52 protein-coding genes are annotated in these 53,792 nt (G+C 27.0%); 33 read left to right on the top strand and 19 right to left on the bottom strand.

Translation table 11 applies throughout. The annotated features are described in order from the left end of the window. The 3 genes from ABJG40_RS02580 to smpB all read right to left on the bottom strand — a co-directional run. Positions 1-575: Maf-like protein (locus ABJG40_RS02580; protein ID WP_348023022.1), on the bottom strand; the 575-nt coding region annotated here is incomplete at its 3' end. Beyond that, positions 576-1,454, bottom strand: a complete 879-nt coding sequence (locus ABJG40_RS02575) for a geranylgeranylglycerol-phosphate geranylgeranyltransferase (RefSeq protein WP_348023021.1) — start codon at positions 1,452-1,454, stop codon at positions 576-578. Between the two features lie 38 nt (positions 1,455-1,492). Further along, entirely contained in the window at positions 1,493-1,960 is a 468-nt protein-coding gene (smpB, locus tag ABJG40_RS02570; protein ID WP_348023020.1) for an SsrA-binding protein SmpB, read from the bottom strand. Between the two features lie 101 nt (positions 1,961-2,061). Between smpB and ABJG40_RS02565 the strand changes: the two genes are divergently transcribed. Continuing rightward, entirely contained in the window at positions 2,062-2,787 is a 726-nt protein-coding gene (locus ABJG40_RS02565; protein WP_348023019.1) for a DUF6503 family protein, read from the top strand. Between the two features lie 16 nt (positions 2,788-2,803). On the opposite strand, the gene ABJG40_RS02560 is transcribed toward ABJG40_RS02565, so the two are convergent. The 6 genes from ABJG40_RS02560 to clpB form a co-directional block, all read right to left on the bottom strand. Continuing rightward, positions 2,804-3,847 carry a hypothetical protein gene (locus tag ABJG40_RS02560; RefSeq protein WP_348023018.1) on the bottom strand — a complete coding sequence of 348 codons (1,044 nt, stop codon included), beginning with the start codon at positions 3,845-3,847 and terminating at the stop codon, positions 2,804-2,806. A gap of 7 nt (positions 3,848-3,854) precedes the next feature. Beyond that, positions 3,855-6,005, bottom strand: coding sequence for a VIT domain-containing protein (locus ABJG40_RS02555; protein ID WP_348023017.1), 2,151 nt, complete (start codon positions 6,003-6,005; stop codon positions 3,855-3,857). A gap of 256 nt (positions 6,006-6,261) precedes the next feature. Continuing rightward, positions 6,262-6,759, bottom strand: a complete 498-nt coding sequence (locus ABJG40_RS02550; protein ID WP_348023016.1) for a phosphoglycerate mutase family protein — start codon at positions 6,757-6,759, stop codon at positions 6,262-6,264. Between the two features lie 78 nt (positions 6,760-6,837). Next, a complete protein-coding gene (locus ABJG40_RS02545; RefSeq protein ID WP_348023015.1) occupies positions 6,838-7,287 on the bottom strand; it encodes a hypothetical protein in 450 nt (149 codons plus the stop codon). Between the two features lie 79 nt (positions 7,288-7,366). Next, complete coding sequence (locus ABJG40_RS02540) at positions 7,367-7,795, bottom strand: Hsp20/alpha crystallin family protein (RefSeq protein ID WP_348023014.1); 429 nt, start codon at positions 7,793-7,795, stop codon at positions 7,367-7,369. 134 nt (positions 7,796-7,929) lie between these two features. Next, entirely contained in the window at positions 7,930-10,539 is a 2,610-nt protein-coding gene (clpB, locus tag ABJG40_RS02535; protein ID WP_348023013.1) for an ATP-dependent chaperone ClpB, read from the bottom strand. 161 nt (positions 10,540-10,700) lie between these two features. On the opposite strand from clpB, the gene ytxJ reads away from it, so the two are divergent. Then, positions 10,701-11,102 (top strand): bacillithiol system redox-active protein YtxJ, encoded by a 402-nt coding sequence (ytxJ, locus tag ABJG40_RS02530; RefSeq protein WP_348023012.1) that lies wholly within the window; start codon positions 10,701-10,703, stop codon positions 11,100-11,102. Positions 11,103-11,162: 60 nt separating this feature from the next. After that, complete coding sequence (locus tag ABJG40_RS02525) at positions 11,163-12,713, top strand: DEAD/DEAH box helicase family protein (RefSeq protein WP_348023011.1); 1,551 nt, start codon at positions 11,163-11,165, stop codon at positions 12,711-12,713. Positions 12,714-12,780: 67 nt separating this feature from the next. Here the strand turns inward: ABJG40_RS02525 and ABJG40_RS02520 are convergent, their stop codons facing one another. Both ABJG40_RS02520 and ABJG40_RS02515 read right to left on the bottom strand, forming a co-directional pair. Beyond that, positions 12,781-13,437 carry an HAD family phosphatase gene (locus ABJG40_RS02520; protein ID WP_348023010.1) on the bottom strand — a complete coding sequence of 219 codons (657 nt, stop codon included), beginning with the start codon at positions 13,435-13,437 and terminating at the stop codon, positions 12,781-12,783. A gap of 2 nt (positions 13,438-13,439) precedes the next feature. Then, a complete protein-coding gene (locus ABJG40_RS02515) occupies positions 13,440-13,856 on the bottom strand; it encodes a DCC1-like thiol-disulfide oxidoreductase family protein (protein ID WP_348023009.1) in 417 nt (138 codons plus the stop codon). A 179-nt stretch (positions 13,857-14,035) separates the two neighbouring features. Between ABJG40_RS02515 and ABJG40_RS02510 the strand changes: the two genes are divergently transcribed. The 23 genes from ABJG40_RS02510 to ABJG40_RS02400 all read left to right on the top strand — a co-directional run bounded on the left by ABJG40_RS02510 (position 14,036) and on the right by ABJG40_RS02400 (position 36,367). Continuing rightward, complete coding sequence (locus tag ABJG40_RS02510; protein ID WP_348023008.1) at positions 14,036-14,728, top strand: ABC transporter ATP-binding protein; 693 nt, start codon at positions 14,036-14,038, stop codon at positions 14,726-14,728. A gap of 2 nt (positions 14,729-14,730) precedes the next feature. Continuing rightward, positions 14,731-15,963, top strand: a complete 1,233-nt coding sequence (locus ABJG40_RS02505; RefSeq protein ID WP_348023007.1) for an ABC transporter permease — start codon at positions 14,731-14,733, stop codon at positions 15,961-15,963. Between the two features lie 2 nt (positions 15,964-15,965). Beyond that, complete coding sequence (locus ABJG40_RS02500; protein ID WP_348023006.1) at positions 15,966-17,210, top strand: ABC transporter permease; 1,245 nt, start codon at positions 15,966-15,968, stop codon at positions 17,208-17,210. Positions 17,211-17,225: 15 nt separating this feature from the next. After that, the gene (locus ABJG40_RS02495) at positions 17,226-18,338 is read left to right on the top strand and encodes an efflux RND transporter periplasmic adaptor subunit (RefSeq protein ID WP_348023005.1); all 1,113 of its coding nucleotides are present in this window, start codon (positions 17,226-17,228) and stop codon (positions 18,336-18,338) included. Positions 18,339-18,475: 137 nt separating this feature from the next. Further along, entirely contained in the window at positions 18,476-19,948 is a 1,473-nt protein-coding gene (gene mqo / locus ABJG40_RS02490) for a malate dehydrogenase (quinone) (RefSeq protein WP_348023004.1), read from the top strand. A gap of 53 nt (positions 19,949-20,001) precedes the next feature. Then, positions 20,002-21,381, top strand: coding sequence for a hypothetical protein (locus ABJG40_RS02485; protein WP_348023003.1), 1,380 nt, complete (start codon positions 20,002-20,004; stop codon positions 21,379-21,381). A gap of 80 nt (positions 21,382-21,461) precedes the next feature. Continuing rightward, entirely contained in the window at positions 21,462-22,022 is a 561-nt protein-coding gene (locus ABJG40_RS02480) for a sigma-70 family RNA polymerase sigma factor (protein ID WP_348023002.1), read from the top strand. Continuing rightward, a complete protein-coding gene (locus ABJG40_RS02475) occupies positions 22,009-22,815 on the top strand; it encodes a hypothetical protein (RefSeq protein ID WP_348023001.1) in 807 nt (268 codons plus the stop codon). The genes ABJG40_RS02480 and ABJG40_RS02475 overlap by 14 nt, the downstream gene beginning before the upstream one ends. Before the next feature lie 42 nt (positions 22,816-22,857). Beyond that, a complete protein-coding gene (locus tag ABJG40_RS02470; protein ID WP_348023000.1) occupies positions 22,858-23,967 on the top strand; it encodes a hypothetical protein in 1,110 nt (369 codons plus the stop codon). A 208-nt stretch (positions 23,968-24,175) separates the two neighbouring features. Next, positions 24,176-25,276 (top strand): alanine dehydrogenase, encoded by a 1,101-nt coding sequence (gene ald, locus ABJG40_RS02465; protein WP_348022999.1) that lies wholly within the window; start codon positions 24,176-24,178, stop codon positions 25,274-25,276. A 207-nt stretch (positions 25,277-25,483) separates the two neighbouring features. Then, the gene (rpsF, locus tag ABJG40_RS02460; RefSeq protein ID WP_036820272.1) at positions 25,484-25,825 is read left to right on the top strand and encodes a 30S ribosomal protein S6; all 342 of its coding nucleotides are present in this window, start codon (positions 25,484-25,486) and stop codon (positions 25,823-25,825) included. Positions 25,826-25,828: 3 nt separating this feature from the next. Next, on the top strand, positions 25,829-26,125 hold the full coding sequence (gene rpsR / locus ABJG40_RS02455) for a 30S ribosomal protein S18 (protein ID WP_091893627.1): 297 nt from the start codon (positions 25,829-25,831) through the stop codon (positions 26,123-26,125). 15 nt (positions 26,126-26,140) lie between these two features. Continuing rightward, positions 26,141-26,587 (top strand): 50S ribosomal protein L9, encoded by a 447-nt coding sequence (gene rplI, locus ABJG40_RS02450; protein WP_348022998.1) that lies wholly within the window; start codon positions 26,141-26,143, stop codon positions 26,585-26,587. A 77-nt stretch (positions 26,588-26,664) separates the two neighbouring features. Further along, positions 26,665-27,132 (top strand): DUF6495 family protein, encoded by a 468-nt coding sequence (locus tag ABJG40_RS02445; RefSeq protein WP_348022997.1) that lies wholly within the window; start codon positions 26,665-26,667, stop codon positions 27,130-27,132. Between the two features lie 142 nt (positions 27,133-27,274). Continuing rightward, a complete protein-coding gene (locus ABJG40_RS02440) occupies positions 27,275-27,688 on the top strand; it encodes a response regulator (RefSeq protein ID WP_348022996.1) in 414 nt (137 codons plus the stop codon). After that, positions 27,689-28,228, top strand: a complete 540-nt coding sequence (locus tag ABJG40_RS02435) for a heme NO-binding domain-containing protein (RefSeq protein WP_348022995.1) — start codon at positions 27,689-27,691, stop codon at positions 28,226-28,228. Next, positions 28,228-30,195, top strand: a complete 1,968-nt coding sequence (locus tag ABJG40_RS02430) for a PAS domain S-box protein (RefSeq protein WP_348022994.1) — start codon at positions 28,228-28,230, stop codon at positions 30,193-30,195. The genes ABJG40_RS02435 and ABJG40_RS02430 overlap by 1 nt, the downstream gene beginning before the upstream one ends. Positions 30,196-30,199: 4 nt before the next feature. Then, positions 30,200-31,345 carry an FIST N-terminal domain-containing protein gene (locus ABJG40_RS02425; RefSeq protein ID WP_348022993.1) on the top strand — a complete coding sequence of 382 codons (1,146 nt, stop codon included), beginning with the start codon at positions 30,200-30,202 and terminating at the stop codon, positions 31,343-31,345. Then, positions 31,345-32,388, top strand: coding sequence for an ATP-binding protein (locus ABJG40_RS02420; RefSeq protein WP_348022992.1), 1,044 nt, complete (start codon positions 31,345-31,347; stop codon positions 32,386-32,388). Before ABJG40_RS02425 ends, ABJG40_RS02420 begins: the two co-directional genes overlap by 1 nt. Position 32,389: 1 nt before the next feature. Then, complete coding sequence (locus tag ABJG40_RS02415) at positions 32,390-32,707, top strand: Hpt domain-containing protein (RefSeq protein WP_348022991.1); 318 nt, start codon at positions 32,390-32,392, stop codon at positions 32,705-32,707. Positions 32,708-32,715: 8 nt separating this feature from the next. Then, positions 32,716-33,426, top strand: coding sequence for a LytTR family DNA-binding domain-containing protein (locus ABJG40_RS02410; RefSeq protein WP_348022990.1), 711 nt, complete (start codon positions 32,716-32,718; stop codon positions 33,424-33,426). A 112-nt stretch (positions 33,427-33,538) separates the two neighbouring features. Further along, positions 33,539-35,254, top strand: coding sequence for a DUF4114 domain-containing protein (locus tag ABJG40_RS02405; RefSeq protein ID WP_348022989.1), 1,716 nt, complete (start codon positions 33,539-33,541; stop codon positions 35,252-35,254). A gap of 66 nt (positions 35,255-35,320) precedes the next feature. Then, on the top strand, positions 35,321-36,367 hold the full coding sequence (locus tag ABJG40_RS02400) for a T9SS type A sorting domain-containing protein (protein WP_348022988.1): 1,047 nt from the start codon (positions 35,321-35,323) through the stop codon (positions 36,365-36,367). Between the two features lie 46 nt (positions 36,368-36,413). Here ABJG40_RS02400 and ABJG40_RS02395 read toward each other — a convergent pair whose 3' ends face one another. After that, on the bottom strand, positions 36,414-38,489 hold the full coding sequence (locus ABJG40_RS02395) for a tetratricopeptide repeat protein (protein WP_348022987.1): 2,076 nt from the start codon (positions 38,487-38,489) through the stop codon (positions 36,414-36,416). A gap of 196 nt (positions 38,490-38,685) precedes the next feature. Between ABJG40_RS02395 and ABJG40_RS02390 the strand changes: the two genes are divergently transcribed. The 3 genes from ABJG40_RS02390 (at position 38,686) to ABJG40_RS02380 (ending at position 41,537) form a co-directional block, all read left to right on the top strand. Further along, entirely contained in the window at positions 38,686-38,958 is a 273-nt protein-coding gene (locus tag ABJG40_RS02390) for an STAS domain-containing protein (protein ID WP_348022986.1), read from the top strand. Between the two features lie 18 nt (positions 38,959-38,976). Beyond that, entirely contained in the window at positions 38,977-40,245 is a 1,269-nt protein-coding gene (locus tag ABJG40_RS02385; protein WP_348022985.1) for an oligosaccharide flippase family protein, read from the top strand. Positions 40,246-40,355: 110 nt separating this feature from the next. Next, positions 40,356-41,537: a glycosyltransferase gene (locus ABJG40_RS02380; protein WP_348022984.1), complete on the top strand. Its 1,182-nt coding sequence runs from the start codon at positions 40,356-40,358 to the stop codon at positions 41,535-41,537. On the opposite strand, the gene ABJG40_RS02375 is transcribed toward ABJG40_RS02380, so the two are convergent. From ABJG40_RS02375 to ABJG40_RS02365, 3 genes are read right to left on the bottom strand one after another with little or no spacing between them, the layout of a single operon-like run. After that, positions 41,538-43,055 (bottom strand): cellulase family glycosylhydrolase, encoded by a 1,518-nt coding sequence (locus ABJG40_RS02375; RefSeq protein WP_348022983.1) that lies wholly within the window; start codon positions 43,053-43,055, stop codon positions 41,538-41,540. Then, on the bottom strand, positions 43,049-44,263 hold the full coding sequence (locus ABJG40_RS02370) for a hypothetical protein (protein WP_348022982.1): 1,215 nt from the start codon (positions 44,261-44,263) through the stop codon (positions 43,049-43,051). The genes ABJG40_RS02375 and ABJG40_RS02370 overlap by 7 nt, the downstream gene beginning before the upstream one ends. Continuing rightward, positions 44,263-47,352, bottom strand: coding sequence for a hypothetical protein (locus tag ABJG40_RS02365; protein WP_348022981.1), 3,090 nt, complete (start codon positions 47,350-47,352; stop codon positions 44,263-44,265). Before ABJG40_RS02365 ends, ABJG40_RS02370 begins: the two co-directional genes overlap by 1 nt. A 176-nt stretch (positions 47,353-47,528) precedes the next feature. On the opposite strand from ABJG40_RS02365, the gene ABJG40_RS02360 reads away from it, so the two are divergent. The 3 genes from ABJG40_RS02360 (at position 47,529) to manA (ending at position 50,389) form a co-directional block, all read left to right on the top strand. Then, a complete protein-coding gene (locus ABJG40_RS02360) occupies positions 47,529-48,671 on the top strand; it encodes a response regulator (protein WP_348022980.1) in 1,143 nt (380 codons plus the stop codon). A gap of 81 nt (positions 48,672-48,752) precedes the next feature. Beyond that, positions 48,753-49,163 carry a hypothetical protein gene (locus tag ABJG40_RS02355; RefSeq protein ID WP_348022979.1) on the top strand — a complete coding sequence of 137 codons (411 nt, stop codon included), beginning with the start codon at positions 48,753-48,755 and terminating at the stop codon, positions 49,161-49,163. Positions 49,164-49,168: 5 nt separating this feature from the next. Then, entirely contained in the window at positions 49,169-50,389 is a 1,221-nt protein-coding gene (gene manA / locus ABJG40_RS02350; RefSeq protein ID WP_348022978.1) for a mannose-6-phosphate isomerase, class I, read from the top strand. Here manA and ABJG40_RS02345 read toward each other — a convergent pair whose 3' ends face one another. Then, a complete protein-coding gene (locus ABJG40_RS02345; protein WP_348022977.1) occupies positions 50,390-51,070 on the bottom strand; it encodes an NAD-dependent deacylase in 681 nt (226 codons plus the stop codon). It abuts the gene before it with no gap. Between the two features lie 39 nt (positions 51,071-51,109). Here ABJG40_RS02345 and ABJG40_RS02340 point away from each other — a divergent pair, with 39 nt between their 5' ends. Beyond that, complete coding sequence (locus tag ABJG40_RS02340) at positions 51,110-51,784, top strand: RNA methyltransferase (protein ID WP_348022976.1); 675 nt, start codon at positions 51,110-51,112, stop codon at positions 51,782-51,784. Between the two features lie 77 nt (positions 51,785-51,861). Here the strand turns inward: ABJG40_RS02340 and ABJG40_RS02335 are convergent, their stop codons facing one another. The 3 genes from ABJG40_RS02335 to tsaE all read right to left on the bottom strand — a co-directional run. Further along, positions 51,862-52,230 (bottom strand): DUF4258 domain-containing protein, encoded by a 369-nt coding sequence (locus ABJG40_RS02335; protein WP_348022975.1) that lies wholly within the window; start codon positions 52,228-52,230, stop codon positions 51,862-51,864. 48 nt (positions 52,231-52,278) lie between these two features. Then, complete coding sequence (locus tag ABJG40_RS02330) at positions 52,279-53,475, bottom strand: alanine dehydrogenase (protein WP_348022974.1); 1,197 nt, start codon at positions 53,473-53,475, stop codon at positions 52,279-52,281. A 7-nt stretch (positions 53,476-53,482) separates the two neighbouring features. Next, the coding region (gene tsaE / locus ABJG40_RS02325) for a tRNA (adenosine(37)-N6)-threonylcarbamoyltransferase complex ATPase subunit type 1 TsaE (protein WP_348022973.1) at positions 53,483-53,792 on the bottom strand (310 nt) is incomplete at its 5' end.

Genomic DNA, 53,792 nt, shown 5'->3' with positions numbered 1-53,792 from the left:
AATTTCATTAATTCTTTATAAAGTAAGTTTACGGGTAAACCAACTACATTATAATAACTTCCTTCTAAATTGTCTATAGCTATAAAACCAATCCATTCTTGAATTCCATAAGCACCAGCTTTGTCAAAAGGTTTGTAATTTTTAATGTAATAATCGATTTCTTCATCAGATAATTCTTTAAAAGAAACTGTGGTTACATCATTTATAATTTTTTGATTTTTTTTACTTTTTATACTTATAGATGTAATTACTTCGTGTTTTTTACCAGATAAAGCTCTTAACATTTTAAAAGCATCTTCAGCGTCTTTTGGTTTTCCTAATGCTTTATTATCTAACCAAACTATAGTATCTGATGTTATTAATAAATCATTAGTAGATAAATTAGTAAATGGTTGAGATTTTAAATCTGCTAAGAAATCTGTAATTTCAATTCCTTTTAATTCAGATGGATAAATTTCCTCAACTTCTTTTAATTGAATTGAAAAATCGATATCTAAATCTTTAAAAAATTGTTGTCTCCTAGGAGAACCAGAAGCTAAAATTACATTGTAGTTTTTTAATTTTTCTCTTAACATTTATATAAATTTAAATAATAGCATTGATAAAATACCAAAAAACATAATAACTTTCATTTGATTACTTAATTTAGAAAAATCTTTTTTTGAGGCTGCAATCCATAATTTATACATAAAATAGAGCAGTGGTAGTAGTAAAAAAACCATTCCATATGCTAAGAACAAATACTCATTTCTAACTAATTGTAAAACTATAAAAAGAAATAGTAGTAAAATGGAAGTAAAGAAAAAAGCGACTTTAGAAGCTCTTTTTCTTCCAATAGCAATAGGTAATGTTTTTGCTTTTATTTTTAAATCGCCATTAATGTCTTCTATGTCTTTTATGATTTCTCTAATAAGAGTAGTTAAAAACGCGAACAAAAAATATCCTAACACAGACCAAAAAGGAAAAAGTAATTTAAATACGTTTGTAATGTTATCTTTTGAGGTTTTAAAACCTTTATAAAGTTCAAAAGAAAACACTAAAAATATAGTTAATCCAACAAAACATGAAACTAAAATATTCCCTATTAAAATTTTATTTTTTAAAGTTTTTGAATAAATAAATAATCCAATAACAGTAATAATAAAAATAACACTTAAATAAGTTTGCGATTTATAAATAGATAAAGCAACTCCTAAAATCAATCCCAAAAGAGTTAATATAATGTAACTTAACCAAGCATTTTTTCTAGAAATAGAAACATTAACAAAAACTTTATCAGGTTTATTAATTTTATCTGTTTCTATATCGAAAATATCATTAATTATATAGCCACCTGCAGTTATTAAAAGAACACTTAAGATTAAGGTAAGGAACTCTAAATGAGATAGGTATATATTTGTCGTAAAAGAATTAATCAATGCATATTTCGTTAAAATCATCGTCAATAAAACCATCAGTAGGTTTTTGTAACGAATCAGTTTTAAAAAAGCCATTATGCGTTAAAACTCTTTTTAATTCTTGCTAAATCTCGCTTGTTGTCTCTATCTTTTAGAGTTTCGCGTTTATCATGAGTTTGTTTACCTTTAGCTAAAGCAATTTCTAACTTGGCTAAACCTCTATCATTTAAAAACAAACGTAAAGGAACAATAGTGTTTCCTTTTGCTTCAACATCTCTTTTTAAGCTTCTTAATTCTCGTTTATTTAATAACAGTCTTCGTTCACTTTTTGGTTTGTGATTAAAATGATGACCAAACATATATTCTTGAATGTACATATTTACAATAAACAATTCTCCACGTTCATTAAACTCACAAAAACTTTCTGTAATTCTTGCTTGACTTAAACGTATAGATTTTATTTCTGTTCCTGTTAATTGAATTCCTGCTACAAATTTATCTAGAATTTCAAATTCGAAACGAGCTTTTTTATTTTGTATGTTTATCTTTTTCTGTACAGCCATTGACTGATGTATATTTAAAAATTTTAACAAAGATACATTTTTACTTTGGTCAAAGAAATGTAATTTTGAAATCTATTAACAATCAAATGAAATCGATTTAAATGAGAAGCTTATTACTAATATTTCTTGTATTTTTATTATCATGTAAAAATTCTGAACCTAAGTTAACAGCACAACAGATTATTGATAAAAGCCTTTTGTATTCTGGGGCAGACAAAGTTGTTAATTCTGAAATTTCTTTTAAATTTAGAGATAAAACCTATTTTGCTTACAGAAATAATGGTGACTACAAATTAATTCGTGAATTTGATTCTATTATAGATGGTTTAACAAATGAAGGGTTTGAGCGTTACATTAATCTAAAAAAGAAAGAATTATCTAAGAAAGAGATTACTAGTTTCTCTAACTCAGTAAATTCTGTTCATTATTTTTCTGTATTACCATTTGGTTTAAACGACAAAGCTGTTTATAAAAAGTTATTAGAATCATCTACCATTAAAGGAAAAGAGTATTATAAAGTAGAAATTACATTTTCTGAAGATGGAGGAGGAGAAGATTTTGAAGATGTGTTTATTTATTGGATTGGAAAAGAAGATTTTTTAATTGATTATTTAGCTTATTCTTATCATACAAATGGAGGTGGAATTCGTTTTAGAGAGTTAAAAGAACAATGTGTTAAAAACGGAATTCGTTTTGTAGATTACCATAATTATAAACCATTAAATAATGAAATTTCTCTAATAAATATAGACAAAGCTTTCGAAAATAATGAGCTTAAAAAAGTATCTGAAATTGTTTTAAAAGATATTGAAGTTACTGTTTTATAGAAATGCTATTTAAAAATTAAATTTTACTATATAAACTAGTATTATTTATTTTTGTTGTAACATATTTAACTATTTTGGTTTTTATTGTAATTGGTTTTAAAACACAAATTACAGTTGTTTTGCCAAGTATTATAAGTTTGTTATTTTTTACTTTATAATTCCATCTGTATTTTTCTATTGGAATGTTTAGTTTTAGTAACTCTTTGCTAATCTGTTCTCTTTCAGTAATCCAATCCATAATTTCATCAGCACTATTAAATGTTGGTGTTTTTTCTGATGAATTGTTGAAATAAAATTCCCATTTTACAGGAATATTAAATTGATAACTGTAAGGTTCTCCAACATAATTTTCATGCTTATTTTGTAAGCTTTTTAACCAATTGATTTGTTTTTCTTTGGGATATCTTTTTGCAATTTCTTTGGATAAATCTATTTTTCCAGGTGATTTTGAAGTCGGGTAAAAGACATAAAAAGGTTTTGCTAAATAATGATTGTTATTTATTTTGTCAAAAACATTAAAATAAGGAGACGCAATTATATTAGGTGTTTCATGATTAGAAAAAGCAGTTTTTAAAACTTGTAACAACTTTTTGTTTTCGCCCAAGCCACAAGAATGAAAAATAATATTTGTGTTTTGCATTCCTCTTTTCTGTAGTTTTGGTAAATTCTTGTTTTTTAAAACTTCATGCAAGGTTTCGGTGGTAATTCTTTCGCCATTTTCAATTGCTTTTAAACTAATTCCTCGCCAAGGATTACTATGACTTACAATATGTATTTCAGAAAAAAAAGTTTCTTTTTCATTCTTATTTAACCAATTTATAATGGTTTCTAAAGAATAGGTATCTTCAATTATCCTGTATTTCTTTTGCTTAAAATAAGATCTTGCATTGTTGTAATATTGATTGTCATCTTTGTCAAAACCAGCAATAAAAACAACCGAATTATTGATTTTTTTTACATCATCTTTAGTTTCTAAAGTAGCTTTGTTGTTGCTGATTAATAAATTAGAAGTAGTGAAAAGTAAGCTGATATAAACGATTGTTTTTAATACTAGTTGCATTTTTTATTTATTTAGACAATGTTATTATTGTTGTTTGGTTTACTTGTAAATTTGTTGGTAATTGATTAAAAGTATTTTTTAAATCACTTATTTTTTTCCATAAACCATTTTCTTTTTTTTCTATTTTTACAATTTTACCATTTGTATTTATGTATAATTTTATGTTTTTATACTTGTTTAAATACATATTAATTATTGCCGAATAATTTCCTTTTAACCACATTTTTATTGCTCTTTTTTGATTGTTATTAATATTGTTTGAAATTGCTATTTGAAACGATTTTTTAATTTTTGATGTTCCTTTAATTTCTGCTGCAGCTCCAACAGAAGTATTACTAACGTATTTAGGCATTGTTAAAGGTTGTTTTATGTTTTTTAATTTGCCCTTTTTGTTTACAATTTCATTATCAACAGCAACAAAAGAGGTGAATTCTGTTGCTAAATTGTAGGTTAAACCAAGTTTGATAACTTCTTGTTTTACATCATCATTAAAATTCTTTTTGTAATCGATCAATCGTTCAATTTTTTTACGAGCCCATAAGTATTTTAAAGCTTTATTGTCTTTGCTTAATTTTCCGTTTTGTACTTGCAATGTTTGTGTATTTCTTTCATCACCTTGCCAACCAGAAATACTAATGGTTCCGTTTGCTTTTCCTTTGTATTTACCATAAATTAAAAGAGGTCTATTTGCAAAAACGTCTGGTATTGTTTTAGGCTCAACATCATAAATATCAAAACCATTTGTAGTTAGTTTTATTTGCGTTAAAAGCGGGTGAGCTATCATGTTTTTAAAATCTTTAGCCACTTTTAAAGCATCTGTTTTGTTAGTTGCAATAAAAGAACTGCTGTTACTTACTTTGCTAATTCCTTCTATCAAATATCTGTTTACGCTAGTACCAATTCCAAAAGAAAATACGTTTGCTTTGTCTAGATTATTTTCAATTAATTCAAAAGTTTCTTTTTCTACATTAATATATCCATCAGTAATTAACACCATTGTTCTGGCAGAATTTTTATCTTTTCTGGGTAGTTTATAAGCCGTTTCTAATGCATTTATTAATTGAGTTCCACCGCCGTAATTAGGTGTGCTTACACTTAGGTAATTAATGGCTTCTTTTATGTTTGTATTTGTTGCATTAACCGATTTTTCTTTAAAAATAGCGCTTGTAGATGCAAATAATTGTACATTAAAAGTGTCCGTTTCTTTTAAATCGCTCAATAAATTTCGCATTAATTCTTTAGAAACTTCTAATGGATAACCATTCATAGAACCAGAAACATCTACAATAAATAAATATTCTCTTGGCGGAATTTTATCAGAAATAATTGCTTTAGGAGGTGTAACCATTAAAGTGAAAAAGTTTTCATCTTTTCCTTCGTACAATAATAATCCAGATTGAATTTTATCGCCTCTTAAAGAGTAGTTTAAAATAAAATCTCTATTTGCAGAATTGTTATCTAAAACCGTAATTTCTGCAGAAGTAAGATCGGGATAATTAACAGTTATGTTGTGAGATTTAGAAGAAATATTCTTAATCATAACACCTGTGTTTATACAAACATCAATGCTGTTTTTAAAAGTATTGTCTACACCATTTTTGGTATATGGAACATTAAAAGTATCTTCTTCAGAATTTTTTTCTCCTGTAAATCTTGGACCAACAACACCAGGAAGTATAAATTGATATTCGCCTGAATTATTGGTTACCATTTCGGTATAAGAAAGTGCTACAATTATTTCTTCATTCGGTAGAATATTACCTACTTTCATTTTAAAAACATTGGGTCTTTCTTGGTCTAATTTAGCAGCTCTTTTTCCTTCTTTAATTGCTTTATTGTAGATTTTAGTTGCTTTTTTCTTTTCAAAAATAAGCGCTTTTATAGTTCTGTTTCCAATGGTTATATTTAGATCGTGTACAGCTGCTTTTGTACTCATTGGAAAAATATAACTAGCCTCAATAGCTGTTTTTCCTAGGTTTTTATACGTTTGTATAATCTCTATGTTTGCAATTGCACCAGATATTTGTACGCTTGTTTGTGTTGCTTTTAACGGAATGTTCGCGTTTTTAGTAATCGTTTCTAAATACGGACTTTTACTTTGTTGTGCATTTAAGATTGCAGAAAAAACAATAGTGAATAAAGTAAATAATAGTTTCATTTTTTTTGATGTTTTAAGTTGATTAATACATCAAAAATAGAAGGTAAGTTTGGCTAAATATTAGGCCAAATAGAATTCGTAATTATAGAATTAGAATTCGTCGTAAAAATTTAAAAAGGATTTTTTTTAGAAGCTATTCCCGCTTTTCGCACTCGCTTTTTTTATTCAGAAAAAAGAATAAAAAAGAGCTCAAACAAATGCTGCAATCGGGGCTAAGTCTATTTGCTGGTTTCATTTATTACTTAGAAAGTTGTTTTTATTCTACTTTCTTTACAGTACTTGTCTTTGTGTCTTTAGAAATGGTAACAATATATAAGCTTGCATTGTCATTATCATCAATATCTTCGTACTTCTTTTCTCCTAAAATTTTATTTACAAATGCTGGTGTTGTATTGCTATGACCAACAATTAAAACAGTTTTCCCTATAGTTTCTGATTGAAAAATGGAGTCATACATATTTTTTGGATCATATTTTAAAATTTCTAATTTTTTACTTTCAGCGGTTGGTTTTGCTGTTTGTTGAGTTCTATTATAATTAGTAGAATAAATAGCATCTAATTCGATTTTTTTAAAATAGTTTGCCCATTTTTTTGCGCGATCTACACCTTTTTCATTTAAATTAGGATTTTTATTTGTTGTATCTGTTCTGTCTTTTTCTGCATGACGAATTAAATAATACGTTGTAGTTTCATTAGAAGTACAAGAACTTAATAAACTAAAAACGAAAACAAAAAGGAGAATATATTTTTTCATAAAAAATCAATTTAAATAACGAATATATATATAAATTAAAAAGCGATGTAAATTACATCGCTTTAAAGATTAAAATTATTACAAACTTTTACGATTTTTATAAAAATTATTTTTCATAGAATCCATTTGTTGTAATAGTTTATCAATTCTTTTTTGATGAGATTTATAATTGTTTTTAAAAAAATCATCGGTATAAAAATTTGGTTTATTAAATGGTGAACCATTAAAAAAATTATTTGTAAAAAGAGAATCGAATGGTTTAAATTGCCTATTTAAGTTTAAATTAAATTTGTTAAATATCTCTCTTTCTAATATTGTATCTCCTGTAATATTAGAATAAAAATAAGAATAGCTAGAATCTAAACGTTTTAAGTTTCCGTATTTATCGTATTCTTTATTTACTTGAATTTTAGTTTTTGGTTTTATTGTATCTAATTGTTGTTGAGTATTATTTTTTACTTTAGAGTTTTGACTTTGACAATTAAAAAAAGACAAAGCCATTAAGATATAAATTACTAACTTTTTCATCATCAAATATTTTAATAATTAAAATAAACAATAGGCTGCTATTTATAAAGTATACAGCCTATTGCAACTAATTAATCCCTTACATTACCTCAATTAGTTTTACAGGTTTTGGTTTTGCTTCTTCTAATTTAGGAATCGTAATTTTTAATTCGCCATTTTTGTAAGTAGCATTTATTTTATCTATATCTACAATACCTTTTGGCAAAGTAAAACTTCTTTTAAAAGACAGATAACTGTACTCTTTTTTTGTGTACTTTTCATCAGTATTTTCGTTATTAATTGTTTTTTCTGATGAAATAGTTAAAATTTCGTTGTCTAAGTCAATTTTAAAATCTTCTTTTTTCATTCCAGGAACTGCAACATCAACTAAAAATTCGTTTTTATTTTCTTTAATGTTTACAGCTGGTAATGTTGTATTTGTATCAGAAAAATTAGAAGTAGACCAATCTCTAATAAAGTCAGTAAATACATTTGGTAAAACCGGAAAATCTGTGTTTTTAATTAACATAATCTTACATTTTAATAGTTAAACAATAATTTTATTTATTTGATATAAAGCAAAAAAAATACCAATTAAAAAAAAATGACATTTTTTCTTTTGAATATGAAAAAATGTCATTTAATTGTTGTTTAGTTATTTAACTAAGAGTTTGCGACCAAATCAGACTGATTTCTAAAAACCAATTGATCATCAAAAGCATCTAAAAGAATAATGCTATCTGTGGTAATTTTACCAGATAAAATTTCTTTAGAAAGCTGATTTAATACTTCTTTCTGAATGACTCTTTTTACAGGTCTTGCTCCAAATTCTGGTTGATAACCTTTTTGGGCTAAATATTTAATAGCTTCGTCAGTAGCATCTAAAGTAATTTCTTGTTTGCCAATCATTTTCTTTAAATGTTCTATTTGTAATTTTACAATTTCAAAAATATTAGATTTGTTTAAAGGTGTAAACATAATTACATCATCAATTCTATTTAAAAATTCTGGTCTTACAGATTGTTTTAATAAACCTAAAACCTCAATTTTTGCCAATTCAGTTACCGCATCTAAATCTGCTTTTGGATCGCTAAATTTTTCTTGAATAATATGGCTTCCCATATTTGAGGTCATAATAATAATGGTGTTTTTAAAATCTGCCACACGCCCTTTATTATCTGTTAATCTACCTTCATCTAAAACTTGTAAAAGAATATTAAAAGTATCTGGATGTGCTTTTTCTATTTCATCTAAAAGTACCACAGAATAAGGTCTTCTTCTTACAGCTTCTGTTAATTGGCCACCTTCATCATAACCAACATATCCTGGAGGCGCACCAACCAATCTACTTACAGCATGTTTTTCTTGATATTCACTCATATCAATTCTAGTCATTGCATTTTCATCATCAAATAGATATTCAGCTAATGCTTTAGCTAATTCAGTTTTACCAACACCTGTAGTTCCTAAAAATAAAAAGGAACCAATAGGTTTGTTTGGGTTTTGTAAACCAGCTCTAGAACGTCTTACGGCATCAGAAACAGCAATAATTGCTTCTTCTTGTCCAACAACTCTTTTGTGAATCTGATCTTCTAATTTTAATAGTTTTTCACGTTCAGATTGAATCATTTTTGTAACCGGAACTCCTGTCCATTTTGCAACAACTTCTGCAATATCATCATAAACAACTTCTTCTTTTATTAAAGAATTTTCAGATTGATTTTCTTGTAAAGTTTTTTGCAAAACTTCTAAATCTTCTTGTGCTTTTTTAATTTTTCCATATCTAATTTCTGCCACTAAACCATAATTACCTTCTCTTTCAGCTTTTTCTGCTTCAATTTTAAAATTTTCTATGTCTAATTTTGTATTCTGAATATTATCTACAACTTCTTTTTCAGATTTCCATTTTGCATTAATCTCGTTTCTTTCTTCTTTTAAATTTGCTAAATCAGAACGTAAAGCTTTTAATTTCACTTCATCTTTTTCACGTTTAATTGCTTCAATCTCAATTTCTAACTGCATTACTTTTCTATCTAAAGCATCTAACTCTTCTGGTTTAGAGTTTATTTCCATACGTAATTTAGCCATAGCTTCATCCATTAAATCAATAGCTTTATCTGGTAAAAAACGATTGGTTATATAGCGTTGAGATAATTCTACAGCACCAATAATTGCTTCGTCTTTAATACGAACTTTATGGTGGGTTTCGTACTTTTCTTTAATTCCTCTTAATATAGAAATGGCACTTTCTGTGTCTGGTTCATCAACAATAACTTTTTGAAAACGTCTTTCTAAAGCTTTGTCTTTTTCAAAGTATTTCTGATACTCATCCAACGTAGTTGCACCAATTGCACGTAATTCTCCACGAGCTAATGCTGGTTTTAAAATATTTGCAGCATCCATAGCCCCTTGTCCACCTCCAGCACCAACAAGAGTGTGAATTTCATCAATAAAAAGTACAATATCTCCTTCAGAAGTTGTTACTTCTTTAATAACAGCTTTTAAGCGCTCTTCAAATTCTCCTTTATATTTTGCACCTGCAATTAATGCGCCCATATCTAAAGAGAAAATTAATTTGTCTTTTAGATTTTCTGGTACATCTCCATCTATAATTCTATGTGCTAAACCTTCAACAATAGCTGTTTTACCAGTACCTGGTTCACCAACTAAAATTGGATTATTCTTTGTTCTTCTTGATAAAATTTGAAGCAATCTTCTAATTTCTTCATCTCTACCAATTACAGGATCTAATTTTCCATCTTCTGCTAATTTATTTAAATTGTTAGCATATTTATTTAATGAATTATAAGTTTCTTCTGCACTTTGTGAGGTTACTCTTTCTCCTTTTCTAAGTTCTTCAATTGCAGCTTTTAAGTGTTTTTCTGTTACACCCTGGTCTTTTAAAACTTGTGCAATATTACTTTTAGATTTAAAAATTGCTAAAATTAAGTGTTCTATAGAAATATAATCATCTTTCATTTTTTTAGCAATAACAGCTGCTTCTGTTAAAGTTTTACTTGCTTCTCTAGAAAGCATTAATTCTACACCAGAAACCTTAGGCAAACTTTCTAATTGTTTGTCTAAAACTTGTTCAACAATATTTAAATTGATGTTCAATTTTTTCAAAAGAAATGGCAACACATTTTCATCAACTTGTGTTAAAGCTTTAAAAATATGTTCATTTTCAATTTGATTATGACCAAAACCTTGCGCAATCTGTTGCGCCATTTGTATGGTCTCTTGCGATTTTGTTGTGTAATTATTAAAATTCATTTTTCTATTTTTTTGTTTTTTTATAATTTAAAGCAATTATAATACCATCTATATTTTCTGTAAACAACAAGTCAAATTGTCTCTAAAAACCTTGATTTTACTGACTTTATGACTGATTAAAGTTTCTTATATTTGTATTTATATAACTTAAAAAAGTTAACATGGGTATATTTAATAGTATTTTTGGAGGTAAAGTAAACAAAGAGTCAAAACAAGAAAAAATGTCATTCGTAAACTGGATTCCACTGACTTCTTTAGGGCAGTTAGAAGAAATTAAAGAAATTTCTAAAACTGAATCAGTTTTTATATTTAAACATTCTACACGTTGTGGAATTAGTAGTATGGTTATTAAACACTTTGAAGCGTTGTTTACAGAAGAACATAAAAACCTAAAAGTGTATTATTTAGATTTATTAAATTACAGATCTATTTCAGAAGAAGTAGGGTATACGTTTCAAGTAATGCATCAATCTCCACAATTATTAATAGTAAAAAATGGTGTTTCTATACATAATGCTTCTCATTATGATATTACATTAACAGATTTATCAAGATTTATGTAGTTTAAACTTGCATTACACCTATTTTAAGTCTTATTTTTGTATCTCAAAATTTTTAATCGTTTGGCAGATACAAATACTACAGTAACAACTACTACAAAGGAATTATACGGATATCAAAAAGATGCACTTCAAGAAATTTTTAGAAGATTTGAAGATGCTCCAAAAGATTATCATTTATTATATCAATTACCTACTGGTGGTGGAAAAACAGTTATTTTTTCAGAAATTGTAAGACGTTATTTAGAAACTTTTAAAAAGAAAGTTTTAGTACTTACACATAGAATTGAGCTGAGTAAGCAAACATCAAAAATGCTAAATGAGTTTGGTGTAACTAATAAGATTATTAATTCTACCGCAAAATTAGATGATCAAGATGACTTTAGTTGTTTTGTTGCCATGGTAGAAACCTTAAAAAACAGGTTAAATGATGATAAGCTAGATATTTCTGATATTGGTTTAGTCATTGTAGATGAGGCGCATTATAATTCTTTTACAAAAATATTTAAATTTTTCGATCAATCTTTTATATTGGGTGTTACTGCAACTCCATTAAGTTCTAATATAAAATTACCAATGTATGAGAATTATCAAGAATTGTTTGTAGGTGAAACTATACAACATTTAATTGATAATGAATATTTAGCAACTGCAAATTTGTATTCTTATAATGTTGGTTTAACTTCTTTAGAAGTAGGAGCAAATGGAGATTATACAGTAAAATCTTCAGAAGATTTATATACGAATTCAGACATGCTATCTAAGTTAGTTTCTGCTTATGAAGAAACTGCAAAAGGAAAAAAGACTTTAATTTTTAATAATGGTATTAATACTTCTATACAAGTATTTCATGCCTTTAAAAAAGCAGGTTTTCCTATAGCTCATTTAGACAATACAAATACAAAAGCAGAACGTGAGTTAATTTTAAAATGGTTTCATAAAACTCCTGGTGCAATTATTACTTCTGTAAGTATTTTAACAACAGGTTTTGATGAACCTACAATTGAAGCTATTATTTTAAATAGAGCAACAAAATCATTAACATTATATTACCAAATGATTGGTCGTGGTTCTAGGGTTTTAAATAATAAAAAATCTTTTGATGTAATTGATTTAGGAAATAATTTTCATAGGTTTGGACCTTGGGGAGCAGATCTAGACTGGCAAAAAATGTTTAGAGCGCCAGATTATTATTTAAATGCCATTCTTTCTGATGAAGAAATAGAAAGTACTTTTAGATATGAGTTACCAGCAGATGTTAAGAAAGAATTTGCAAAATCTACAGATACTTATTTCGATATGAAAAAAGTATATATAGATACTATAAGACAAGGAGAATCTTCTAAAAGAGTTTTAGAAAAATCGATTGTACACCATGCAAAAATGTGTATTGAAAATAGTGAAGATGTTTTTGATGCTTTAATTTTAGCAAAAATGTTAGGGGAAGAAATTGATGATAGAATAAATAGATACGCAAAATGTATTTCTAAAAGTACCCATAATTTTGTAACTTGGCTGAAAGATGATTATAGAAAGAAATTAAACGCTTATTTAAGAGCCAATTTTGATGAAGACTTTGAAAAAATTCATGGTCACCCACCAATTGAAGAATAAAATATTATATAAAAAAGCATCCATTTTGGATGCTTTTTTATGTTGTTTAATATTTTTAATTACATGATTAAAGCAACTTTATTAACCTTTTAAAATTATTAATAATAAAATCTGCATTTTCTAAAGTTTGGTCTTCTGCCATAGGGTTCTTGAATCCAACTACAAAAATACCAGCATAATTAGCAGCTTTCACACCATTATCAGAATCTTCAATAACAATACAATTTTCTCTTTCTGTTTTTCCTAAAAGAGCCGCTTTTTCAAAAATTTCTGGGTGTGGTTTAGATGCTGTTAAATCTGCACCACTAATTTTAGCTGTAAAATATTGATTTAAGTCGAATCTATTAAAAACTCTATCAATATTAACCATTGCAGAAGAAGAAGCTAAAATTAAGGTTAAACCTTTATTATAACAGTATTTTATTAAAGATTCAACCCCTTTTACTAAATGAAGAGTAGGATCATTCTCAAAGAAGTTTACATAACGTGCTCTTTTATTTAAAACCAATTCTTCTGGATTTAAATCTAAGTTGAAATGAGCTACTAATTTTTGAAAAGCATTTATTGTAGAAGAACCAGTTAAGGTTTTGTACAAATCATCAGAAACATTTACACCTATAGAAGTAAAGGTCTCATAATACGCTTTTTTATGGATTTCTTCTGAATCTATTATAACTCCATCCATATCGAAAATAACACATTTTATGTCTTTTGGAATTTTCATTTTTAATCTAAAAATTTTGCTTTTAATTCTGGGGTTGGTAACATACAACTTTCTTTTTTACCAAACCATTTATATCGGTTTTTAGCAATATAATCATATACAGTATTTCTAAAATTTTCTGGTAAAATCATTAGAACTTTAGTAAGTGACCAAATTCCTTTAAATTCTTGCATTATTTTTAAGGCAGCAGAAGATTTTATTTCATAAGAAACACCTGGTTCATATAAAATTATTGAGTCAATTTTAGAAACATCTATAGCTAAATAATCTATAATTTCTTTCCCTTTTACAGATTGTAAAGCAGCAAAAATAAATACGTTATTTCTATCGTATTTAATCACTTTTAAGACAGATGTATTGCATAAATTACAAACTCCGTCAAATAAAATAATCTTTTTGTCTTTAGGTAAATTAACCATTTAGCAACTTTCTGTTTTATATTAACAAAGATACTTTATCTTTTTTTTATAATTCTTGTAACATTTATTTTAATTACACGTCTTATGTTTGTATCAATGCAATTAGAATTTGCTTTTAACAAAATATTAGTAAAAGCAATCATTAGCTTTAGGTACTTTAGTTTAAAATTAACCAACAGATGATTAGAATAGAAAAACTACACAAATCTTATCCGATAGGAAAAGATTCTCTTCACGTTTTAAAAGGAATAGATTTACATATAAAAGAAGGCGAATTTGTCTCTATTATGGGGTCTTCTGGTTCTGGTAAATCTACTTTATTAAATATTGTTGGTCTTTTAGATGAACATGATGAAGGAGACTACTATTTAAATGGTCAGTTAATAAAAAACTTAAATGAGAAGAAAGCTGCAATTTTAAGAAATAAATTTTTAGGATTTGTTTTTCAGTCATTTAACTTAATATCTTACAAAACAGCTTTAGAAAATGTTGCACTTCCTTTATATTATAAAGGAATGAACAGAAAAGAACGTTTAAAAATTGCTTTAGAATATTTAGATAAAGTTGGTTTAAAGGATTGGGCAAATCATTTACCAAACGAACTTTCTGGAGGACAAAAACAGCGTGTTGCCATTGCAAGAGCATTAGTAACAAAACCAAAAGTGGTTTTGGCAGATGAACCAACAGGAGCATTAGATTCTACAACTACAGATTCTGTAATGGATTTATTAAAAGATATTAATGATGAAGGAATGACAGTTTTTGTAATTACGCACGAAGAAGAAGTAGCGGAACAAACCAAAAGAATTGTACGATTAAAAGATGGTGTTATTATTAGTGATGAATACACAAAAACTGCTAAAGCCGTTTAATTATGTTTGATTTAGATCGTTGGAGAGAAATATTTCAGAGCATAAATAAAAACAGATTACGTTCTGTAATGTCTGGTTTTACAGTAGCATTTGCAATTTTATTATTCACATTGCTTTTTGGTATTGTTAGCGGATTAAGTAATTCTTTTAAAGGAGCATTTAATGATGATGCTCAAAATGCCATGTTTGTTCGTGTTTGGAAAACTTCTAAACCATATAAAGGTTTACAAACTGGTAGACGAGTTCAGCTTACCAATAAAGAATATGATTATGTAAAAGATGAATATGAAAATAAAATTCAATATCAATCTGCAAGAATTTATAAAAGTGTTTCTATTAAATACAAGAGTAAAGCAGATAGTTATCGTTTAAGAGCAGTACATCCAGATCATCAATTTTTAGAAAAAACAATTATTGATGAAGGTAGGTATATTAATGAAAGAGATGTTAAAGAGAAATCTAAAGTAATTGTAATAGGAAGATTAATAAAAAAAGATCTTTTTGGTGAAAAACCTGCTTTAAATAAACGTGTAAATGTTAATGGAAGTTCTTTTTTAATTGTTGGTGTTTTTTCTGATGAAGGAGGAGATAATGAAGAAAGACAAGCTTATATGCCTGTTAGTACAGCGCAAATGATGTATGGCAATAATGATTATATCAGCCAAATTAATTTAGGATACAATCCTAATTTAAGTTTAGATGCAGCAATTGCATTTGGAAATAAAATGGAACGTGATTTACGTAAAAAAATGAACATTCATCCAGATGATCAAAGCGCACTCTCAGTTAGAAATATGGCAGAAGCAAACAAAGGTGTTGGACAGTTTATGTTTGTTTTATATTTAATTGTAGTTTTTGTTGGGTCAGGAACTTTAATTGCTGGTATCATTGGTATTTCTAATATTATGATTTTTGTAATTAAAGAAAGAACAAAAGAATTTGGAATTAGAAAAGCATTAGGAGCAAAACCAGGATCTATAGTGGGTATGGTTGTACAAGAATCTGTATTAATTACAACAATTGCAGGTTATTTAGGGTTGTCTTTAGGAACTTATATTTTAAGTTTAATAGGAGATAGTTTAGAAAAAGATTATTTCATCAAGGATCCAAGTGTAAGTCCAGGAATTGTAATTGGAGCAACTATAGTTTTAATTATATCAGGATTAATTGCGGGTTATTTACCAGCAAAAAAAGCAGCAAATATTAAACCAATTGTAGCACTAAGAGCAGATTAATTATGAAGTTTTTATTCGATTCAGATACATGGCAAGAAATTTACGGGAGTATCCGTAAAAACAAAATAAGAACTGTAATTACTATTATAGGTGTATTGTGGGGTATTTTTTTATTAGTTGTTTTATTAGGAGCTGCTAGAGGAATGGAAAATGGTTTTAATAAAATTTTTGGAAATTTTGCAACCAATAGTGTTTTTGTTTGGACTCAGTCTACAGACACACCTTTTAAAGGGTTTCAAAAAGGTAGAAGATTTAGTTTAAATAATAATGATATAGACGTTTTAAAATCTGAATACGCAAAAGAAATCAAACTTTTAGCACCAAGAAATCAAACAACCAATTTAATTATACACAACTTTAAATCTGGTGATTTTCGTGTAAGTGGAGATTATCCTGTTTTAGATCAAATTCAGAAAAAGAAATTAATTTATGGTCGTTTTTTAAATGAAAGAGATATTTTATCTTACGCAAAAGTTGCTGTTATTTCTGAAGATATGTACAAACAATTGTTTGATAAAGATGAAATACCAATAGGAGAGTATATTAAAATAAATGCAATAAATTATAAGGTTATTGGTGTATACGAACCTTCTAATACTATAGATTTTGATGGTGACACAGCATATATTCCTTTTACAACTTACAGAAAAGTATATAATACCGCCAATCAAATTGATTGGATGATGATTACTGCTAATGAAGGTACAGATATTGAACAAATGGAAAGAGATATTCTTTTAACTCTAAAAAATCTTCATAAAGTTCACCCAGAAGATCAAAGAGCATTTGGTAGCGCAAATTTGGGTAAAGAAATAGGTAAAGTAACAGGTTTCTTAACAGGAATGCAATTTCTTACTTGGTTTGTAGGTATAGCAACATTAATTGCTGGTGTTTTCGCTATTGGAAACATCCTTTTAATAACCGTTAAAGAAAGAACTAAAGAAATAGGAATAAGAAGAGCTTTAGGTGCAACACCTAAAAGTATTCGTCAACAAATTATACTAGAATCTGTGTTTTTAACAACCATAGCTGGTATGTTAGGAATTGTTTTTGGAAGTCTAATTTTATTTTTTATTGATGCTGCTGCAAGCAACAATGAAGATATTCCATTAATAAATCCAACAGTAAATATTCCAATTATATTAATAGCATTTGTAACATTAATAATTTTAGGAACGTTAATAGGATTAATTCCTGCCCATATGGCAACAGTAGTAAAACCAATAGAAGCATTAAGAGAAGAATAAATTAATCAACAAATCATGAGCAAGAGAGCAAAAATTATTTTAATTGTAATAGCAGTATTATTTGTAGCTGCACTTATTTGGTTCGGTAAAAAGAACAAAAAAAGTATTGTAGAATATGAAACTGAAACGCCTTTTAAAACTACTATTGTTAAAAAAACAGTAGCAACAGGTAAAGTTACACCCTTAGAAGAAATTGATATTAAACCTCAAATAACAGGAATCATAGATAAGATTATGTTGTTAGAAGGAACAAAAGTTAAAAAAGGAGATTTAATTGCAACTGTAAGAGTTGTGCCTAATGAGCAATCTTTAATTAGTGCAAAAGGTACTGTAGATAATATTAAAATTCGTTTAAGTAATGCAAAAATTTCTTATTTGAGAAATAAAATTTTATTTGAAAAAGGTGTAATTTCTAGAGCTGCTTATGAAGCAATTGAATTAACTTACAACCAAGCAAAACAAGATTTAAAAAATGCTCAAAATAATTACCAAATCATAAAAAAAGGATCTTCTGGTTCAGGTGCTTCAGCAAATACAAATATTGTTGCTCAAATGTCTGGTACAATTTTAGAAATTCCAGTAAAAGAAGGAGATCAGGTAATTCAATCTAACAATTTTAATGCGGGTACAACCATTGCATCAATTGCAGATATGAGTAAAATGATTTTTGAAGGTAAAGTAGATGAATCTGAAGTAGGTAAATTAATTAGTGGTAGTGATATTGAAGTATCAATAGGAGCTATTGAAGGAACTAAATTTCCTGCAAAATTAAACTTTATTGCACCTAAAGGAACTGAAGAAAATGGAGCTGTACAATTTAAAATTAAAGCTGATGTTTCTTTAGATGATAAATTCTTTATTAGAGCTGGTTATAGTGCCAATGCTGATATTATTTTAGAAAAGAAAGATAGTGTTTTATCTATTAAAGAAGCCTTATTAAAGTTTGATAAAAAAACAGAAGAACCTTATGTAGAAGTAAAAACTGGAGAAGGAGAGTTTGAAAAGAAAACTTTAAAGTTAGGTACATCAGATGGTGTTAATGTAGAAATTCTAGATGGAGTTACTGCAGAAGACGAAATTAAAATTTGGAACAAGGCTTCTAAAGACGATAAGAAAAAAGAGAATTAAAAATATTTAATTTTAAAATTTTAGAAAAAGGAACTCTATTTGAGTTCCTTTTTTTATTTTTATGAATTCAGATAATTTATCTAAATATTAATTGAATTGTCAGTTCGAGCGCAGTCGAGAACTTAAAATATATATTTATGAGATTTAAAAAAGAATACGATTTAATTTGTGTTGGTGGAGGAATAATGAGTGCAACATTAGCACTAATTACAAAACTTTTAGATCCTAAAAAGAATATTTTAATTGTAGAACGTTTAAATAAAGTTGCTCAAGAAAGTTCAGCTGCTTGGAATAATGCAGGAACAGGTCATTCTGCTTTGTGTGAACTAAATTATTGTCCAGAAAAAGATGGTAAAGTTTCTATTAAAAAAGCCATAGATATTTGTGCACAATTTGAAATTTCTAAACAGTTTTGGTCTTATTTAACCAATGAAGGTTTGTTAGAAAATCCTGAAGAATTTATTACATCAATAAAACATCATAGTTGGGTTTTAGGAAAAGAAAATGCAGATTATTTAGAAAACAGATTCAATGAAATGAAAGACCATTTTATGTTTGATTCTATCGAGTTTACAAAAGAAATCGACAAAATGAAAGAATGGTTTCCTTTAATTACAAATGATAGAACTGATAACGAAATGATGGCAGCTTCTAGAATCAATAGAGGTACAGAAATGAATTATGGCTCGTTAACAGAAAAGTTATTTCATATTTTAAAAACAGAATTCAATACACCTGTTTATTGTAATATGGAGGTTTTAGATATTGACCCTGATACTGAAATTGATTGGACAGTTGAAGTAAAAAATTTAAAAACAAAAAAAGTACATCATATAGATGCTGAACATGTTTTTATTGGAGCAGGAGGAGGAAGTTTACTATTATTACAAAAAGTAGAAATTGACGAAAAAGAAGGTTATGGTGGTTTTCCAGTAAGTGGAGAATGGTTGGTGTGTAAAAATGAAGAAATTATAAAACAACACAATGCAAAAGTATATAGTAAAGCCGGTATTGGAGATCCACCAATGTCTACACCACATTTAGACACTCGTTTTATAGATGGAAAACGTCAATTAATGTTTGGTCCTTTTGCAGGTTTTAGTCCGAAGTTTTTAAAAGAAGGTTCTCATTTAGATTTATTTAAATCCATACAGTTTGATAATATACCATCGATGTTTGGTGCTTTTTGGCACAATTTACCTTTAACTCAATATTTAATAGAACAAGTTTTAATGAGTAAAGAAGACAGAATGGATTCTTTACGCAAGTTTGTAAAAGATGCCAAAGATGAAGACTGGGAAGTAATGAAAGCAGGACAACGTGTACAAATTATTAAAAAGGACGAATTTGAAGGCGGAAAATTGCAATTTGGTACAGAAGTAATTTCAAGTAAAGATGGAAGTATCACTTGTTTGTTAGGCGCTTCTCCAGGAGCTTCTACTGCAACTTCTATAATGTTAGAGGTTATAGAAAAAGCATTTCCAGAAATAATCAACTCTAAAGAAGGAAAAGAAAAATTAAAAGAAATTGTTCCTTTTTACAAAGCAGAAATCACAAAAGAATTGTTTGAGTTAGAATTGGAGAAAAGTAGGGTTTCTTTGGGGTTGTAGTATAGAATTAATTATTTTAAAAATGCTTATTTTTGAAATAAAGAAATGCTTTAATGGAAACTATAAATGAAGATAGATTAAAAGAACTATTGAATGAACAAAATCCGATATTAAATAAAAATATTGAATTAAGTTCAAATCTTGATATTGATGTTTCAAAATTAAATAAAGTTAGTTTTAGGAATTGTACATTTAATGGAGCTGATTTATATTTTAAAGGTTCAAATAATAAAGATTATCATCCTTTATCATTAAGGTTTATTAAATGTAATTTTAATAAATGTGAATTAAATTTTTCGAAATTTAATATAGAAAGTATCTTTTTTAATGAAGTTCATATTGAAGGTTTTATCAATTTATATGATATTCATTTAAGCAATATCCATTTTAAAAGAAGATGTAAGATTAGTACTTTAGATATTTTAAAACTGGAACTGCGTAATAAGTTTAATATAGAGGGGAGGAATGTTTTTAATAGATTATTAATCACTAATACTAAATTTAAAGATGAAGTAACATTTTGTAACTCAATTTTTAATAACCTAGATATTTTAAATTCTGTTTATGAAAATGAATTTAATTTTACTAAAAATAATATTAAGCACTTTTTAAAGATTGATAATACCAACTTTGAAAATTTTAATCTATCGTCAAATAAATGTGAAAATGAAGGCGTTAACTTTAGTATTAATTTAACAAAGAATATCTTTAAAGGTATAGCAGACTTATCTAATTGGAAAGCTGAAAATGTAGATTTAATTATAAGAGATTGTAATTTTGAAAAACTTGTAAGATTTAATAATTCTAAATTTAAAAATTTACACATAGAACAGACAAATTTTAATGATATTTCTTCTTTTCAAGATACGGCTTCTGAGACTCTATTTATAGATAGAACAAACTTTAATAAAGCTGCTTTCTTTGATGATATTTCAATATTAAATATTGATGAATGTAATAAAAGAACATTAAGAAATATAAAACATCAACTTCAAAGAACAAATAACAAAATTGATTTTGATAGATTTAAATCTTACGAAATTAGTGCTTATAGAAAAGAATTAAAAAAAGACAAAAGGTTTTGGTATAATGATAAAGATGCTTTTATTTTAAACCTTAGCAACTTGTTTTCTAATAATGGAACAAACTGGTTTCAAGCTTTAATAGTAACATTATTAGGGAGTTTTCTTTTTTATTCTCTTTTTTTCTGGATAAATATTAATTCTTTTCAACTTGGTAATTTTGATTTTTCTAAAATAGATTCTTTTTTAAATGGATTTGCGAAGTTTCTAATACCAACAAATATTTACAACCCTTTATTTGATAGAACTTTTGTAACAGGTTGGTCTTGGTTTCCTTTTATTCTTGGGAAAATCTTTTTATCAATCGGTATTTATGAAATCATAGTTTCGTTCAGAAAATTTAAATCTTAAATTTTTTTTCTTCCAAGCAACCTTTTTAAAACATCTGTAGTCTATATATTTGTAAGGCAGTTAAAACAGAAACGAGAGGCTTGAAAATTATCACTTTGCATAACCAACAAAAATCGCTTATTAAAAAAGCGATAGACAACAGTAGAGAAGCGCAACAACAATTGTTTGAGCAGCATTCGCCTAAAATGTTGGGCGTTTGTAGGCAATATGTAAAAGATATGCATCATGCAGAAGATTTAATGTTACAAGGTTTTTTAAAGGTTTTTACCAACTTACACAAGTTTAAACACGAAGGTAGTTTTGAAGGTTGGATTCGTAGAATTATGGTGAATACTTGCATTTCTTATCTCCGTAAAAAAAACGTAATAGATTTATCTGATGAAGATTATGTTTTTAATGATTCTGCTACAGAAAGCTTAGAAAACACAACTGTAGAAGACATTCAAAAACTAATAGATAAATTGCCAGAAGGTTACAAAATGGTGTTTAATTTATTCGCCATAGAAGGTTATAAGCATTCAGAAATTGCAGAGAAATTGGGAGTTTCTGAAAGTACATCAAAATCGCAATTATTTAAAGCACGTAAATTATTGCAAGAAAATTATTACAAAATGAATAAAACAATTCATGAAAACAAATAAGTTAGATAATAGTATAAAAGAAAAGTTACAAGACAGAACTTTTCAGTCATCAGCTTCTGCTTGGGAGCGTTTATCAAATCAATTAGATGAACAACCAAAGCAAAAGAAAAGAGGTTGGTTTTTTTATATGGGCGCTGCAGCAAGTATTTTATTATTGGTTGCTATCGGAATTCAGTTTTTATCATCTGAAAAAAAAGAAATTAAACCAAATGTAATTATAGTTGATACTCCAATTGATACCAATATAATTGATGAAAAAATAGAGCAATTTATAAATGAAATTCCGGTTGAAGAAGCTCTTGTTAAAAATGAGAAAGTAGAGGAGAAGCAAAAAGTAAATTATAATAAAAATGTCATTGCGAACAAAGTGAAGCAATCTCAAATAAACAAAGAGATTACTTCGTCGAAAACTGCTCTTAATGACATTAGAATAGCAAAAGTTGAAATACCACAGAAAATTCATCCGACGAAGGAGAGATCTATAAAAAAAGAAACTTTAAAACAAAACCCAAATAGTCGTATAAAAATTAATAGTGAAGATTTGTTATACGCGGTAACACATTCATCTAAAGAAGTGAAAGCATATTATGCTAAACACGATTTAACAAGAGAAGATATTTTAAAATCGATTAAAAGTGAGCTCAAAAAATCGAATATTAAAGTAAATCCGAATGCTATTTTAGCAGAAGTAGAGAGAACTATTGGTGAAGAAGATTTTCAGAATAATTTTATGAAATCTATTAAAAGAAGAGTTTCAGATATAGCAACTGCCCTTGCAAGTAGAAACGATTAAAGGTTAATCAAGAACAAAAAACAAATTTTTAAAACATACAAAATGAAAAGAATACTACTAATATTAGTGTTGTTTAGTACAACTATTGTCTTATCTCAAGATAAAAAAACATTCGAAAAAGAAGTGAGTAAAATTTCTAAAAGGATAGAAGTTATAACAAAAACTCAAAAAGATTCTTTAAAAACTAAAGTAGTTGCTATAGATAAAAGATTAGAAAAAGGAGAAATAACTAAGTCTACAGCAGATATTTTAAAAAAAGAAGTAGCATCTTATCACGCAAGAAGAATAGAAAAATTAGTTGGCGAACAAGAAAAAATGTTGCAATTATTAGTGCAAGATAAAACCAATGGTAAAATTGCAAGTGAAGAAGAGGTAATATCTTCTGAAGATGATGATGAAAGTACATTTACAATTGGAAATAAAACTTTTCGTTTTACATTAAACGGAAAAGAAGAAAAAAAAGAAAGCTATTCTAATAGTATAAAAAGAAGAAGTAATAGAAGAAGTAGAAGAACTACTAGTCAATTTGTATTTGCAATGGGTGTGAATAATGTTTTAGAGTACGGCCAAATAGAATCTTTAAATGATTCTGACTATAAACTTTGGCAATCTCATTTTTACGAAGTTGGTTGGACTTGGAAATCTCGTATGAACAAAAATCCTGGTATCTTTTATTTTAAATATGGTGTATCTTTTCTATGGAATAATTTAAGATTGGATAATAACCAATATCATGTAAAAAATGGAGATATTACAGAAATACAAACTTTTCCAAATCCTTTAGACGAAAGTAGATTGCGTCATGTACAAATGACATTTCCAGTACATTTCGAGTGGGATTTATCTAAAAACAAAAAGTATAATGATAATTATGTAAATGATAGAACAAATAAGTCTCTTCGTTTTGGTGTAGGTGGTTTTGTAGGTTTTAAATTAGGAACAAGACAATATTTTGAATATAAAGACAATAATGGAGTAAATGTAAAAGAAGTACAAAAAGATAATTATAATATGAATACCATAAATTATGGTTTAAGTACGTACTTAGGGTATAGATCTACAAGTTTATATGTAAAATATGATTTAAATCCGTTGTTCAAAAATACAGAAACAAGAAACATTTCTATGGGAATTCGTTTAGACTTAAATTAAATACGAATTAAAAATTATCAATAAATGTTAAAATTATCTTTCTTTTTTATCGATATTGTATTTTAAGTATTAAAAAAATAAATTTTATGTAAAAAAATAGTAAGAAAATAATGTTTTCATAAAAAAAACAATTTAAAACCTTTTTGTTTAATTTACAACAAAAAGGTTTTAAATTTACTTGCTTAAAATATCTAAATTATAGCAAATAATGAAAATAGGAATTCCTAAAGAAATTAAGAATAACGAGAGTAGAGTAGGTATGACACCGGCAGGAGTATTCTCTTTAACAAAAAATAACCACACCGTTTTTGTGCAAACTACTGCAGGAGAAGGAAGTGGTTTTTTTGATGCTGATTACATTAAGGTAGGAGCAACAATCTTACCTACTATAGAAGACATTTACAGCCAAAGTGATATGATTGTTAAGGTAAAAGAGCCTATAGCATTAGAATATCCTTTAATTAAAGAAAATCAAATTGTTTTTACATATTTCCATTTTGCTTCAAGTGAGCCGCTTACAAAAGCAATGATAGAAAGTAAAGCAATTTGTATTTCTTATGAAACTGTAGAAGATGAAGAAGGTACGTTACCTTTATTAACACCAATGTCTGAAGTTGCAGGAAGAATGGCAATTCAACAAGGAGCTAAATATTTAGAAAAACCTATTAAAGGACGTGGAATTTTATTAGGTGGTGTTCCAGGTGTTGCACCAGGAAAAGTTTTAGTTTTAGGTGCTGGAGTTGTTGGTGTACAAGCAGCAAAAATGGCAGCAGGTTTAGGTGCACATGTAACAATTATGGATATTAACATGAAACGTTTACGTTATGTAAATGATGTTTTACCAAACCACGTAGTAACAGCTTTTTCTAGTGAATATAGTATTAGACAACATATTAAAACACACGATTTAATTATTGGTGGAGTTTTAGTAAAAGGAGGAAAAGCTCCAAAACTAATTACAGAAGATATGTTAAAAGAAATGCGTCCAGGAACTGTAGTAGTAGATGTAGCTGTAGATCAAGGAGGATGTTTTGAAACTACAAAGGCTACAACTCACGAAGATCCAACTTATATTATTGATGATGTTGTTCATTATTGCGTTGCAAATATGCCAGGTGCAGTGCCACACACATCTACAATAGCATTAACAAATGTAACATTACCTTATATTTTAAATCTTGCCAATAATGGTTGGGAAGAAGCCTGTTCTTTAGATAAAGCACTTGCAAAAGGATTAAATATTGTAAAAGGAAAAATTGTTTATCAAGAAATAAGTGAAGCTTTTCATTTAGAAGCTTTTAATGCATAATTTGTTTTTTTTTAAGTAAAAATTAAGTTATTTAATTTTGCCTCCAGGGTTGTTGTGTTTCCAACCTGGAGGTTTTTTTTACCAAATAATTAAAGACTTTTTTCTTTTTTACAGAAGCAATAATTATAAATTAAAAAAAAGACACTTCTAAATACAAAAAAGTTACTATATTTGCACCCTTAAAAATAAACAATAAATATTTAATTTATGAATCATTACGAAACTGTTTTCATTTTGAATCCCGTTTTATCTGATACTCAGATAAAGGAGACAGTACAAAAGTTCGAAGATTATTTAGTTTCTAAAGGAGCTGAAATGATCTCAAAAGAGGACTGGGGCTTAAAAAAATTAGCATACCCAATCCAAAAGAAAAAAAGTGGTTTTTATCACTTGTTAGAGTTTAAAGTTGCTGGAGAAGAAATTTCTGCATACGAGTTAGAATTTAGAAGAGATGATAGCGTTATGCGTTATTTAACTGTTAAATTAGACAAACATGCAGCTGCTTGGGCAAAAATTAGAACAGAACGTGTTAAATCTACTAAAAAATAAGAAATGGCATCAATAGAACAACAAGCAAAAGGTGGTAAATCTGCTGACGTTAGATATTTAACGCCATTAGATATAGATACTAAAAAAGAAGCAAAATACTGTAGATTTAAAAAGAAAGATATTAAGTATATCGATTACAAAGATGCAGATTTCTTAATGTATTTAGTAAATGAACAAGGTAAAATTTTACCTAGACGTTTAACAGGAACTTCATTAAAATATCAACGTAAAGTTGCGCAAGCAATTAAAAGAGCGCGTCATTTAGCGTTAATGCCTTACGTTGGAGATATGTTAAAATAATAAAGAGGTAGAGACATGGAATTGATATTAAAACAAGACGTAGAAAATTTAGGATTTAAAGATGATGTTGTATCTGTAAAAAATGGATATGGTAGAAATTTTTTAATCCCTACAGGACAAGCAGTTTTAGCTACTTCATCTGCAAAGAAAGTTTTAGCAGAGAATTTAAAACAAAGAGCTTATAAAGAAGCTAAATTAATTGAAGATGCAAATGCAATTGCAGAAACAATTAAAGGATATGAAATTAAAATTGCATCTAAAACAGGTTCAGGAGACAAATTATTTGGTTCTGTTAATAACATTGATTTAGCTGCTGCGTTATCTAAAGCAGGAACAGAAATTGATAAGAAGTTTATCAAAGTTACTGGTGGTAATGTTAAAAGATTAGGTAAATACGATGCTGCTATAAGATTGCACAGATCTGTAGTTGCTGATATTACTTTTGAAGTAATTGCCGAATAGTAATTTACTTTAATATTTTATAAAAAGCTCGTTAGAAATAACGAGCTTTTTTTATTTTTGAAAACCAAATAAAAAAAATGAAATATAGGCAACTTACCAAAGAACAATTTGAAAGCTTACATCAAGAATTTGCCCTTTTTTTAGCAACACAAAGTATTGATGTAAATGAGTGGAATCTAATTAAAGAAGAAAAAAAACAAGTAGCAAAAGATGTAATGTGTGTTTTTTCTGACGTTGTTTGGGATGATGTACTTAATAAAACCAAATATGTAGAACATTTTTCTAAAACATCTGTAAACCTTTTTAAATGTGATGAAAATGAAATTTACAGGATAGCTATAAAAATAAATTGGGATATAAATCTTTTAGAACAAAAAGGGTTTGAGTGGTTGATGAAAAATCCTATGGATAATTCTGTAGATATTTTTAAAGGATCTAAATCTTATAATACAGATAGAAATATAGAAATTTTTGATTTAATTGAAAAAGGAAGCTCGTTATCTAAAGGAGAAATTTTTGAGTATTTTAATAAACTAATTTCTTAATGAATCCGTTTTTTATAAAAAAATAATTCATCTACACTTTATTGCATTTCGTCTACACTTAATCTAAGCTGAACTGCAATTCATCTAAAGTTATATTTAATTCATCTAATATTGTAAACAATAAATACTAAAAAGTTTTATAATGGCTAAAAATTTAAAAATATTATTAATAGAGGATAATCTAATTGAAATAATGAAAATGAAAAGAACAATTTCATTATTAAAATTAGAACATACAATGCAAGAAGCGAAAAATGGAGAAGAGGCATTAAAAATTTTAGAAGATAAATCTAATTTTCCTGATATAATTTTATTAGATTTAAACATGCCAAAAATGAGTGGTATAGAATTTTTAACAATTATAAAAAACAGTGAAGAGTTTCAACACATACCAACTATTATACTAACCACATCAGACAACCAAAAAGACTTGTTTGAATGTTATAGAATTGGTATTTCAGGTTATGTTTTAAAACCTTTAAAATATGATGATTATGTTAAAAAAATTGAATCTGTTTTAAATTACTGGAGTACAAATGAATTAAAAAAGATATAAATGAAAGGAATAGTTTTTACAGAATTTTTAGATTTAGTAGAAGATAAATTTGGTTTAGAAATGGTTGATAAAATTATTTCTCAATCAGAATTAGAGTCTGAAGGTATTTATACAGCCATTGGTACTTACAGTTTTTCTGAAATGTTGCAATTAGTAACCAATTTAAGTGGTAATACAGGTATTTCTACAGACGATTTACTTTTAGTATATGCAGAACACTTTTTTTCTGTAATAGAAACAAGTTACCCTGGTTTGTTGGCAACATATAAAGATCCTATAGAAATGTTGGGCTCTATTGAAAACCACATACATGTAGAAGTCCAAAAAATATATCCAGATGCAGAATTACCAACTTTTTTAGTTGAAGAAAAAACAGAAAATTCTATTGTAATGGTCTATAAATCTAGTAGAGCAATGCATCATTTTGGTTTAGGTTTAATGAACAAAACCTTTGAACATTTTAATAGTACTGCATCTATTGTATTAGAGAAAATTAAAGAAGACGGAACAGAAGTAAGATTTATTGTTAATAAAAATTAATGAGTCAAGATCAAATAGCATTATTACAACGAGCTCTAAAACGTGAAAAAGCTGCGAGGAAATCTGCTGAAAAAATTCTTGAAGATAAGTCTAGAGAATTATTTGCTTTATCTCAAGAATTAAAAAATTCTAATTTAAAGTTAAATGAGTTACTAGATGAAAAATCTTCTACATTAAAAGGGATTTTTGAAAACATAAACGATGCATATCTTGTTATGGATTTGTGGGGTAATGTTTTAAAAATGAATGATATTGCAATAGAACTTTTTGGATATGATATTGCTAAAGAAACCTTTAATCTATCTGATATTGTATTTAAAGAAGATATAGAATACACAATAAATTCCTTTAAAAAACTTTATGAAGAAGGTTTTTTTAATGACTATACTGCAAGAATTCTTACAAAAAACAATGAAATAAAATGGTTGCAGGTAAATGCAACAATAATTTATAACAAAGAAAATAAAGCTGTTGCTGCGCAAGGTATTATTAGAGATATTACTAAAGATAAAGAAGCAGGAGATTTAATAATGGAAGCTAAAAACAGGTTGTCTGCACTTGTTTTAAATCTTAATAGTGGTATTATTTTAGAGGATGTTAATAGAAAAATAGTTTTATCTAATACAAAGTTTTGCGAATTATTAAATGTAAATGCTCAACCTAACGATTTAATTGGAATGGATTGTGCAATAGCATCAGAACAAAATAAAATACAATTTAAAGATCCTCTATCTTTTGTAAAAAGAATGGATAAAATTGTAGAAAATAAAATAGCTGTTTTTGGAGATCAATTAGAAATGATTGATGGTAAAATTCTTGAAAGAAATTATACACCCATTATTGTTGCAGGAAAAATTAATGGTTATTTATGGACCTTTAGAGATGTAACTCTAGAAAAAAATTATCGTGCAAGTATTGAGGCAGAAAAAGAAAAGTATAGTAGTATAATTGCTAATATGCATTTAGGATTAGTAGAAGTAAATACTAACAATGAAATTTTGATGGTAAATCAAAGTTTTACAGAAATGTGTGGTTATAAAGAAGAAGAATTAATTGGTAAGATTGAAGGCGACATTTTTCCTGTAGAGAATGGTTTAAATGATATTAATAATTTTGATGGTAGTAAATCTAGCTCTTACGAAATAAAAACAAAATGTAGTAAAGGGCAAACTAGACATTGGTTGGTAAGTAAAGCACCTAATTATAATATTAATGGAGAAATTGTAGGCTCTATTGGTGTTCATTTAGATATTACAGAACTTAAAAAACTTCAAATTCAAAAAGAAAAAATATTAAAAGAATTAGAAAATAGAAATCAAGAACTCTATGAATATGCACATATAGTTTCTCATGATTTAAAATCTCCATTAAGAAGTATAGATGCTTTGGTTTCTTGGATAAAAACTGATAATCAAGATAATTTTGATGATATGACGCTTCAAAATTTTGATTTAATCGAATCTACATTAGAAACTATGGAAACACTTATTTCTAATGTATTAGAATATTCTAGTGCAGGAGCTAATTTAACTGATGAAGTAGATGTAGATTTAAATGAAACTGTTAGTAATCTAAAAAACTTCTTATTTGTACCAGAAAATATATCAATAAATATTCTTAATCAATTACCAATTGTAAAAGGAGATGAAACTAAATTTCAGCAAGTATTTCAAAACTTTATAAGTAATGCAATTAAATTTATAGATAAAGAAGTTGGTATTATAGAAATAAACTATTTAGACGATGGTGATTGTCACCAATTTTCTATAAAAGATAACGGTTTAGGTATAGAAAAAAAATACCATGATAAAATATTTAAAGTTTTCCATTCTTTAAATAAAAGAGATGATTCTACCGGAATAGGATTATCAATAATTAAAAAAATAATTGATTTATATGGAGGTAGAATTTGGTTAGAAAGCGAACCAAATATTGGTACTACTTTTTATTTTACTTTAAAAAAATAATACTATGAAGACAGTTCAGTTAAGAAAAAAAAATACCGCTGATTGGGAATATTTATCAGAAAAAATTAAATTAAAAGAACCTTTAGTTTTGGTTTTTGGAAATAGATTTATGTTAGAAAGTAAAACTATTTACAAAGAAATTAAAGAAATTTTTAATGATGGCCATATTATATTTGGTTCTGCTTCAGGTGATATTTCTACACAGTCTGTAAATGATGATAGTTTAACAATAACTGCTATAGAATTTGAAAAAAGTAGTTTTCTTATTAAAACAACAAATATTTTAGAAAATAATTCTAGCCAAGAAATAGACAGTTATAACGTAGGTAAAAATTTAATTACACAATTACCAAAAGAAGGGTTAAAACATGTGTTTGTTCTTTCTGAAGGAAGTTTTATTAACGGAAGTCAGCTAACAAAAGGTATGAATGCTGCAACTCAAGATAATTTACTAATTACTGGAGCTTTGTGTGGTGATGCAGCAAGATTTGAAAAAACTATTGCCTCTTATAACGAAAACCCAAAAGCAGGAGAAATCATTGCTATTGGTTTATACGGAAAATCGTTAGAAGTAACTTTTTCTATTAATGGAGGTTGGACTCCTTTTGGACCAGAAAGAATTGTTACAAAATCTAAAGGAAATGTTCTATATGAATTAGATAACTTACCAGCACTAGATTTATATAAAAAATATTTAGGAGATAAAGCTAAAGAATTACCAGGAGCCGCTCTTTTATATCCTTTAAATGTAAAATCGGAAGAAGATAATAATTCTATAGTTAGAACAATTTTAAATATAGATGAATCAGAAAATTCTATGATTTTAGCCGGTGATATTTTTGAAAATTCAAAAGTGCAACTAATGATGACTAATGTAGATAATATTGTAAATGCAGCAGAAAAGGCAGCAGTAAATGCATCTGAATTAAGAAAAAAGAAACCAGAATTAGCCATTTTAGTAAGTTGTATAGGTAGAAAGTTAGTTTTAGACCAAAGAGTAGAAGAAGAAGTAGAAGAAGTTATGGAAGTAGTGGGACAATCTACAGCAATTACCGGGTTATATTCATACGGAGAAATAGCACCTTTTATTGGAGAAAATAACTGTCAGTTACACAACCAAACAATGACAATTACACTAATTAGCGAATAATGAATTCTTTATTAAAAAGACAAATAAGAAAATTTTTACCAAAAGAATTTCAATCAGATAGTAGGTTTGATAATTTTTTTGATGCTATAGATAAATCTTATACTACATCAGAAGACCAATTTGGTATGCTTCAAAGAGCAACTGCAATAAGCTCTCAAGAGTTATTTAATGCAAATAAACAATTACAAGAAGAAACCAATTCTCAGAAAAAAATTATAAAAAAACTTCAAAGCGTTATAGATAAATTAAGGTTTTATGATTTAGATATAGATTTACCAATAGAGAGTACAGATTCTTTAAAATTGGTAGATTTTATTGATAACCAAACAAAAGAAATTATAAAAATTAATAGACAAAAAGATAAATTAGTAAAAAGTCTTGAGCGACAAAACCAAGAGTTAAATGATTATGCGCATATGGTATCTCATGATATTAAAACGCCTCTACAAAGCATTGAAGCTTTAACTACTTGGATTTTAGATGATTATTCAAGAGTTTTAGATGATCCTGGTAAAGAAACATTAAAATTAATTAAGGAGAATGTTGAAAAAATGGATACTTTAATAAAAGGTATTTTACAATATTCTACAGTTGGTAAAATTGAAAAAGAATTATACGACGTTAATTTAAACTCTTTGGTTAATGATATTTTAAGAGATTTAAATAGTAATGAAAACGTCACATTTGTAATACCTAATAAATTACCTACCGTTAAAGGAGATAGATATAGATTAGATAAATTATTTTTACATTTAATAGATAATGCTATTAAATATAACGATAAAGAAGAAATTATTATTGAAATAGGCTTTAATGAAGATGCAAAATTTTGGCATTTTTATATTAAAGACAATGGTAATGGTATTGAAGAAAAATATTTTGATAAAATATTTGTTGCTTTTCAAAAATTAGAAGATGATTACAAATCTGCAGGTATTGGTTTATCAATAGTTAAAAAAATTATTGATGTTTATAACGGTAAAATTTATTTAGAATCTGAACCAAAAGTTGGTTCAACTTTCTATTTTAGCATTAAAAAATAATATGGAAAAACCTAATTTAGAATATATAAATCAATTAGCTAGAGGAGATGAATCTATTAAAAATGAACTAATAGAAGTTATAAAAACAGAGTTTCCAGAAGAAAAAAAAGAATACTATAAAAACTTAGAAAAAAAAGTATTTAAAAAAATAGAAGAAAATGTTCATACAATTAAACATAAAATTAGTATTTTGGGACTTGAAAAAAGTTACGAAATAGCTAATAAATTTGAACATAATCTTAGAGAATTAAACCTAGAAGGATCAGAAGATTTTGACAATATTTTAAAAGCCATTTCAGACTATATAGAAACTATTTAAGTCTTCTTATGGATTGTATTATTATTGATGATGAAAAAATGGCAAGAGTTATTTTAAAAACGCTATGCAATGAAATTAAATCGTTAAATATTTTAGAAGAATTTTCTAATGCTATTGAAGCAATGAAATATTTAATAGAAAATAAAGTAAATTTAATTTTTTTAGATATTCATATGCCAGGTTTTAGTGGTTTAGATTTTATAAAAACTTTAAAAAACCCACCAAAAATAATATTAACAACTTCCGATCCTAAATTTGCAATAGAAGCATTTGAGTACGATTTTATTGTAGACTACTTATTAAAACCTATAGAATTACCCAGATTTAAAAAAGCAATTGATAGAGCTGAAAAAAAAGAAATTTCTTCTATAAAAGAAACTAAAAATTCTTTAAAACCTGTAGATGTAAATAATGATTTTTATGTAAACATAGATCGTAGATTAATTAAAATAGATCTTCCTAGTATTTATTTAATAGAAGCTAAAGGAGATTATATTAATATTAAAACAGAAGAAAAAGATTATAAAGTTCATTCTACTCTTAAAAAAATTGAAGAAAAATTACCTGATTCATTATTTTTAAAAATTCATCGTTCTTTTATTATCAACACAAAAAAAATTATTGATATAGAAGATAATAGTGTTTTAATAAAAAAAGATGTAATACCAGTAAGTAGGTCTAAAAGACCAGAACTTATGAAAAGATTAGATCTATTATAGTTTTATTTATCTAAACACTTTATACATTTCGTCTATAGTTAAAGTGTTAAAGACGAACATCTACAATTAAATATTTAATTAGTTATTAATTTTGTGGTATAAAAATTATATCATGAAAAAAACATTACTAAATTTAATTATTATTCTGAATTTGTTTCACTTAACAACTTCTGCACAATCAGGTTCAATTTCAAATTTTTCATTTTTATCTAATCCAATTAAAATTGGTGAAACATTAAACTTTTCTTTAGATTATAAAAGTGATGTGGATGCTTATTTAAATATTGCTTTATTAAAATCTAAAAATGGAGGTTCTCAAATAGATTGGAGTACAGGTATGCATTGGCAAAATGTAAATGTACCTGCAGCTTCATCACCATCTAATTTTATCGGAGAAATTCATTTATCTGGTTTTTATAAAACAAGTGAAGATTTAGGCTCAGAAGTTTATTTAGTAATGGTTCAGTTAGTTAATAGAAGTAATAATAGTTCTATGGCTGCAGTTAGTAATTGGGGAGTTAGTCAACAAAATACAATTACTATTACATCTTCTTCAGATACTTTTAAATATAATTTTTTAGGAGATTTTGACACAAATGGTAAACCTTTATATTTAGAACCAGTAAGAGATGATATTTCATCATCAGATTTAGAAACAATAAAACATTCTCTTCCAGAATATTATTCTGTTCCAGACTACAACCCTCATTATATAACTGCTGGATATGACACTGATTTATCTATAGAACAAGATACAGATGTTTGGGTTACTTTTATAAGTGAAGGAGCAGGTTATACTAATGTATTAGGTTATTATACTTATGATTTAAGCAACCCACCAACATCAAAACCAAATCAAGAAGATATTACTATTATTTTTCCAAATGCATCAGAAGAAGGAGCAGGTGGGTCTTTGGTTGCAGGTGATAAAGTAAAAATTGGTTCTTTTTCTGCAGGTACTGGTATAGGTTGGGTTTTGTTGGCAAATGCTTGGAATGGTAAAACTGTAGCACATGACATTTGGAACATATATTCAAATCCAGATTTCAATCCAGAGAGCGATGTAGAATTAAGAAATCATAGTATATTGTTAACTGATGATAATAACGAAAGATTAATCTTAGGTTTCGAAGATGTAAGAAGAGATTTAGATTGGTGTGATAATGATTTTAATGATGCTGTTTTCTATATAACAGTAAACCCATATGAAGCTCTAAAAACAACAAATTTTGCAGAGGTAAGTATTCCAGAAAGTGTAACCTCTGCTAATAATGGAGGCTTAGAAAGTAATGGTTCTTTAGCAAATTTAATTGCAAAAAGAAATTTTAAAAGAACTAAAGAAGGTAATCATGTTTTTGAAAAAAAATTTCAAAATAAATTTAATAAAACAGCATTAAAAAGTAAAAGCAATTCAGTTTCATTAATTGATTTTTTACCTGAAACAGGAATGTATAAAACAGAAATAGCAAATATTTCTAGTCCTGAAGACTTATTAGGAATTACTAATGCTACAGAAATTTTTTCTGTAGATTATTATCAAGGAGAAGAAAGAATATCTGCAGTATTAGCAACTAAAACAATAGGTTCTATTTATGATCACTCAAAAGTAATTTGTGACCGATTAAATAACTCTAGTTTAGAAGATGTAAGAACAGTTAAAACAAGAGGTCATCAAATAATTAGTTCTAAAATAAAGAGAGCAACAGGAGAAATTGAATATACCTTAAGTTTTTCTGTTAAAATGGATGCTAAAGTGAATGAGTTGTATAGTTTTTGGAACATTGACCAATATCCTTCAGGGAATTATCAAAATTATCAAATTTGGTGAAGCTCTTTTTCTCAAGTATTTTCAATTGCTAATTATATTATTGATGAGCATACTAATTTAAATGGATTGAATAGTAGTAGTTTAGATACTGTTTTACCTAATGTTTTTGTAAAGTCTGGTAGTTATTCTAATGGAGTTATTCATTTAAACCTTGTTAATAGAACTCAAGAAACCTCTGTAAAATTTGTAGGTAATATTGCAGAAACAGAAGTTTCTAATCACACACAAGTATCTAATACGTTTTCACTTTCTGGTGATTATAATGAAGTTTTATCTATAGAAACGGGTGTTTTATTTGATATAGGATTTTCTCTAGAAACAGGTTCTTCACCACAAAAAGATGCTCTATATTTAGCAGACGGACCTTGGGGATTAGATTATTTAGATGATTATGTAACTGTTACTCATTTTAATGTTTCAACTTCAGATAGAGAATATAAAGATGATTTTTATGAAGTAGATAGAAGTGTTAATGCTGTTGGAGAAGTAAAAGGAAATGTAAATTTGTTTAGACATATTTTACCTGGAGATCAAACTTTAGATGTTGCAGATTATGATTTTATAAACTTTAACATAAAAAATAACGAACCAGTAGAAGTTGTTATTATGCCCGAAGATGATAGGGAATGGCAAAATAGATTACGCTATACAATTCCTGTTAATACAGAGGCAAGAGAAATAAGCTTATCTTTTTCAGATTTTCTCGATAAAAACGGTAATTCTACAGAAATTGTTAATATAAAAACAGTAGTGTTTTCTATAATAGGAGATTATACAAACTACAAACCTTTTAGTATAAATGTTAATAATTTATCATTCAGTACAAATAATGTATTAGCTGTAGATAATTATAATTTAGAAGAAACTACTAAGATGTTTAATTACCCAAATCCTTTTACAAGTTCTACAACAATTCAGTTAGCCTCAGAATCTGAAAACGTAAAGATAGAAGTATATGATGTTATTGGTAGAATAGTAGATTTACAAAAAATAAAAACTAATAATTCTATAAAAGTACAATACAATGCTCCTCTGTTAAAAACAGGTATATATAAGTATAGGTTAACAGATGATAATAATAAAAAACATTCTGGAACTTTTATTATTAAATAGCCCCAAGTTTATAGAGTGTTTTAAGGCAAAAGATTTATCTTTTGCCTTATTTTTTATAGAAAGGTTTCTTTAATATTATCCATTTAAAACGTAAACCAAACTCTGTATAAGTAAAACCTGCAGAACCAGCAGTAGCAACCGCAGAAGCAATATTACTTTGCAATCCGTAAATGTTTATGAGTGCACGTTCAGAAAATTTATAGCCAAGTTTGGCTTGAACTCTATAGGTACTTTGAGTATCGTCATTTTCTATATATTGTAAACCAGTAGCAGCTGTTAAACCGTAAAACCATTCTTTCTTTTTAGCTGCAGCTTCATCTTTTATGAGGTTAACAAATATTTCTACGGCATTAAATTTACTAGGACTAAAGTATACTGTTGGTACTTGGTTTTTAAAAGATAAATTCTGATAGTTGATACCCGCTTTCATAGAAGGTTTTGCTAAAATATTATAATACAAAGAGGTAAATAATAAATTTCTAGCATTTTCATCACTTTGCCATGTATAATAATATTGAGTAAACCACCCCAAATTAAAGTTAGTACTTACACTATAATTTAAAATAAGATTATTCTGTACTATTTGTTCGTTTAATAAGGCTGCATTAAAATTCTGAATATCTCTTTTGTAACCTACTTCTAAATTCTGAAGTTTAAAAGGTTTTATATTTAGAGAAATATCTGTTAATAATTGATTGTATTTATTGGTTTCAGAATCTAAAGAAGTAACTCCAAAACTTCCTTTTAACGTTAAATTATTTAAAAGTTGGTAAGATACACCTAATAATAAATTATTGGTGGTTGCTTTTAAATCTGTAATAGGGTTAGCAGTTGTTCTAAGGTTATAATTTGCTAAAACTTTAAACTTTGTAGAAAAAGGAATTTCAGTTTTAAAATCATAAGCATTTGCTTCATTATCTCCATTATCGAAAGAATAAGAAACTTTTGTCTCTAAAAACGGTGTAAAGCTCAAGTCTAATTGTTTTATAAAGTTGGTTGCATCTTTCTGTTTTTCGTAAAAAAACAAGGTGTTTTCTGCGCTTTTATAAGCATTATTATAATAACCAGAAGCTTTGAGTGCATTTGCTTTACCTAGATTACCATCAAAAGAAGCACTGTCTTTTTTTAATATTAAGTTATAGTCTTCTAAACTTTGTTTAAAATCACTTTTATAAATATTAAGTGTTGCTCTTAAAGAAAGTATCCAATTTTCAGGATTTTCATTATCTTTTAAAAGTTTATTAATTTCTGTTGTTGCTAATTTATATTTTTTATTCCAAATTAATGCCTGTATATTTCTTTCTATAGTTTGATTTTTTAAAGTTGTAGAAGTACGATTATTTATACTTTCTAATGCCTTATTACTAAAAATTAAAGCGGTTTTATCATCACTATCTAAATGATAAGATAAAGAAATACCATTTAAAGAAGTAAGTTCATTACCAGGAATTTCTCCAATAATTTTATAAGTACTTTTTGCTTTTTCTACTTGATTTGAAATTAAATATAAATTAGCAAGGTTTAATAATGTTTCTTTATCGTTTTTAAATGAAGTAAAGTTTTCTTTTAATAGAGTTTCTGCTTCATCGTATTTTTGATCAGTTACTTTTGTATTAGCTAAACCTAATCTCATATATTTTTTAGAAACCAAAGCATTTGGGTTACCAGGTAATATAGTTAAGGCCTTATCTACAGTTATTAAAGCTTTTTCAAATTCTTTTAAGTTAGATAATGTATTTGCATATCCTAATAATGCAGCAAAGCTTTTATCGTTTTCTTTTAAAAGTGTTTGATAGTATACTTTTGCATCTGCATAATTTTTACTCCAAAGTAAAGATTCAGCATAATTTAATTTTACTTCAAAATCTGTTGGGTAATCTTTTAAAAGACTTGAAAAAAGAGATACAGCTTTTATTGCTTTTCCGTTTAAACCAATTGCTCTTCCATAACAAAGTCTAGCTGTTTTGTTTGTAGGATAGTCTTTTAGTACATTTTTAAAAAAAAATTCTGCTTCTTTATATTTACCAGTTTCTAAATAGGTAAAACCTTCTTTCATGTCTTGAGAATATCCCAAAAAACTAATAAATAGAAATGTTATAACTATAAAATATTTTAATTTCATTATGAATTTTTTATGTATGCAATTTATGAATTCACATTTAAAAATAAGAACAAATAGGTTATTTTTCTTTCAAAAGAGCTTAATCAAAGGCTTTTATTCATTTAACTTTATCAATAGGGTATTCGTCGAAATTGTGTCTATTATTTGAAGTTTGTAGTTGATATTTGTAGCACGTTAATTTAAAAAAATAATAATTATGAGCTTACAAATTTCAGAAATAAAAGAGGTTTTTTACTTAAATGGTAAAATTAATTTTGAAACAACTTCATTTTTTAAGTCTTATTTTAATTCGATAAAAAGAGATAGAGTTATTATTAATATTAACAATATTAAGCAAATAGATAAAGAAGGTTTAGATGTAATATTCGATTTAATTAAACAAGGTAATAGAAATAATAAACTATTTTCTATTGTTGGTAATGGTTGTAAAGAAATTTATGATTATTTTAATCACTTAGAAGTAGCTTAATTAGAAAAAGAAATAAAGATGCAAGCAATTATAAGATTTGTTAAAAAAGGGATTAAACCAGAACAGTTATTTATGTTAAGTGTTCTTTTAGTTAATGGAGGCAATTACTTGTATAATTTAGTATTAGGTAGAGTTTTAGGTCCAGAAAAATTTGCTGATGCTGCAATTTTAATTACATTTTTATTGGTATTATCTTTTGTAGCAATGACTTTTCAGTTAGTAACTGCTAAATTTTCAGTTCTTTTTGAAGACTCTATTTTTAGTGGTTTTATTTCTAAAATTTATAAAAATGCTTTGTTTACAGGTATTTTTCTAGGAACTTTAATTGTTCTTTTTTCAATTCAATTACAGCACTTTTTTAAAACGACTTCTTCTACAATGTTTGTTATTTTTGGTGTTGGAGTACCTTTTTATTTTTTAATGAGTGTTAATAGAGGTGTTTTTCAAGGAAAACAAGAATTAAAATCATTATCAGTTACTTATCAATCTGAAATGATTAGTCGTTTGTTATTAACTTTTGCTTTATTGTATTTATTAGACATAGATTCTTCATTAATAATTGCAATAGGTATTTTTTGCTCTTTTGTGTTTGGATTAATACCTTTTAGAAACAGTAATTTTTCTTTATTTAAACCTTTTAAATTAGATGTTACTAATAAAAAGTTAGTTAAAAATTTCTTTATTATTACTGCTTTTTATGAGTTAACACAAATTATTATTAACAATAGCGATATATTATTAGTTAAACATTATTTTGAGTCTTATGAAGCTGGTTTGTATGCTTCATTAGCTTTAATTGGTAGAGTTGTATATTTTATAGCATGGATGTTTGTAATGCTGTTATTACCCACTGTTGTTCAACTAAAAAAAGAAGGTAAAGATACATTACCAATTTTATTAAAATATGTAGCTTATATTGGTTTTATTGCTACTGCAATTGTTGTAAGTTGTTTCTTTTTTCCAAATGAAATTATAAGAATTTTATTTGGTAGTGAATATTTATCAATTTCGTCATTATTATGGAAATATGCTTCTGCAACAGGAATTTTTGCAATCTCAAACATTTTTGCATACTATTATTTATCATTAGATAAATATGTACCTGTAGTTCTTTCTGGAATTTTTGGAATGTTACAAATAGTTTTAGTAGTTCTATATCATAAAACATTAGTGCAAGTAGTACATGTACAAATTATTGCAATGGTGTTACTTTTAATTGTACAACTTAGTTTTTTCTTTTTTAAAGATTCTAAAGTAGCTAAAACGATAAAAGAAACAAACGAGTAATGATATCTAATATTAATATCCAATCGTCTATATAAAATTGTATTTAAACATACTTTTTACAATGTATAAAAGTAAAAAACTGAAATTTGTATCATAATAAAAAAAATAAAATGAAACTAGCCATTGTAACAGCTTATCCTCCAAGTAAAGTAACTCTTAATGAATATGCATATCATTTAGTAAAAAGTTTTAGACTTAAAGAAAAAGTTACAGAATTAATTCTTTTAACTGATGAAACTCCTGGAGCAAAAGATATTGATTTTGAACAAGATGGTTGTAAAATTACAATTAAAGAGTGTTGGAAATTTAATAGTTACTCTAATACAATAAGAGTTAATAAAGCAATTAATCAAACAAAACCAGATACTATTCTGTTTAATTTACAGTTTATGAAGTTTGGTGATAAAAAAATAGTAGCAGCTTTAGGCTTAACTTTACCTTTAATTTGCAAAATGAAAGGCATACCTACAATCGTTTTATTGCATAATATATTAGAACAAGTAGATTTAGGTAGTGCTGGTTTTACAAATAACAAATTAGCCCAAAAAGTATATAATTTTATTGGTACAACTTTAACTAAATTAATTTTAAAAGCAGATTTAGTTGCGGTTACTATGGATAAGTATGTAACAACTTTAGTTGATAAATATAAAGTTGAAAATGTTAAAATGATTCCTCATGGTACATTTGAAATTCCTGATAATCCATCACAAAAATTACCAGAAGGACCTTTAAAAATAATGACTTTTGGTAAATTTGGAACTTATAAAAAAGTAGAGTCTATGATAGAAGCTGTAGAACTTGTAAGAAAAGAAACAGGTTTAGACTTAGAAATTGTAATTGCAGGAACAGACAACCCAAACGTACCAGGTTATTTAGCCAATGCAAAAGAAACCTATAAACATGTGCCACAACTTACTTTTACAGGTTATGTAGAAGAAATTGAAGTAGAACCATTATTTACAGAAAGTGCTGTAGTTGTTTTCCCTTACACTTCTACAACAGGAAGTTCTGGTGTTTTGCACCAAGCAGGAAGTTATGGTAGAGCAGTGGTTATGCCTAATTTAGGCGATTTAGCTACTTTAATTGAAGATGAAGGGTATAGAGGTGAGTTTTTTGAACCAGAAAATGTAACAAGTTTAGCCAATGCAATTAAAGCAATTGTAACTAATGATGCTTATAGAATTGAATTAGGTGAAACAAATTATAAAGCAGCAACAGCTTTTCCTATGGAAAGAATTACAGAAATTTATTTAGAAGAATTCGATAAAATTATAGTTAAAAAGAAATAATTATTCTTTAGAAATATATTTATACGATAATTTCTTTTCTCCTGTATTAGAAATAAATCCGAATTTTTTCTGAGGATTTGTGCGCCAAGGAAGTCTTCCTAAAACTTCTTTTGGTACATCATCAAAATCATACAAAGTCCATGACATAAAAGGAATTTTATTTTTTGTCAAGACTTTTTGTATTTTTTTATAATAATTGGCTTGTTTTTCTTGAGAACCAACAAAAGGTCTCCATAAACCTCCATAAGAAGAAACTCCAAATTCTTGTAAAATGATAGGTGTATCTTTTATTTTTTCTTTTAGAGATAGGTATTCACTTTCAAATTTATTTAAATCTTCATAGTAATGAAAAGAAACAACATCTACTTTGTCTTTTAAAATAGTGGCACTTTCTACATTAGACCAACCAATAGTAACAGGGTGTTTTTTGTCAATAGATTTAATTAAAATAATCATAAAATCTAACCAAGCAGTTACATTTTCTTTTCCTCTAGAATTAAAATCTAAGTTGGGTTCATTTTTAACATCCCAAGCTAAAATTGCTTCATGATCTTTAAAGGTTTCCACAACTTTTTCTGTATGTCTTTGGTTTAATGTCCAATCTAAAACATCATAATTTCCATAAAAATCAAACAAAGTAATAACAACTTTTATATCTATTTCTAAGGCTGTATCTAAAACTTTTTTAAGTTTTTCTAATTTTTTATAGTTAACATTTGCTTTTCCAAAATCTTCATAAGGCACAAATATTCTAATAGAATTTAAACCTGCTTTTTTAATAATTCTAAAATCATTTTTTATAATATTAATATCAAAATCATCTCCATACATATTCCAAGGAGTTGCCTGTGGGTAATAATTGATTCCTTTTATATTAGTAATGTTAATTGGTGTTTTTAAAACAGTACTGTTAAATTTTTCAGATGATTCTTTTACCATATGTCTAATTCGCCAAAAACCATCTTCTAGTAATAAGACATATTTATAAGTAGACACTTCTGTAGTTTCTAAAATTAATTTGTTGTCTTTAAAAACCTTTTTATATTCTAAAGCATTTTTGTCTTTCAAAACAATTAATTGTCCATCTTCACTAAAAAATTCAATATCTAAATTGTGTTTTAGAGTAGTAGATTCAATAGAAATTTTGTTTAGTTTGTTGTAATCTAAAATATTGTAAATATTTTCTCTGGCACTTTCTGTAAAATAATCTTCAATTCCAACTCGTGTGTTGGTTTTGTAAGCAATATGTTTTACATACCAAGCATCTAAATAATCGTTTTCTACAGCTTTAATTTTTTGTTGACTAATTTTCCTTCCTTCATTACCATCTAAAACCCATGTTACTTTTGGTAAATATTGTTCTACTTTTTTAACCTCTGTGTGTAGCATTTTGCTTCTATCTGCACCAGTATTTAAAAAACTAAAAACAGAACTTACTAAAAACAAAAGAATACCAATTATTACTAAATACGTTAGCATTAAAACACCTCTAAGAATTCGTTTGTTAGTTTTTACCATAATTTAAAACTTTTAAATTCTTTTTTTATTCCTGCAGTTTCTAATATTAATTTATAGGTATCATTTTCATAAATATTAGGATCTAAATAAAAACTGGCAAAACCATTGTTAGACTCTTTAAATAGTTCTTTAATTCGTTTTTCATTTTTGTAGATAGATAATTTCACATACAATCCATCAGGAATAATTTGCCCCATGAAACTTTCTAAAGGACCTACTTTTATAACTCTATTGTTTTCTTTAAAAGTAATATTATAATCTTCTATTACTTTTTTGTACTTAATTGTTATGGTATTACTTTCTGAAATACCTATAAAATAAGCTTTTATTTTCCATGTTTCTTCAAAATCTGGATGTACAATTTTAGCATGTGCAACACCATTTATGGTAGTTGCTGCCGTTTTTAAAATACCTCCTTTTTTATCTGTAATGTAAAACTCAATATAACTTCCATCACTAATAATATTTTGGTTTTTGTCTTTTATTGTAGATGTATATAAAGTTGTAATTTGGTTTCCATCTGCATATTCATGATTTCTATGCATAAAAATTTCAAAGTCAGTTGCAATTGCAGGCATAATATTAACATCAAATTCTTTAGAATTTAAACCATAAGAAGTTGATGAAATTATCATTCTTCCACTTTTTTTTGGTGAATAAATGTTTTTATAACCAATTAAATTATCAGTATAAATTGGTGTTGTTTTTTCTGATTTTAAAAATTGATATTTTACATCAACTTTACTATTATCTAAAATAGGGTTGTCTAAACTATCTGTAGGTATTACAACTAACATGGTATAGTCTAATTCTCCTGCATCAATACTTGGGGGTCCTAAATAGGTTTCTATAGTTGTTGGATGTTGTTGAGAAATAATTGAAATGTTACCAGAAATTGTTTCATCTGTATTTATGGTCTTCCAAGACAAAAGTCCTCTTTTTTTAGATAAAAAACGTGGAATTCTAAAAGTTGCTTTTTCATTTATAACTTTAGAATTTAATACAGTAGATCCATAACTGTTAGAGCAATACAACTGTAGGGTAGTATCTTTTTTTACTTTAAAATTGAGTACAATATCATCACCAACAATAAATGAAGTTTTGTTAGATAATATAGAAACAGAAGGTTGAGTACTTGTTTCTTGGGCTAAAAAAGAAACAAATACAAATTGAAAAAATAGTAGAAAAAATGTTGGTTTTAATTTCATTATTTTGGGTTTCCTATATACATACTTAATTCAATTTTAACATAACTAAAAAGAGGATGGTCTACTTTTTGTAATTTACCTATGGTATGATTTTTTATTCTCTGTGGTAAAATTTTAAAAGCTATATCTTCATTTGGTAAACCATTTACAAAACAATAACTCATATCATCACTTACAATTCTTATTTTTGGGTTTAAAGGAATTGGATAATGAAAACGCAATTTTCTTTCTTGTCTAATACCTTCTTTTAAAAACAAATTATCTACCCAAATCATTTCTTTATCTTCATTATAAAAAGTAATAATCATTTGTGGTACTGTAATTTCTTGAATTCCGCTATTAAATAATGTTCCACTAATTATATTCGGAGAGATATTTACCTCACTTAATACAATGTCTTTAAATAAATCTGAATTAGAGGTGTTTCCTGCAGCTTGTAAATTAAATTTTGTAGGTTGCTCACTTAATTCTATAGGAGTAAATTCATCTGGATTGAATGTTTTAGGAATAGAATCTTTTGTTTTAGACCAAGCAATACCTTCAAAATTAATTCTAAAAGCACTAATTTCTTTGGGCATTAATTTATGCTTTAAAATGTGTTTTGCATTGTAGGTTGCCAATTCTTTATTATCATCGTTATAAAGTGTACCTTTTAAGACTACGTCTGATGGTACATTGTCTATATTTTGAACTTCACCAATAATAGAATAACGTTTATTAAATTTAATTAATTTAGCAGAAACAATCTCTAAAACGGGTTGTTTTAAAACATCTTCATGATGTGTTTGTTCAGTAGTAATTCTTCTTCTTCCTTGATTAAAATACCCTGTACTATTTTTAGAATACAATTGATCTGGAGGTAAATCTATAGATTTTCTAGTTGGTTTTAGATACCATTTTCTACCTCTTTTAACTGTAGTTCTATATTCTACTTTAGATAGTTTTTCTAAAGGAGTTATCCATTTTGTTTCTACTTTTAAAGTCGTTAAACTATCTGTTTGTTTTAAAACTTTGGCAGTAATGGCATCTAATTTTGCATAAGAACTTAATAATCCATCTGTAACCGAAATTTCTAATAAATATTGAGCTCGAGTTAATTCGTCTTTAGGGTCTATATAGCTAAAACTTTTATTTAATTCTTTAAAATCAATTGCATCATAATAGGCTTTTACTACATTTTCTGGAGACCTTTGTGTGTCGTTTTTAATATAAAACATATAACATGCATAAGTAATTGTAATAATTAAAACCACTGCCCAAATATGAAAAGCTCTTAAAACATTTCGCGAAAACTTAGAATAATCATTCTGAAAGTTAAAGTAAACAGGTTTAGGTCTTATTTTGGTTTTTAATCCATTTACAATTAAAGATTGTACGTTTAATGTAAACGCAATAAGTACTGTTAAAAACGGAATAATTCCCCAAATTATTTTTACCCAAGCAGGCACATCTTCTTTGGGTAAAATAGAAGAAACAGGTGGCACATTTAGTTTTTCCCAAACCATAATACCATTTTCTAATTGCGATAAACGTTGCCAACCACAGAAAAACAAAACAGGGTCGTAAAATTTATCATTAGAAAAAATATATTTTAAATTATACTTTTCTGGAGTTGTTAAAAATTGTTGTAAAGAACCTATACCTGCAACTCCTTTAAATTTCGAGTTTTCTAAACGCTCAATTGGTCTGGTTGTTAATTCAGGCAAACGTCTTGCTGAATGGTAATTGCCATCTACACTCATAGCATTAGATTGTGCAGCTAACCATGCCATTTGATCTCCAAAACCTAAAGTTAAATACCTCCAATGATCATGAGAATCTTGACTTAAAAAATTAACAATAGGGAGCATTTTTATTTTTTGAGGTTGAGAAGGTCTAAAATATCCTAAACTCATTGTAAAAATTACCATAGCAACGTAAAGAAATGCTAAAGTACCACCTAATAGTCTGTGATAAACTGCTCCAAATTTTTCTTGTATTAATACTTTTAAATCTCCTTCTACAAAACGATAAATAAATTCTCCAAATATTGGAATGGACATTATAGAGCCCCATAATGTAAATCTATCTAAAGTTAGAATATTAAAAGCAGTTTCTCCTAAAATCATTTTAGGTATAGGTGTTGTTCCTCCAGTTCCTAAAATTACTAACATGGTAAAAGATAATCCAAAAAACAAATATCTTTTGCTGTAATATCTGTAAAATATATAAGGTAAAATAAATAATAAAAGTCCCCAAGGAATTGTAAAAAACACCAAACCAGAAGAAGTAACTTCTATAAAACTATCTCTAGAGCCATGAGGAATAGGAACTTGAGTTATTGGGTTTTTTTTAGAGTTTAACCAATAAGGGAAAATACAAAAGATAATAAGAAACAATGAAGAAAACCCAAAAGCCAAATTTTTCTTTAACTGTTTAAAAAAAGTTTTTAGAAATAATGAGAATGTAACTTCTTTATATGAATCGACTTCTTCTCTTGCAACATCCATTATTACAGTACCTATTAGCGGAAAAATAAAAAATAACATTCCAAAAATAGGTGTCACATGATGAGATGTAACCGTTACAGATATTAATGAAAGTGATGTAAAAAAGAATTTATACTTACCTGTTTTAAGCCATAAATATATTTCGGGTAAAGCATGCATTAAAATAGAAACACCAACAATACTTGGTAATTGACCAAAAATATGCAACGTTTCTACAAAAGAAGAAGAAAAAACAGCTAAAATAGCAGCATAACCAGCTACGGTTCTATTTGATGTTATTAGTAAAGAATATCGATAAGCACCTGTTACAAATAAAATAATAGCTATTAAAGCAACTGTAAAAAGGCCAAATTTTAAACCTCCAATTAAAGACAAAGCACCAATAGTTTGGTGTACTAAAGGAGGATAACTCTGTACTGTAAATCCTGTATACCACCTGTAATTCCAAGGTTCAAACCAACTATTTGCATAATGATCTGCAAAAAATAAATGAATTAAAGCGTCATAAGTAGTTTCTAATGTAAAGAAAATAGTAGAGCCATGAAAAATAATAGCAAGTATTATTGCGGCTATTAAATATTTATTAGATTTTTCTTTCATTTAAAAAAGTACTCTCTTAATTATAATGTAAATATAAAATATTTTTAAGGATAGTTTTTTTTATTTGTCTAAAGTAAACTACCTTTCATCTAACTTAAACAACTGTTAAAACAATTATCACAAAAAAGAAAAGAAAACAGAAGTATTTTTGCTTCAGACTCAAACCAAAATTTATTATGAAAATATTAGCTATTGATGATCAAAAATTAGTTTTAATTCCACTAGAGAGTAGGTTAAAAGAAATGGGGTATGATGTTATAACAGAAACAGATGCCGTTAAAGGAATTGAATTATACAATTCTTTGCAACCAGATTTAGTAATTGTTGATATTAATATGCCAACTATTTCTGGTTTAGAAGTAGTTAAACATATTAGAGAAGAAAAAAAATCTGATACGCCAATTATGATTTTATCTGGTAACACAGATGACGAAATGATTACACAGGGTTTTGAGTTAGGTGTAAACGATTATATGAAAAAACCCTTAAGTTTAACAGAAGTTGGTTTAAGAACAAAAAGGTTAATTGGTGCTCCAGAAAATTTAGATGCTAACAAAAAATATTCAAATACTATTATTCAAGAAAGATGTGTAGGAGTCGTTATACCTTGTTACAATGAAGAAGAAAGGTTGTTAAGTAAAGAATTTACAGATTATATAGATAAAAATTCTGGTTATCATTTATGTTTTGTAAATGACGGAAGTAAAGACAAAACATTAGAAGTATTAAATAACCTAAGAAAAGGAAGAGAAGATTTTATTACTGTTTATGATTGTGAAAAAAACGGAGGAAAAGCAGAAGCAGTAAGACAAGGAATGCTGTATATGGCTAAACAAGAAGATTTAGATTATATAGGGTTTTTAGATGCAGATTTATCTACTGATTTAGCAGATTTTAACGATTTAGTTACTACAATTGAAGAAAATGATAAGTACAAAATAGTTAGTGGATCTAGAATTAGTAGAATGGGGGCTAATATTACCAAAGAATCTGCAAGAAAAATTATTAGTATGACTATTAATTATATCATTAGAAAGATTCTTAAAATGGATTTTAAAGACACACAATGTGGTGCTAAAATTTTCCACAAAGACGTAATAGAAGTTTCATTTAAAGATAAATTTGTAACACAATGGATTTTTGATGTAGAAATTTTTAGAAGAATAACTCTACATTATGGCTTAGATAAAGCTAAAGAAATGTTATGTGAACAACCTTTAAAAAGATGGATTCATGCAGATGGTTCTAAATTATCGATGAAAGATTCAGTAAAAATTGTTGGTCAATTAGCCCAAATAGCTTGGCATTATAGAAAATAAAAAATAGACAACTATAATTGGTGTATTTTATTAAAAATAATGCTGCAATAATTCCTAAATAAATAATAAAACAGAACAAAAATGAAAAAAGGAATCGTTATTATTTTTGATAAGAATGACATTAATATATCCGAAAACCAGCGATTAAAATCATATTTTAATAAAGATTTTAAGATTTGTCTTGTAAATAATGGTAATCATGTTAAATTGTTTAATTTTTTATACAAAATAAAAGAAAATTCAAAATGTCAAGTATCAATTTTAAACCTTAAAAAAGAAAAAAAATTTGATTTAGCATTAAAAGCAGGTGTTCGTTTTTTATTTAATAATGAAAATTTTAGTTTAATTTTACATATAAAACCAAATAATATTTTCAATAAAAAACTTATGAGTAAAATTGTAAAAATTTCTGAAGATGATTTGGTAGATAAAATAAATGAAAGAGTAATGTTAAGAAAAGTATATGCTCTTAATGAAATTGTAAATTGCTAATAAAAATGAAAAATACAAATCATAGAATATTAAGAATAGAAGGGAAAGTTCAAAATTATGATTGGGGAGGAAAAAGTTATATACCAACATTAGTTTCTCAAAATATTGATAAAGATGAAACTTACGCAGAATATTGGTTAGGAGCTCATTTAAAAGCACCATCAATTATTAAAATAGATAATGATAGCATTTCTTTAGATGATTTTTTAAATGAAAATAAAGTTGAAAACCTAGGAAAAAAAGTTGCTAATGATTTTGGGAAATTACCTTATTTATTTAAAGTTTTAGATGTAAACAAAATGCTTTCTATACAAGTGCATCCTTCTATTGAAGCTGCAATTATAGGATATGAAAAAGAAAATGAAAAAGGAATTTCTTTAACTGCTAGTAATAGAAACTATAAAGATCAAAATCATAAACCAGAAATAATGGTTGCTTTAAGTGATTTTTGGTTGCTACATGGTTTTTTAGAAAGTGAAAAACTAATAAAAAACTTAAAAGAAACTCCAGAATTAAGCTATTTATTAGATACTTTTTTAGAAAAAGGATATTTAGGTCTTTATAAAAAGGTAATGGAATATTCTCAAGAAGAAGTAAATAAGGTTTTAAAACCTTTGGTTGAAAGAATTTATCCTGAATATTTGAAGAATAAATTAGATAAATCTACACCAGAATATTGGTCTGCAAAATCAATAAAAGGAAATGATTTAGATAATATTGATAGAGGCATTTTCTCTATTTACTTTTTTAATATTTTAAATGTTTCTAAAGGAGAAGCTGTTTTTCAAGATGCAGGTGTACCACATGCTTATTTAGAAGGTAAAAATATGGAGTTAATGGCAAATTCAGACAATGTTTTAAGAGGTGGTTTAACAAGTAAACATATTGACGTTAAGGAGCTTATTAAAAACACAAAATTCGAAGAAACAATTCCTGAAATTTTAAATGGAAATAAAAATATTGAAAGTGGTGAAACCGTTTTTAAAACAAAAGCAAAAGATTTTGAATTAAGTAAAATAGAATTATCTAAAGACATCTCTAATAATTCTATTTCAAATTCTCTAGAAATATTAATTGCTATAGAAGGAAATGCTACAGTTACTCAAGAAAATGAATTAATGTCTATAAACAAAGGAGAAGCTGTTTTAATAAAAGCTAATACATCTTATACAATAACAACAAAATCTACTGTAGAAATTTACAAGGCAAGTGTTCCAAAAAACTAATTAAAGAAAGAGTTTTAATAACTTATCAGTACCAGAACTAGCAACATCATTAATAATAGTTAAATTATTAAAATCATTTTTAGAAACAGATGGTTTTGGATCTATAAAATAAATTGGTGTATTTTTTTTTACATAATTTATTAAACTTGCTGCAGGATAAACTTGCATAGAAGTACCTATAATTACTAATAAATCAGCTTTTTGGGTAATTTCTATTGCTTTATCGAGCATTGGTACCATTTCTCCAAACCAAACAATATGGGGTCTTAATTGATTTCCATTTGGACATTTATTACCTATAACCAAGTCTTTTTTCCAATCTAAAACCAAGTTTTCATCAGCAATACTTCTAACTTTTAAAAGTTCTCCATGCAAATGAGTAACGTTTTTACTTCCAGAACGTTCATGTAAATCATCAACATTTTGAGTAACTATTTCAACATCAAAATATTCTTCTAATCTTACTAAATTGAAATGGCCTTTATTAGGAGAAACTTCTAATAGTTGTTTTCTACGTTGATTGTAAAAATCTAAAACCAATTCAGGGTTTGCAGCAAATCCTTCAGGAGATGCCACTTGCATTACATCATGTCCTTCCCACAAACCATCTGAGTCTCTAAATGTTTTTATCCCACTTTCTGCGGAAATTCCTGCGCCTGTTAAAATAACTAATTTCTTCATAAGTAGTAAAAATAATAATAAAATGATAAGTTTGTATTTATGATTGATGAAAAACTATTAGCATATTTTGAAGGTTATTTAACTGATAAAAGAAAAACCCTTTTTAAAAAGGTTTTAGAAAATAGAACTAGACATTTTGCGGTAGTTTTAGAAGATATTTTCCAACCTCATAATGCAAGTGCAGTTGTTAGAACTGCAGATATTTTTGGAGTACAAGATGTGCATGCTATTGAAAACAAATACACCAATAAGGTTTCTAGGCATGTTGCAAAAGGTTCTCAGAAATGGATAACTTCTAAACGTTATAAATCTGATGGAAATAATACTAAAATTTGTTTAGATAACTTAAGAGAAAAAGGCTATCAAATTATAGCTACAACACCTCATAACAATTCTTGTTTATTGCAAGATTTTGACATCACCAAAAAATCGGCATTTGTATTTGGAGTAGAAGCAGAGGGCGTTTCAGATTATGTTAAGGAAAAAGCAGATGGATTTTTAAAAATTCCAATGGTTGGTTTTACAGAGAGTTTAAATATTTCTGTAGCAGCAGCTATAATTTTACAAGATGTTACTAATAAATTGAGAAATTCTGATGTAGATTGGCAATTATCAAAAGAAGAAAAAGAAATTTTGTATTTTAATTGGGTGAAAAAAACCATTAAAAATGTGGACAAAATTGAAACTCATTATTACGATAATTTAAAAGCTTAAAGGTTTTACTTTCTTTAAAAATTACAAATTATTATGATTTTAAATGGAGTAGGGTTCTATGATAAATACAAGAATTATTAATCTACAATCACTTTTTCAATAGTAGTAGTAGAGTCGCAACGTTTTACATACAAACTTACGTTTTCTAGTTCTCTTTTACCAGTTATAAAATATTCTGCACAAGGTTTTTGTCTTGCTTTACTTTTACTAAAATCAACATCACCATTATATAAAATAGTAGATATTTTTAAAGTATCAACATCAAATCTTTTCATTGTATTTTTTGCATCCTCAGAAAACAAACGTTTTTTAATTCTAATTGTTTTTAGTGTTCTTGCATCCATTCCGTAATCAAAAGTTGCTTGTTTTTTTTGCCAGAAAAAATAAACACCAATACAACCAATTGATAAACCTACTAAATAATAACCTATTCTTTTAATGAGCATTGTAAAAATTTGAAATGCAAATGTACTTTTTTGTATTGATAAACTGAATTATAATATCAATAAATTGATATCTCTAAAAGGGATATCAAACCAATCTGCAACAGTTCTATTAGTTAAAATTCCATGATAAAAATACATTCCGTTTCTTAAACTTTTATCAAAACGAGCAGCATTTTCAAAACCACCTTCTTCTGCTATATTTAACAAATACGGAGTAAAAATATTACTAATAGACAAAGAAGCAGTTCTAGCATATCGTGCAGGAATATTGGGTACACAATAATGTACAACACCATGTTTTATAAAAGTAGGTGTAGTGTGTGTGGTTACATTAGAAGTTTCAAAACAGCCACCTCTATCAATACTAACATCAATAATAACTGCACCTTCTTTCATGGTTTCTACCATTTCTTCTGTACCACAAATTGGCGATCTGTTTTTTCCTCTGATTGCTCCAATAGCCACATCTGCACGCATTAAGGCTTTTGCAATTGATTTTGGTTGCAATGTAGAGGTATAAATAGGAGCATTTAATGCATGTTGCAATTTGCGTAACTTGGTTAATGAATTATCAAAAACTTTTACTCTTGCACCTAATCCTAAAGCAGTTTTAGCAGCATATTCACCAACAGTTCCAGCACCAAAAATAACAACACTAGAAGGAGGGACCCCTCCAATATTACCAAGTAATAAACCATTTCCTTTGTTAACACCACTCATCAATTCTGAGGCAATTAATAAAGAAGCTGTTCCTGCAATTTCACTTAAAGATTTAACAATAGGATATGTGTTATGATCGTCTTTAATATAATCAAAAGCAACTGCTGTAATTCGTTTTTTTGCAAGGTTTTCGAAATAATCTTTGCATTGAGTTTTTAATTGAAGAGAAGAAATTAGAATCGTTTGTGGATTCATGTATTCAATTTCTGTTGCTGTTGGAGGTGCAACTTTTAAAACAATATTGCATTTAAAAGCTTCTTCTACATCATAAGAAATTTTTGCACCCGCTTCAGAATATTCTTTATCAGAATAATTTGCATTATCACCAGCACCTGTTTCTACAACAATTCTATGACCATGAGCACACAAAGCAGAAACTGCATCTGGCGTTAAACAAACACGTTTTTCTCCTAAATAGGTTTCTTTGGGCAGGCCTATAAATAACTCTCCTTTTTGCTTTTTAATCTCTAACATTTCTTCTTGCGGAAGCAATTCTTCTTTACTAAAAGGAGAAAATGAACTCATAGTTTGGTTATTTTATTTGAATATTACGTTGGTTGTCATCTAAAATAGATAAATGAATTTCAACAGCATCTAAAGGTAGTAAATTTTCTATGTTTTCTGGCCATTCTACCAAACACCAAGCATTATTATCGAAATATTCTTCAATACCTATATCTAAAGCTTCATTTTCATCTTCAATTCTGTAAAAATCGAAATGAAAGACTTTTTCTTTTTTTGAAGTTTCATATTCATTTACCAAAGAAAAAGTAGGAGAGGAAATGTTATCTAACACTTCTAATTGATTACAGATTTCTTTAATTAGTGTTGTTTTACCAACG

Origin of the sequence: Polaribacter sp., from assembly GCF_039939415.1 — a bacterium.
Taxonomy (GTDB): Bacteria; Bacteroidota; Bacteroidia; order Flavobacteriales; family Flavobacteriaceae; genus Polaribacter.
Note: the sequence above shows the minus strand (reverse complement) of the source record. Positions and strands in the feature narration are given on the sequence as shown.

Excerpts from the sequence above, each read along its gene's own strand:
- ABJG40_RS02485 (WP_348023003.1), top strand. The coding sequence starts at position 20,002 with ATGGAAACTATAAATGAAGATAGATTAAAAGAACTATTGAATGAACAA.
- ABJG40_RS02545 (WP_348023015.1), bottom strand. The coding sequence starts at position 7,287 with ATGAAAAAGTTAGTAATTTATATCTTAATGGCTTTGTCTTTTTTTAAT.
- ABJG40_RS02375 (WP_348022983.1), bottom strand. The coding sequence starts at position 43,055 with ATGGTAAAAACTAACAAACGAATTCTTAGAGGTGTTTTAATGCTAACG.
- ABJG40_RS02410 (WP_348022990.1), top strand. The coding sequence starts at position 32,716 with ATGGATTGTATTATTATTGATGATGAAAAAATGGCAAGAGTTATTTTA.
- rpsF (WP_036820272.1), top strand. The coding sequence starts at position 25,484 with ATGAATCATTACGAAACTGTTTTCATTTTGAATCCCGTTTTATCTGAT.
- ABJG40_RS02330 (WP_348022974.1), bottom strand. The coding sequence starts at position 53,475 with ATGAGTTCATTTTCTCCTTTTAGTAAAGAAGAATTGCTTCCGCAAGAA.
- ABJG40_RS02495 (WP_348023005.1), top strand. The coding sequence starts at position 17,226 with ATGAGCAAGAGAGCAAAAATTATTTTAATTGTAATAGCAGTATTATTT.
- ABJG40_RS02440 (WP_348022996.1), top strand. The coding sequence starts at position 27,275 with ATGGCTAAAAATTTAAAAATATTATTAATAGAGGATAATCTAATTGAA.
- ABJG40_RS02360 (WP_348022980.1), top strand. The coding sequence starts at position 47,529 with ATGAAAATATTAGCTATTGATGATCAAAAATTAGTTTTAATTCCACTA.
- ald (WP_348022999.1), top strand. The coding sequence starts at position 24,176 with ATGAAAATAGGAATTCCTAAAGAAATTAAGAATAACGAGAGTAGAGTA.
- smpB (WP_348023020.1), bottom strand. The coding sequence starts at position 1,960 with ATGGCTGTACAGAAAAAGATAAACATACAAAATAAAAAAGCTCGTTTC.
- ABJG40_RS02415 (WP_348022991.1), top strand. The coding sequence starts at position 32,390 with ATGGAAAAACCTAATTTAGAATATATAAATCAATTAGCTAGAGGAGAT.
- rpsR (WP_091893627.1), top strand. The coding sequence starts at position 25,829 with ATGGCATCAATAGAACAACAAGCAAAAGGTGGTAAATCTGCTGACGTT.
- ABJG40_RS02345 (WP_348022977.1), bottom strand. The coding sequence starts at position 51,070 with ATGAAGAAATTAGTTATTTTAACAGGCGCAGGAATTTCCGCAGAAAGT.
- ABJG40_RS02555 (WP_348023017.1), bottom strand. The coding sequence starts at position 6,005 with ATGAAACTATTATTTACTTTATTCACTATTGTTTTTTCTGCAATCTTA.
- ABJG40_RS02435 (WP_348022995.1), top strand. The coding sequence starts at position 27,689 with ATGAAAGGAATAGTTTTTACAGAATTTTTAGATTTAGTAGAAGATAAA.
- ABJG40_RS02540 (WP_348023014.1), bottom strand. The coding sequence starts at position 7,795 with ATGTTAATTAAAAACACAGATTTTCCGGTTTTACCAAATGTATTTACT.
- ABJG40_RS02550 (WP_348023016.1), bottom strand. The coding sequence starts at position 6,759 with ATGAAAAAATATATTCTCCTTTTTGTTTTCGTTTTTAGTTTATTAAGT.
- ABJG40_RS02420 (WP_348022992.1), top strand. The coding sequence starts at position 31,345 with ATGAATTCTTTATTAAAAAGACAAATAAGAAAATTTTTACCAAAAGAA.
- ABJG40_RS02445 (WP_348022997.1), top strand. The coding sequence starts at position 26,665 with ATGAAATATAGGCAACTTACCAAAGAACAATTTGAAAGCTTACATCAA.
- ABJG40_RS02390 (WP_348022986.1), top strand. The coding sequence starts at position 38,686 with ATGAGCTTACAAATTTCAGAAATAAAAGAGGTTTTTTACTTAAATGGT.
- ytxJ (WP_348023012.1), top strand. The coding sequence starts at position 10,701 with ATGGGTATATTTAATAGTATTTTTGGAGGTAAAGTAAACAAAGAGTCA.
- mqo (WP_348023004.1), top strand. The coding sequence starts at position 18,476 with ATGAGATTTAAAAAAGAATACGATTTAATTTGTGTTGGTGGAGGAATA.
- ABJG40_RS02385 (WP_348022985.1), top strand. The coding sequence starts at position 38,977 with ATGCAAGCAATTATAAGATTTGTTAAAAAAGGGATTAAACCAGAACAG.
- ABJG40_RS02380 (WP_348022984.1), top strand. The coding sequence starts at position 40,356 with ATGAAACTAGCCATTGTAACAGCTTATCCTCCAAGTAAAGTAACTCTT.
- ABJG40_RS02370 (WP_348022982.1), bottom strand. The coding sequence starts at position 44,263 with ATGAAATTAAAACCAACATTTTTTCTACTATTTTTTCAATTTGTATTT.
- manA (WP_348022978.1), top strand. The coding sequence starts at position 49,169 with ATGAAAAATACAAATCATAGAATATTAAGAATAGAAGGGAAAGTTCAA.
- ABJG40_RS02340 (WP_348022976.1), top strand. The coding sequence starts at position 51,110 with ATGATTGATGAAAAACTATTAGCATATTTTGAAGGTTATTTAACTGAT.
- ABJG40_RS02510 (WP_348023008.1), top strand. The coding sequence starts at position 14,036 with ATGATTAGAATAGAAAAACTACACAAATCTTATCCGATAGGAAAAGAT.
- ABJG40_RS02335 (WP_348022975.1), bottom strand. The coding sequence starts at position 52,230 with ATGCTCATTAAAAGAATAGGTTATTATTTAGTAGGTTTATCAATTGGT.
- ABJG40_RS02575 (WP_348023021.1), bottom strand. The coding sequence starts at position 1,454 with ATGGTTTTATTGACGATGATTTTAACGAAATATGCATTGATTAATTCT.
- ABJG40_RS02425 (WP_348022993.1), top strand. The coding sequence starts at position 30,200 with ATGAAGACAGTTCAGTTAAGAAAAAAAAATACCGCTGATTGGGAATAT.
- ABJG40_RS02395 (WP_348022987.1), bottom strand. The coding sequence starts at position 38,489 with ATGAAATTAAAATATTTTATAGTTATAACATTTCTATTTATTAGTTTT.
- ABJG40_RS02505 (WP_348023007.1), top strand. The coding sequence starts at position 14,731 with ATGTTTGATTTAGATCGTTGGAGAGAAATATTTCAGAGCATAAATAAA.
- ABJG40_RS02560 (WP_348023018.1), bottom strand. The coding sequence starts at position 3,847 with ATGCAACTAGTATTAAAAACAATCGTTTATATCAGCTTACTTTTCACT.
- ABJG40_RS02565 (WP_348023019.1), top strand. The coding sequence starts at position 2,062 with ATGAGAAGCTTATTACTAATATTTCTTGTATTTTTATTATCATGTAAA.
- clpB (WP_348023013.1), bottom strand. The coding sequence starts at position 10,539 with ATGAATTTTAATAATTACACAACAAAATCGCAAGAGACCATACAAATG.
- ABJG40_RS02405 (WP_348022989.1), top strand. The coding sequence starts at position 33,539 with ATGAAAAAAACATTACTAAATTTAATTATTATTCTGAATTTGTTTCAC.
- ABJG40_RS02475 (WP_348023001.1), top strand. The coding sequence starts at position 22,009 with ATGAAAACAAATAAGTTAGATAATAGTATAAAAGAAAAGTTACAAGAC.
- ABJG40_RS02355 (WP_348022979.1), top strand. The coding sequence starts at position 48,753 with ATGAAAAAAGGAATCGTTATTATTTTTGATAAGAATGACATTAATATA.
- ABJG40_RS02430 (WP_348022994.1), top strand. The coding sequence starts at position 28,228 with ATGAGTCAAGATCAAATAGCATTATTACAACGAGCTCTAAAACGTGAA.
- ABJG40_RS02470 (WP_348023000.1), top strand. The coding sequence starts at position 22,858 with ATGAAAAGAATACTACTAATATTAGTGTTGTTTAGTACAACTATTGTC.
- ABJG40_RS02515 (WP_348023009.1), bottom strand. The coding sequence starts at position 13,856 with ATGGTTAATTTACCTAAAGACAAAAAGATTATTTTATTTGACGGAGTT.
- rplI (WP_348022998.1), top strand. The coding sequence starts at position 26,141 with ATGGAATTGATATTAAAACAAGACGTAGAAAATTTAGGATTTAAAGAT.
- ABJG40_RS02500 (WP_348023006.1), top strand. The coding sequence starts at position 15,966 with ATGAAGTTTTTATTCGATTCAGATACATGGCAAGAAATTTACGGGAGT.
- ABJG40_RS02520 (WP_348023010.1), bottom strand. The coding sequence starts at position 13,437 with ATGAAAATTCCAAAAGACATAAAATGTGTTATTTTCGATATGGATGGA.
- ABJG40_RS02365 (WP_348022981.1), bottom strand. The coding sequence starts at position 47,352 with ATGAAAGAAAAATCTAATAAATATTTAATAGCCGCAATAATACTTGCT.